Origin of the sequence: Proteus sp. fly-1008, from assembly GCF_040140305.1 — a bacterium.
Taxonomy (GTDB): Bacteria; Pseudomonadota; Gammaproteobacteria; order Enterobacterales; family Enterobacteriaceae; genus Proteus; species Proteus vulgaris_B.
In genome coordinates this window covers 115344-173014 of record NZ_JBEEWH010000008.1, presented here as the reverse complement: position 1 = coordinate 173014, position 57671 = coordinate 115344, and the positions used below count along the sequence as shown (strand labels likewise).

The following is a 57671-nucleotide window of genomic DNA, read 5'->3' as shown; positions in this document are numbered from 1 at the left end:
TTATGTGGTTCTGTTATTGGTACTTTGTGGTTTAGTGTATTAGGTAGTATTGCTCCATTAACAGGGTTACACCCACTTGCGCTTGCCGCAGGCTCTGGCGTGGGATCTGGTTCAATGTTAAGTGCTGCATCAGGTGCATTAATTAATGGTCTTGATGAAGCTTTAGCACAGCAAGTATTAAGTGTTGCTGCTGCATCTAACTTATTATCATCAGCACTTGGCGCACTGTCATTAACCTATTTAGGTTTACCTCTTTCAGAAAAAATTTATAAAATTTTCACCAGAGGCAAAACTGCATGAAAAATATAATTATTGATATGAAATTTGTATTCGTTGCTATTTTACTGGCAATGTTTACTCAGACGTTAACATCAGGGATCGCTCTTTATGCAATGTGGGATAGCTTTATTGCTATGTCATTAGTGGTATTTATTTCACTCGTTGCAAAACATTATTTACCTTCATCTTTACCAACATTTGCTTATGCAACAATTATCGGAATACTTATTTGTTTACCCGAAACACCAGTGAGAGATTTCTTTATTAGTTCGATTGGTAAAGTCTCTTTCTTATCTTGTTGTGTACCTTTATTAGCATTTGCTGGTTTATCTGTTGGTGGTCAATTAGAAGAACTTAAGAAAATGTCATGGAAAGTTATTCTTATTTTCATGATTGTTTCAACATGTTGTTTCTTTGGAGCATCAATCGTCGCGCAAATTGGATTTACTATCCAGGGAGTTATCTAATGAATAATATTTATAATGTCAGTGAAAAACTCTTTCAATTAAATGACTTTAGTAAAAAAACACGACAAGACTTGCACAAAATACCTGAGTTATCAGGTGAAGAATATAAGACATCAAAGTATTGTCGTGAATTAATGGAAAGTTTTGGTTATCAAATTAAAACTTTTGATGGATATACCGGCTTTACTGCTGACTTAATTGTTAATGCTGAATTTCCATTAATTGCCATCCGTGCTGATATGGACGGATTAGAAATGCCAGACTTAACCAATAATGAACATAGCTCAATTCACCAAGGTTGTGCGCATAACTGTGGTCACGATACTCATATGACCATGGCATTAACCAGTGCAAAATATCTTGCCGAAAATAAAGAAGAGATGAGCGCGAACGTCCGCTTTATTTTCCAAATGGCTGAAGAAGATATGCGTGTTCCTGGTGCTGAAAAAATGGTTGAAATGGGTTGCATGGAAGGCGTTGATGAAACCTACGCACTTCATAATGATGCAGCTATTGAAACGGGTTGTGTACGCTTTAATGATGGCGTGATGTCATCTTATGGCTCAGCATGGACATTAGATGTTTATGGCGTTTCTGCTCATGGTTCAACACCACACAAAGGTTTAGATGCCATTCGCGAAGCGACTCGCCTAATTGATTATATGGATTATGTTGTTGCGAAAAAAACAGATCCATTTAGCCCAGCAGTCTTTGGTTGTGGCATGATCAATGGGGGAACTATCCCTAACGCATTAGCTGACCACGTTCAAGCTCGCGGTACTATCCGTTCTATGGATGAAAATACCGACCAAGTACTGAAAGCTAGTTTTGATGAAATTGTGGCTCGTAGTACGGCTGGTGGATTTAAAACTACATTAAGCTATAGCGGATACCCTGCTGTTGTGAATCATCCAACTGCACATCAGCGTTTATTAGATGCAATGCGTAAATTCTTACCTGAAGAGAATATTGAATCAAACGGTAAGCCAATGACAGGCAGTGAAGACTTTAGCTATATGGTTAATGCGACTAAAGGCAAAGTCGGAGCCATGTTCTTCTTAGGAAGTGGTAACCAAGCGAAAGGAATTAATAATTACCTTCACGCTAATCCTTATTTTGTCGATGATGATTGTTTATTAGTTGGCGCTCAGATCTTTGTTAACATTCTGACTCGCTAATCTTTTATTATTCTGCCCAAAGCCCGTTATTGCCCCCGCACAACGGGCTTTTTCTATTCTGTTATCTATTCTGCAACTCTATTATTGATATTCACAGAGCGTAAATCAGGTAATTCTTGGTAGACCTCTTTACTATGCCATTGGCTTTCCCACTGTTCTGGCATCTGAATAATATTTTTATCAATATGTGGTGCATAAAGAGAAATAAACTCATGCATATAATCCTTCATATGAGTATGTTTACTGACACAAATATGGGTATAGCTCGGTTGTACAAGATGATCGATATTTATACATTTTAATGCTCCACTATCTTCCGTTTCATCATAAGAAGCCGTTGCAATAACACCAATACCTAAATGACGCTTAACGTAATATTTAATAATCTCTGTATCCGTTGCTGTTAATGCTACTTTGGGCTTAAGATTATTTTTATAAAATACCTTGTCTAACTTCGATCCTCGCGTAAAACCAAAAACATAAGTAATTAATGGATACTCCGCCATTTGTTCAATAGTAACTTGTTCATCATCTTGTAATTCAGCAAGAGGATGGTCATAAGGAACGAGTAAACTACGTGTCCAGCGATAACAAGGTAGGGTAATTAAATCTTCATACAAGTGCATAGACTCTGTTGCGATAGCAAAATCAACATCACCATTTTTAACCATCTCGGCCAACTGCGCTGGAGCCCCTTGATGAAAATGTAAAGAAATATTCGGGTAATAGCGACGAAAATGGTCAATAACATTGGGCAATGAATAGCGAATTTGGGTATGTGTTGTTGCAATATGCAAATCAACTTTTTTATTACGATCTTCTTCAGCCACAATACTTTTAATACGATCAACTTGTCCGAGAATATCACAGGCAATTTTATGCACTTCTTTACCCATTGGGCTTAATGCCAATAAATTATTATTTTTACGGACAAACAGAGATACACTCAGTTCATCTTCTAATATTTTGAGTTGTTTACTAATTGTGGGTTGAGAGGTGTAGAGTTTTTCAGCCGCATTAGTAATGTTGAAATTATTTTTTACGACTTCAACAAAGCTTTTCAGTTGATTAATGTTCATAGAGGTACCTGGGTTAATCTGCACAAATGCGCGGTTAATTATTAATTTTATAAATTTTTATTCTAAATATGCGTAATAGAGAAACTATCTTTAATATCTCTGTCTTGATATCTCATCATACTATCTTGATTTAATCTTATAATAAGCATAGCGAGATCTATTCTATTATCCACACATTCACTTTAACTATTCGAAAGAATAATAAAGCAAAATAAGGTGTTATTATTTTCTACTTATCTATCAACCTTTGTATTATGCACAATACTCATACAAATGCGTTAGCCTGAATCAAAAAAACAATAAATCCACCTAACTCAATGTTATTAAGATAGAATTTTAATTTTACTTTCACGATTTTATTGCAAACACTTTCATTTCACCTAAGCTAAATTTACAATCACTAACACCATAAATTTTACAGAAAAGCAGAATTACGTTATGATAACGATCACATTTTAATACTTAGAGGCTATGTTTTGTTATATCAAAACAACAAAGAAAACTTCCTATTATCTTATTCAATCTCATCTATACTTAATAAATATTCTCTTATCTATTAGCTTAATATCACTATTTAATTTTGGTAGAAGTAAGCTGTTTTTTAGTGAATTTTTATCACTCACTCTTCTCGCTAACAAATAGTCACTTCATTTCTTTTAATTAATTGAATAACAAGAAATTACGAATACCTTAATAAAGGTCACTTAATATGAAAATGAAGAAAAAAAGAAACAAACCACTACAAATCAATGATATAACCATTATTGATGATAGTAAGCTCAAAAAAGCCATCACTGCTGCCGCATTAGGTAATGCCATGGAATGGTTTGACTTTGGTGTTTACGGCTTCCTTGCTTACGTTTTAGGTCAAGTCTTCTTCCCTGGAGCATCACCTGGCGTACAGATGATCGCGGCTCTTGCCACCTTCTCTGTACCATTCTTGATAAGACCATTAGGCGGTGTTGTATTTGGAATGCTAGGGGATAAATTTGGTCGCCAGAAAGTTTTATCTGTCACCATCATTATTATGGCACTCAGTACGTTTGCCATCGGTCTTATCCCTGCGTATGAAACCATCGGTATTTGGGCACCAGTCTTATTATTACTTGCCAAGCTAGCACAAGGCTTCTCTATTGGTGGTGAATATTCAGGAGCTGCAATTTTCGTTGCTGAATACTCACCAGATCGTAAACGTGGATTTATGGGAAGCTGGTTAGATTTCGGTTCAATCGCAGGCTTTGTCATGGGTGCGGGTGTTGTTGTACTTATCTCAACTATTTTGGGTGAAGCCGCATTTCATGAATGGGGATGGCGTATTCCGTTCTTCTTAGCATTACCGTTAGGTCTTATTGGCTTATATTTACGTCATGCTTTAGAAGAAACACCTGCATTCCAACAACATGTTGATGCAATGAATAGCGACGACCGAAAATCTATTCAAGATCCACCTCGTGTTTCATTACGTGAAATCGCATCGAAATATTGGAAAAGTTTAACCGTATGTGTAGGTTTAGTGATTGCCACTAATGTCACTTATTATATGTTATTAACCTATATGCCGAGTTATTTATCTCATAACCTAAACTATTCGGCAGATCACGGTGTGCTGATCATCATCGCGATTATGATAGGTATGTTGTTCGTACAACCTGTAATTGGGTTATTGAGTGACAAAATTGGCCGTAAACCCTTTGTTATTGGCGGTAGTATTGGCTTATTTGTCCTTGCTTACCCTGCGTTTATGATGATTAACAGTGATGAAATCGGTTTAATTTTCTTAGGATTATTAATTCTTGCGGTTTTACTTAACTGTTTTACGGGAGTAATGGCATCTATTTTACCGGCCATATTCCCGACTCATATTCGTTATAGTGCATTAGCAATCGCATTTAATATCTCCGTATTAATAGCAGGTGCAACACCAACAGTAGCTGCATGGTTAGTTGAAGCGAGCGGTGATTTATATATGCCTGCTTATTATCTGATGATTGTTGCCGTTGTCGGTTTGATCACGGGGATTAAGATGATTGAAACTGCCAATAAACCGTTGCGTGGAGCAACACCGGCAGCATCTGATAAATCAGAAGCTAAAGAAATTTTGTCAGAGCACTATGATAGTATTGAACATCGTGTTGAAGATATCGAAGCGGAAATTGAAGCATTGCAGAAAAAACGCCAAGCCCTTATCGATCAACATCCTAAATTAGATTAAGAGAGGTTACATGCACCCGTCCCCTGTTCATTTAGTTTGGTTTCGTAATGATTTAAGAGTGACGGATAACAAAGCACTCTTTAATGCTTGCCAAGATAAACACGCACAGGTGCATGCCCTTTTCACTATTACGCCTGAACAATGGAGAGCCCATCATATGGCTTTGTCATGTCAGGCGTTTATTCATGATGCATTACTTAATCTTTCGATATCACTGGCACAACTTAATATTCCACTAACATTAGTGATTAGCGACACTTATTCAAATGCCGCTAATGAAGTCGCGCGCTATTGTCAACAACATCAAGTTACCGCACTTTTTTTCAATCACCAATATGCCCTTAATGAGCAATGCCGTGATAAAAAAGTGACAGAATTACTAGAGAACAAGACAACCGTTTATGCCTATCATGACAATGTGTTTATTCCACCGGGTAATGTAGTCACCCAACAAGGGGAGATGTATAAAGTTTTTACTCCCTTTAGAAATGCATTCTTGCGACTCTTTTTTTCACAAGATAACGCTTCGTTACCTATTCCAGAGATCAGAATACATCAAAAAGCGGTATCACCTTTAAAAGCTCCGCTGTTTTCACTTGAAAATACAAGTTCACCCTCTTTTATCGCCACTGAAGAAGAAGCACTTAAACGCTTAAAACAATTCTGTTATGAAAGCGCCCCACACTATGCAAAATGGCGAGACATTCCTGCAGTTGATGGCACAAGTCGATTATCCCCTTATCTCACTCATGGATTACTGTCTGTTCGCCAATGTTTTAATCGCCTATATCAAACAGAGCCTGATTTTCTAGAAAATAGTGCATCAGGTGCTTTTATCTGGTTTAACGAATTAATTTGGCGAGAGTTTTATCAACACTTAATGGTGGCAAATCCCCATTTATGCAAACACATTGCCTTTCAACTTTGGACAGAAAAAATTAATTGGCGCAATGATAAAGAGGAATTTAATGCTTGGGCACAAGGTTTAACCGGATTTCCTATTATTGATGCAGCAATGCGACAGCTTAATCATACAGGTTGGATGCATAACCGTTTACGGATGCTCACCGCCAGTTTTCTCGTCAAAGATTTATTAATTGATTGGCGCTGGGGTGAACGTTACTTTATGTCCCAACTTATTGATGGTGATTTCGCTTCAAATAATGGTGGCTGGCAATGGGCAGCATCAACAGGAACCGACGCAGTACCTTATTTTCGAATTTTCAATCCCACAACCCAAGGTCGTAAGTTTGATCCCGATGGCGAATTTATTCGTCATTGGCTTCCTGAGCTAGCCAATGTGCCTAGTCGATATATTCACACTCCTCATGAGTGGGCAGCAAAAACTAATAATCCTCTCGATTATCCATTACCGATAGTTGATCATGCCAAAGCACGAATAAGTGCGATTGAGTCTTATGAAGAGGCAAAAAAAGGGTAAGATAGTAAAACTTTACTTATTGATAATTGGCTCAACCTTGTGAAAACACCCCAAATTTCTGTCATCGTTCCTATGTTTAATGAAGCGTCTCGTATTACGAGATTATTGGATAGTGTGATCACTCAAACTTTCACCGATATTGAAGTCATTATTATTAATGATGGCTCGACAGATAATAGTGCTGAAATCGCAACGTCTTATTGTCAAAAAGATGCACGTGTGAAGCTTTATCATCAAACTAATCAAGGATTATCCAGTGCAAGAAACACGGGGTTAAAATATGCTCAAGGTGAATGGATAGTTTTTTTTGATAGTGATGATTTTATTAAACCTGAATTACTCGCACATTGGTATCAACTCGCCGTTACGCAACACGTTGATGTTTTAATTGGCAATGGCGAACGATTCAATCCAAGTGATCTTAAAAAGCACCAAAGACCAATCCATCAACGACAGCCTTATCAAAAAGTCATAAAAGGTAGTGAGTGGATCATTTATGCCGTCGCTCAACATCAATGGCCTCATTTCGTTTGGTTGCAATTAATCCGACATGACTTAATAAAAAAATACCAACTGCAATTTACTGAGGGGCTTTATCATGAAGATATTTTGTGGACAGCGCAATTAGCGCTTGTTGCAGAGCGGATAGGTTTTGATAACCAACCTCTCTATTATTACTGTGCTAATCCTGACTCGATTACACGTAAACCCGACCCACAAAAAGAAGCCAAGCGAACACAAAGTTATTTGCAGATAATCTTACAACTATTAAAAGAAGCCGATAAACAATCTGATCAGTTATTAGCAAAAGCACTCCGCCAACAGGCCGTTCGTGAATTAGGCAGTTTTTTTATTCTTTTTCGTAAATGTTGTGATGCAAAAAATCAAAAAATAATCGCAAAACAATTTTCTAGTTACTCTTTATTTTCCTCTCTCAATAAAGGGGTAACTGATTGGCATCAACGCTGGTTTATTTTTCGTGTTAACTGCATTTTATTTATCGCATCTTTAAAATAAATAAGCATAAAAAAAACAGCGCCTAATTAAGCGCTGTTTTTCATTTTTAACTCGCTCAGCACTAACCAGTATTACGCATACCCGCTGCAATACCGGCAATCGTCACCATTAGCGCTTGTTCAATACGGGGATCAGACTCGCTATGAGTACGAGAGCGCTGTAATAATTCAGCCTGAAGTACGTTTAATGGATCGGTATACACATTACGTAGTGCAATAGATTCCGCTACCCATGGTAAATCTGCCATTAAATGCTCATCTTTTGAAATTGCCAAGACACTCTTAATATCATCAGAAAGTTGTTGGCGTAATTTCGCTCCTAATGGCCACAAACGCTCTTCAACTAAACGTTGATCATAATATTCTGCTAACCATAAATCTGCTTTGGCATACACCATTTCCAACATAGCAATACGTGTATTGAAGAACGGCCAATTCTCACACATATCGTCTAATACCGCTTGTTTTCCGCTATCGATTTCATGCTGTAATGCAGCACCAGCGCCTAACCAAGCAGGTAACATTAAGCGATTTTGTGTCCATGCGAAGATCCACGGGATAGCACGTAATGTTTCAACGCCACCCGTTGGGCGACGTTTGGCAGGACGTGAGCCAAGAGGTAATTTTCCTAATTCCCCTTCTGGGGTTGCTGCCCTAAAGTAAGGCACAAAGTCTTCTTGCCCTCGAACATAATCACGATACATTGCACAAGAAACGTCAGACAATGAATCCATCACTTCAATCCAAGGGGCTTTGGGCTCTGGTGGTGGCAATAAATTCGCTTCTAAAATCGCGCCAGCATAGTGAGCAAGGCTACTGATTGTCACTTGTGGCAAACCAAACTTAAAGCGGATCATTTCACCTTGCTCAGTTACACGCAGGCCACCTTTCAGGCTTCCCGGTGGTTGAGAAAGTAATGCTGCATGAGCGGGTGCACCGCCACGACCAATAGTACCGCCACGTCCATGAAATAGTGTTAATGTTACACCTGATTTTTCACAGAGCTTGATCAACGAATCTTGAGCACGATATTGTGCCCATGACGCAGCCATCACACCCGCATCTTTTGCAGAGTCTGAATAGCCAATCATCACCATTTGCTTATCATCAATTAAATCGCGGTACCACGGAATATCAAACAAACGCGTCATCACGCTTTCAGCGTTATTTAAATCTTCAAGTGTTTCAAATAACGGAGCAACAGGTAAGCGAATATCCGCACCCGCTTCTTTTAATAAAAGTTTTACTGCTAATACATCAGAAGGCACTTTTGCCATTGAGATAACATAAGACGCGATAGAATCTTTTGGTGATTGTGCAATAACACGGCAAGTCTCAAATACTTCTTGTGTCGGAGCACTAGGCTGCCAATTTGTAGGAATAAGAGGGCGCTTAGAGTTTAATTCTTCTAGTAAGAATGTTTGCTTTTGTTCTTCCGACCAAGTTGCATAATCGCCCAACTCTAAATATTGTGTTAATTCAGAGAGCGCTTCCGTATGATTGGTACTTTCTTGGCGAATATCCAGTTTAACCAGTTGTAAGCCAAAACAACGGATACGACGTAATGTATCCAACAGTTGCCCATTGGCAATAATACGCATACCGCACTGAGTCAGCGATTGATAACACGCATACAGTGGTTCCCAAAGCTCTGCATTATCAATTAATAGCCCTTCAGGTGGTAAAGATTGTTGGCCTTTAATACGTTGTTCTAAATAATCACGAGTCACTTGTAAGCGAGTGCGTAACTGTTTAGCAATTTCACGATAAGGCTCTGCAACATCAGCACCACCCGCCAATTCACGTAATTCAGGTGTACTTTCTGTCATCGAAAGTTCTGAAACAAGGACTTGGATATCATTTAAGAATAAATCAGCGGCTTTCCAACGGCTTAATAGTAAGGCGTGGCGTGTGATCTCAGCTGTAACGTTTGGGTTACCATCACGGTCTCCTCCCATCCATGATGTAAAACGAATAGGTGAGGCTTCTACAGGTAAGTTGTAATCTATCGATTCTTTAAGCTGTTCATTAAATTCACGCAAGAAAGCGGGCACGCCTTCCCATAAACTATTTTCAACAACAGCAAAACCCCATTTTGCTTCATCAATTGGCGTTGGACGGATTTTTCTAATTTCATCTGTGTGCCATGATTGAGCAACTAACTGGCGTAAGCGACGCATAATATTCGTGCGTTCATAATCGGCTAAATCATCATGGTCGAGTTGAGATAAACAAGTATTCACTTCAACCAGCTTATGGATCAGTGTACGACGTGCAATTTCAGTTGGATGCGCCGTTAATACCAGTTCAATAGAGATTTGTTCTACGGCTTCTTTTAATTGTGCGTCCGTAAAATTCTTATCTTTCAGTCGAGAGATTAATTTTGCCAATGCCACCGGATTACTCGCAGCTTCACCATGAGGTGAAATGCTATGGTATTGTTCGGCTACATTCGTCAGGTTCAAGAATTGATTGAATGCTCTAGCAACGGGTAATAATTCATCATTAGAGAGATTCTGTAACGTGAGTAACAGCTTTTGTCGCTGTACTTCATTACCCGCTCGTGATGATTTAGATAATTTTCGAATAGATTCAACCTTATCTAAAATTTCTTCACCAAGTGCTTCTTTTATCGTATCTCCAAGTAGCTTGCCAAGCATACTGACATTGCTACGCATAGCAGAATATTGTTGATTCATGAGACTCCTGACCTTGTCTTTGTGGCGGTAACAACATGCATCTTCCTATTAGAAAAGTCATGTCCTCCCAGTTGTGTAATTAACTTTCATTTCTAATGTGACTTTATTTTGATTTTTGTGATAAGCCACACTGCTTTTTTTACTTAGCCTACTATTCATATCAGAAAATAATCGTTTTGGGGGATTTTTCTGAAATTTAATTACGACTTTAGTCTTATAAGAATGGCTAATATTCGTGTTGTTTTGGCTCAATTTTGCCAAGAATAAGGACATTTTTTCGTTTCTTATCTACTAAGAAGAGTTTTTTACTAGAAAGGAGAGAATATATGAAAATTTATCTGGCGAAAAATTTAGATGATTTTTTTTAATATTGATAATTTGTCTGGTCTGTTTTTGCTTTTTAGCTTATTTCTCTGATGTGTTATAGCCAATAGCGCTATCTCATCTCTTTATTTCCTTATCTTTTACATTTTTACTCGATTAAATTTTCCGATTAAAATTTTCATAAGATAAAAATGAATAAAGCGCTGAAAAATCAGCGCTTTAAATTAAGAATAACGAATTGTTTTTTCAGTAAATTAAATTGTCTGTTGTAAAACACGTGGTAAATCGAATTGTACTCTTAATAACGTTCAAACACGTTGTAACTGTACTTCAACTTCCACTCAAGACGCTTAAATTTCACATCATGAGCTACTGACAATAGTTCTCTTTAGCTTGATGGTTCACCTCCGTCATTTCATTTCTTAGTGGGACAATCTGTCTTACTACTTTTGACATCAATCGCTCCTTTGTGACTAGAGATACTTCAAGTATAGCCAATGAATTTAAAAAAATTGAGTGATATGACACAAAAATGACAAAAGGTTATCAGCACAAAATAACTCGCTGATAACCTTAATAAAAAATAAATAATTAAATTATAATAATTGAGAAAGACGGTTTAAATCTGATTGAATTGCGCCAGCGGTCACATCTCTTCCTGCTCCCGGCCCTCTTATGACTAATGGGTTATCACGATACCAACGACTTTCAATCGCAAACAAATTATCTCCAGGTAACAATGATGCCAGTGGATGATCTTTTCTCACTGCTTCCACACCCACCTTGGCTTTTCCATTGGCATCAAAACGCGCGATATACCTCAATACCATATCCATTTCATTTGCTGCGGCTAATCGCTGTGCCATCTGCTCATTGATCAACGCGCTGTTATCAAAGAACTCTTCTAGCGACCCTGTTTCAGCTTGTACAGGCACTAAAGATTCAACTCGTACTTGCTCTGGCTCAATGTCATAACCCGCTTCACGAGCAAGAATAACCAGCTTACGCATTACATCTTGTCCTGATAAATCAATTCGCGGATCAGGCTCTGTTAATCCTTGTTGCCATGCTTGTTCTACCAATTCACTAAACGGCACAGAGCCATCAAATTGTAAGAATAACCACGATAATGTACCTGAAAAAATACCACTAATTGATAAAATAGAATCGCCACTTTCACGTAAATCGCGCACTGTATAGTTAATCGGTAAACCTGCGCCTACAGTGGCGTTATATAGCCAATGACGGCCAGTTTTAGAGAAGGCGTCTCGTGTGGTGCGATAGCGCAAACTTGATGCAGAGCCTGCAATTTTATTAGCGCTAATAACATGAAAACCATAGCTGGCAAAATCTTCATAAGATGCAGCAAGGGACTCATTCGCTGTAATATCAACAATCACTAAATCATCATAAGGATGTGCTCTCATCCAAAGATAAAGTGATTCTTCAGTATGTTCTGTTGCTTCTTTATCAAAGAAAGCCAAGGCACGACTAGGATCAATGCCTTGATAATCAAGTAAACTACGGCGACTATCAACGACACCAGCAAGAATAAATTCAAAATCACTGCGTGCGGATAACGGCTCTTGTTCTCGAGCAAAAAGCTCTAACCAACGAGAGCCAATATTGCCTTTACCAAACAGCACTAAACCAATTTGTTTTTCAGCTCTAAATAATGTTTGGTGTAAACCTTGTAATAGATGCTCAGTATAATTGCGCAATACAGCAACTAAGCTGATGTTATCTTCAGCATGCCAAATAAATTCAACCGGTTGATCTTTAAGTTGCTGATAAAAACGGTGGCAATGCAGTGGATTTTTACACACACCGGCCCCAACTAACGCCACTAAAGAAAACCCTTCACGTAAATGTAATTTACCCGGCAAAACTGCATCTTGTAATACATCTAACGCACTGTTAGCCACTTCACTGGTATAACAAAGTTGTAAAAGTTGGCTATCTTTATCCACACCCGTTGCTAAAGGACGAATTTGCGCACGCTTAAGCAATTCATCAACTTCTTTTGCTACTTGCTCAAAGTTTTGATGAGATGAGAGTTGTAGCTCAATTAAACAAACATCGTCATGGCTTGTGACTATCTTAGCGCCAGTTCCTGATGCTAAGACACGCTCTATGCGAGTTGAACCCTGCTCTGGTTGATAACTACAACGAAGTTGCAAATCAATGTTACTACCTGATACGGGTTGCAATGTCCGTGTATGTAAAACTGGAGCGGCTAAACGCGCTAATTCACTGGCTTCATCTAAGCGTAATAAAGGTAATAAGCAGGCATCTTTAACTTTACGTGGATCAGCGCTATATACCCCTGCAACATCACTCCAAATGGTTACTTTTCCGACATCAGCTAACGCACCGACTTGTGTCGCTGAGTAGTCACTACCGTTACGACCCAGTAAAACGGTTTCACCTTGTTGGTTACGACTAATAAAACCCGTTACTACAAAACGGCTTTCAGGATGCTTGGCTAATAGTGATTGCAATAATGGTCGAGATAACGTTTCGTTTACTTGAGGTTGTGCGGCTCTTTCTGCACACAGAAATTTACGAGCGTCTAACCAAACACTCGGTAAACCTTGTTCAGTCAGTAATTTTGCCATTAATTTCGCAGACCAAATTTCACCATGACCGACAACTTCGGCATAAGTCGCATCTGTAATAGGCTTATCAAGCAAATAACTCAAACGTTCGAGATCAGCAATAAAGGATTGAGAAAGAAGTTCGGCATTCTCTTTTGAAAGAAGTCCTTCGATTAAGGATAATTGGTAACGTCGTAATGTTTGCTGAACTTGATGCGCTGAAATGCGATCACTTTGACTTAGTTTGAGCCAGCTAATTAGCTGATTAGTTGTTGAACCTGCTGCTGAAACAACCATAAGATCATTAGGTTGGCTATAGTTTGTCATGATATTCACGACACGTTGATAACATTTTATGTCTGCAAGACTGCTACCACCGAATTTATGTAACTGGCGGCAAATCGGTTCCGCCTGTTGTTTAATTGCCACTACGCTCATGATCCATGGTTACCTTTTAGTTGCTGCATCAAACGCACTTTGCAAATCGTTAATTAAATCCTGACTATCTTCAATGCCTACTGAGATACGAAGTAATGAGGAACTTATTCCTGCTGTTATTTTCGCCTCTTCTGACATACCTGCATGTGTCATCGTGGCAGGGTGACAAATTAAGGTTTCTACCCCACCTAAAGATTCTGCCAGTGTAAAGAGTGTTAATTGAGATAAAAAGAGTTTAATCACTGCCAATCCGCCTTTTAACTCAAAACTTAACATCGCACCGAAACCTTGCTGCTGTTTTTTTGCTATTTGATGGCCTGCATGATTTTCCAGTGCGGGGTAATATATTTTCTCGACTAAAGGTTGTGTCTGTAAAAATGCCACTAATGCCTGTGCATTTTCTTGTTGAAGTCGAATTCGTGGCACGAGTGTTCTTATACCTCGTAATAATAAATAGCTATCAAACGCGCCAGATGTAACACCGATATTATTTGCCCACCAGCTTAACTCCTCAAGCAATTTCTGACTCTGACAGATAACAACACCTGCCACAATATCAGAATGTCCGTTAAGATATTTTGTGCAGGAATGCACAACAATATCTGCGCCTAATGTTAGCGGCTTTTGCAAAACAGGACTCATAAAAGTGTTATCCGCCACCACTAAAGCTCCTTGATGATGAGCCAATTCACTGATCTTTCGAATATCCGTTATTCTCAGTAATGGGTTGCTAGGAGTCTCAATAAAAACAATTTTAGGCTTGTGAGTTAAAGCTTGTTGTAATGCGACATCATCATTTTGATCAACAAAAATGACACGATAAGCGCCACGTTCTTGTTGACTATTAAACAGACGATAGCTCCCCCCATAACAGTCATGAGGTGCAACAATGACATCACCTGGTTTAAGAAAAACCGTGCAAATTAAATGAATTGCTGACATTCCACTACTTGTGACAACTGCGCCTACACCACCTTCTAGCTCAGCTAATGCTTTTTGCACCATATCGCGAGTGGGATTGCCACGGCGAGAATAATCATGTTCGCGAGGCTGATTAAACTCTAAAAAATTATAGGTACTAGAAAGATAGATAGGCGGTACTACACAACCAAATTGTGAGTCTTCATTTAGCCCATTATGGATAGCAATTGTTGCTGTTTTCTTCGTCATACAGGCACCTTGTCACAGAGATAAGTGGGGAAGTCGACAACAGCATATCCAATTAGACACCAAGACGTCAACACATCTAGACATCTAAACTCCTTTACGGATAGATTAAGTAATGGAATAATACATGAATTAAGGATATCGCCAGTGATAATTGCTTTTTCTCTCATCTTCAGTCAGAAGAGTCGGTGGTTTTAGAAAAGTCATGATAAACTGGCATCGCCCATCAGAATGTGGGTTTTCCCCTATTCTGACTTCAACTAAATGATATTAATTAAGGTAATCCATGGCTGAATGGAACGGTGAATATATCAGCCCTTACGCTGAGCATGGCAAAAAGAGTGAGCAAGTAAAAAAAATTACAGTTTCAATTCCTTTGAAAGTGTTAAAAATTTTGACTGATGAACGCACTCGCCGTCAGGTTAATAACCTAAAACATGCAACCAATAGTGAATTATTGTGTGAAGCATTTTTGCACGCATTTACCGGACAGCCTCTCCCAAATGATGAAGACTTACGTAAAGAACGTAACGATGAAATCCCTGAAGAGGCAAAAGAAATAATGCGCCAGCGCGGGGTTGATCCCGATACTTGGGAGTATTAATCAGCGTCAATTTATTGACTCATTGCTTGATTAACACGAACAAAAAAGCCCAAAGCAAAAACTTTGGGCTTCAGATTATGACAACCCCCTTGGTTTTACTCGAAGGGGGTTATTTAGATATACATCGAAGATTTTTCCCATCAGTTATCTGCGTCAAACACAGCAATGCATTATCTTAACTTAATTTTTTAAGTCTATTTATCATTATCCTAGGCGAGATATACGCGAACTTGCTTCATCAAGATGACTACGTAATGCTTTAAGGCATGGCGAAAAATTGTCGGAAAAACAATTACAGCTATTAGCTAAAGTATAAAACTGCTCGGCTAACTCTAAACATTCCTGCCAGATTTCACCGCTGATCCCATCAAGTAATGTTACTGGGCGAAGCGTATTAACTATTTCACCACCAGACTTAGGCGCAAATCCCATTGGTAAAATATCGTAGGCAGGTGAAAGCGCATATGGGCGACCATGGCTACTGATAAATGATAAATTGCCATGGTGCATATCAGTATTTCCAATCAACATACCAAATGCCCAGCGGCGTGCTGTGCTAATCGCAGCATCAGGATGAACACGTTTTTGCTTAATTAGCTCATTAACTAACACAGGCCAAGGCTCTCTTGCCCGTCCTATAAACTCAGCATCTAGTGCCTGTAAAGAAAAAAGTCCTATGCGACCTAGTGAACCTACACGATCAAATCGTGGAATTTCAAGGAAGCGTTGTCCTTCAAAATCAAAAACTTCCGTTTCAACTCCAAGCACTTTTAATGCAAGATGCTCAGCTTGAAGCAGATCACGCCAACGCTCACTAACTGCGTTATCATCGGAAGCCGTAAATTTTACGATAACATGGCCTTTCTCTGTATAGGTGCAAAATTTGGGCTGTTCCCCACCTGCGGATGAACCAGGATCCTCTCCCGAACTAACAGCTCGTGCTAATGTGGGGTAAGTTTTAGCGCGCTCAACAATTTTTGGTGTCTGCATACCCAGAAATTGATCTCTAGCTTGCTCTCCTATTAGCAAATTTCCCACAGCATCATGCCCATGAGCCAGTAAAGCTCTGATTATATCTGTATCAGACCAACGATCTGGATTTTGGGGCAAACCAAGCTCAGACGAATAAGCAGAAGCATAAGCTCTCCCAAGATATCCTTGGGGACGCATATCCAATAACCACCACGGCAAACCTTCACTATATCGGTTCACATTATCTATCCGCTCCATAACAAAACCTTCTGGGAAAACTGGCGTCAGTTTACCTAGAGGCTTAACTTTACCTTCTTCATTTATGCGATAAATAGGTACTGAATTGAACCCACGGAAAATATCACGTAAAGCATATTGAATAGAAGATCCAGAACCAATCCGAACAATATCATCACTCAGAGTATTTAATGCCCGTGACAATGTTGGCTGACTAATATTCATAATATCAGTAAGTTGCCTTGATGCACTAGGCCCATTACGTAGTATTTTTCGTATCATTTCAGAGCGTATTGTCATGGCATTAATTACTTTATGAATAGATAAATGAATAGATTTGTGAATAGATAACTTATCAGTTGTAATCTGGCTTGTCACTACCAAAACCGTTATCTAAAAAGAAAAGGCTTTACCCATAAAAAAAGCCCAAAGCAAAAACTTTGGGCTTTTTTTCAATTCCAAACTGTCCGCAAGATATTAGACTTTGCTGATATCTTGTGACAACAAATATCTTATTTGCTGCCTGGGATTTTGAAACGTTTGTTGAACAGATCAACACGACCACCGGTTGCAACATCACGTTGTTTACCAGTATAGAATGGGTGGCATTTATCACAAACGTCCAGATTCAGGTTGTGACCTGCTGTGGAGTTGATTTTCATAACGTTACCGCAAGAACAAGATGCAGTAATTTCTTCGTATTTAGGATGGATATCTTTTTGCATGGAAAACCTCTACTAAGGCCGTGTCGCCATTCAGCCCACAGCCGAACACCACACGTCGTGTTGATTGAAATTAAGTGTCTGGTAATTTATCTACCAAAGGGGGCGGATCATACAGAATATCCACTAAACGCGCAATGAAATCTGCACACTTTTTGTGATATTCTTAACGCTACCTTTTCGCTAAAACACTCGGAAACCCTGATATGACTATAGTTCAGGTAATTTTACCTGTACCACTGTTCTCCTCCTTTGATTATCTGTTACCAGAAGAGATCAATGCGCCTGTTATTGGCAGTCGGGTGATTGTTCCTTTTGGGAATAAACGCCGTTCTCTTGGCATTGTCAAAGGGCTCAGCACACATAGTGAGTTTCCTATCGAAAAGCTAAAACCTATTGAGGAAATTCTCGACACTGAAACACTCTTCCCGGGTGTACTGTGGGATATGTTAAATTGGGCTTCCGCATATTATCACTACCCTTTAGGAGAAGTATTATTTCATGCCATGCCTATTTTATTACGACAAGGCAAACCAGCTGAATTTACTCCGTTATGGCAATGGTATGCCACAGAAGAGGGAGCTAATCTCGACCTTAACAGTTTAAAAGGGGCGAAAAAACAACAACAAGCCTTAGCAGCACTTCGTCGTACACCTTTATATCGTCACCAGCTTGATGAATTCGATATCACCACGGCAACACTCAATAACCTAAAGAAGAAAGAGTTTGCAGACTTACGCCCAATACAACCGGCCCCCATACATTGGCACAATGATTTTGCAGTGCAAGGCGAACGATTTAAATTAAATACTGAACAAGCTATCGCGGTTGGTGCCATTACGGCTCAAGCTGATCAATTCTCACCTTGGTTATTATTAGGGATCACTGGTTCAGGCAAAACAGAAGTTTATTTAAGTGTATTAGAAAAAATTCTCGCACAAGGTAAGCAAGCCTTAGTTCTAGTACCTGAAATTGGCTTAACACCTCAAACTATTCGTCGTTTTAAAGCACGTTTTAATGCCCCTGTAGATGTTTTACATTCTGGATTAAATGATACAGAACGTTTAGCCGTTTGGTTACGAGCCAAGCGTGGTGATAATGCGATTATTATTGGCACGCGTTCAGCGCTTCTGACTCCTTTTCAACATCTTGGTATTATTATTATCGATGAAGAGCACGACGGCTCTTATAAACAACAAGATGGTTGGCGTTACCATGCTCGTGATTTAGCGGTATTCCGTGCAAAACAAGAAAATATTCCTATTGTGATGGGAACAGCAACGCCATCAATTGAGACCAGTTTTAATGTTGAACAAAAGAAATATCAGCAATTAACACTCACCCAACGAGCAGGCAATGCGAAGCCAGCAACCGAACACTTGATTGACTTAAAAGGACAACCACTTACAACAGGGCTGTCTCCTATTCTTATTAAAGCGATAAAAGAGCATCTGAATGCAGGAAACCAAGCCATGCTCTTTTTAAATCGTCGCGGATTTTCACCCGCATTGTTATGCCATGAATGCGGGTGGATAGCAGAATGTCCTCGCTGTGATCACTATTACACACTACATCAAAAACATGGCATGTTGCGTTGCCATCAATGTGATAGTCAACGACGAATTCCAGCGCAATGCCCACAATGTGGTTCAACTAATTTAATGCCTGTAGGGTTAGGAACAGAGCAACTTGAGCAAGGGATTGGTGAGTTATTTCCTGATACGCCTGTAACACGAATTGATAAGGATACCACCAGCCGTAAAGGGGCCTTAGAGCAACAACTTGAAGATATTTACCAAGGTGGCTCCCGCATTCTTATTGGTACACAAATGCTAGCCAAAGGGCATCATTTTCCGGATGTGACTTTAGTGGCTTTATTGGATGTTGATGGCGCTCTGTTCTCCAGTGATTTTCGCGCGGCCGAACGCTTTGCCCAGCTTTATACACAAGTATCAGGTCGTGCTGGCCGAGCAGGTAAGCAAGGCGCCGTATATTTACAAACTCACCAACCTGATCACCCACTTTTATTAACGCTATTAGAGAAAGGCTATGATGCTTTTACCAAAGAAGCCTTACAAGAGCGACAAGCCACCTTCTTACCACCTTATTCCAGCCATATAATGATCCGTTCAGAAGATCATAATAACCAACGTGCGCCTCAATTTTTACGGCAACTCAAACAGTTTTTTGAACAGCACCCAATGCGAGATCCCCATTTATGGGTTATGGGGCCTGTTCCTGCTATTCAAGCTAAACGTGGAGGGAACTATCGTTGGCAATTATTACTACAACATCCTTCGCGGGGTTATTTACAAAAATTAATGTCTGTCACTTATCCTCAAATTGTGGCTTTACCTGAAAGTAAGAAAGTAAAATGGAATATTGATGTTGACCCAACAGATTGTTGATCGTCTATTTATATCTATTTGAATATATTTTAGCCACATTTATGTTGATAATAAAATTCTGATTAAATACTAGTTACAGTTCAAGACTATTTATCAATTTTGCGAACTAACTCATAAAAACGATTGGTATCACACTTTTTATGCAAACTAGGTAACAGTATCTATTTAAAAAGCGGGTAGAATAACAATTTAGAATATTTCTCGAATTAAAACCGTCGATAAAATCTTTTTTTGAACACCGGCGGTTTTTTTGCAAATAAAAAAGCAATCGTTTAACTAAACCATCCAAAAGGGAGGTATGGGGTTTGCAACAGAATAATAAAGATAATACGCAAGCAACAATGAAAGATGTTGCCCTTGCAGCCGGCGTGTCCACAGCAACTGTGTCACGTACTTTAATGAATCCGGAAAAAGTATCCTCACAAACCCGTCAGAAAGTTGAACAGGCTGTTCTTGACGTGGGCTATTACCCACATAACCTGTCAAAAAATCTTAAGCGCAATGAGTCAAAAACGATCCTTGTGATCGTCCCTAACATCAGTGATCCTTTTTTTACTGATGTTGTGTGTGGCATTGAAGAAACTGCGGCACAACATGGTTATCTCGTTCTTATTGGTGATTGCAAACATCAGCAAAAACACGAAAATGCATTTATTAATCTCATTATCACCAAACAAATTGATGGTATGTTGCTTCTTGGTTCACATATTCCTTTTGATGTTTCCAAAGAAGAGCAAAAAAATTTGCCTCCAATGATTATGGCGAATGAATTTGCGCCTGAGCTCGAATTACCTACTGTTCATATCGATAATCTCACTGCATCTTTTAGAGCAACGCACTATTTACAACAAATGGGGCATAAGCGTATTGCTTGTATTACAGGTCCTGAAGATATGCCTTTATGCCGTTATCGTTTGCAAGGCTATATTCAAGCAATGCGTAGAACAGGTGTACCTTTACGTGAAGATTATATTATTCGTGGTGATTTTACCCATGAAAGCGGTGCAGAAAGTCTGAAAAAGCTAATTTCTTTACCTGAACCACCGACAGCCGTATTTTGCCATAGCGATATTATGGCAATTGGTGTGATGTGGCAGGCTAAAAAATTAGGATTGGAGCTACCAAGAGATCTCTCTGTAATTGGTTTTGATAATCTTGATATCACACGTTATAGCGAACCCGCACTAACTACGATGGAACAACCTCGTTATGAAATTGGACGTCAATCTATGTTGTTATTGCTCGATCAATTACAAGGTAGACCTGTTGCACCTGGTTCTCGTTTATTAGATTGCGAGCTAATTATAAGAGATAGTGTCTGTCAGCTTAAAAGCTAGGCAAAACACACTATGTTAAGTAACATATCGTTCGTGATACCAATTCCTTTAATTATCAGCGAATCGAACTGTGGCACAACGAGACTATGTGGGACGAGGGCAGACATCTGCTCGTCGCAAAAAAACAACGAAAAGTAAAAGTAAAAAGGCTGCTAAAGGGTTGCCTTTAACAACACTTATCACGGCAATCGCAATTGTGGCGCTGTTTATCGGCGGCCTCTATTTTATTACGCATAATAAAAAAGAAGCCGTAGAAACAGAACCAGCAATCACTGGGCAGCATCCAGCGAATAGTTTACCGCCTAAACCGCAAGAGCGTTGGCAGTACATTAAAGAACTGGAAAATCGTCAGGTGGGCACACCTTTATTGCCCGAATCGCCCTCTTCAGGTAGCCAGATTAATCCGAAAGCAACACTTTCACCTGAGCAGCTGCGATTTTTACAACAAATTGAAGCAGATAAACGTCAACCTGCTGTTCAGTTACCCGAAGTCCCTTACAATGGGGAAGTTCCGCGCTCGCAAGTGATAGTAACACCACCAGTAACACCCCAGCCTTCTGTTGTTCAACAACCAACACAGGCTCAACCAGAGCAAGCGCCTGCACCTACTGTTGTTACACCGCCTAAACCTGCTGTTATTGAAGCAAAATTTTTAGTGCAATGTGGCTCATTTAAAAAGACAGAGCAAGCTGAATCAGTAAGAGCAACACTGGCTTTTTCTGGCGTTGAAAGTCGAGTAACAAAAGGCAATGATGGCTGGATACGCGTATTATCAGGCCCTTACAGTAAAGAACAAGCCAATTCAGTAAGTAGACAAGCCGCCGGTGCTGGCGTATCAGGTTGTATTCTTCGCTCTTCTGGGGGTTGAAAAATAAATTTTCTCCCCCACCTATAATTCTAATTCACATTACGGGCAGTGCTGTATTTCAAATATAGCTACTTCCCGTCTCATTTTTATTGATTAAACCAGGGGCTGACTCATGACTACAATCGTAAGTGTTCGCCGTAAGGGCCAAGTTGTAATCGGTGGTGATGGACAGGCGACGATGGGTAATACCGTCATGAAAGGCAATGTTCGCAAAGTACGCCGTCTTTATAACGACAAGGTCATTGCGGGATTTGCTGGCGGCACTGCTGATGCTTTTACTCTTTTTGAACTGTTTGAACGCAAATTAGAACTTCACCAAGGGCATTTAACCAAAGCTGCGGTAGAGCTAGCAAAAGATTGGCGTACAGACAGAATGCTACGCAAATTAGAAGCGCTACTTGCTGTTGCGGATGAAAACACATCCCTTATCATCACGGGTAATGGTGATGTTGTTCAACCAGAAAACGATTTAATTGCTATCGGTTCTGGTGGCCCTTATGCACAAGCAGCGGCAAGAGCTATGCTAGAAAATACTGAACTTTCTGCACGCGAAATCGCTGAAAAAGCGCTGAGTATCGCTGGAGATATCTGTATTTACACTAACCATAATGTCAACTTTGAAGAACTCTCTTCAAAAGAGTAAGGATTTGAGAGCATGTCTGAAATGACTCCTCGCGAAATAGCCAGCGAACTTGATAGATTTATTATTGGTCAAGACAAAGCGAAACGTGCTGTGGCAATTGCCCTACGTAACCGCTGGCGTCGTATGCAGCTCGACGAAGCGCTGCGCCATGAAGTAACACCTAAAAATATTCTGATGATTGGCCCTACTGGTGTGGGTAAAACTGAAATTGCACGTCGTTTAGCAAAATTAGCCAATGCACCTTTCATCAAAGTAGAAGCAACTAAATTTACAGAAGTGGGTTATGTGGGTAAAGAAGTTGATTCTATTATCCGTGACTTAACCGACTCTGCGGTCAAAATGGTGCGTAGCCAAGCGATTGATAAAAATCGTTTCCGTGCTGAGGAAATGGCTGAGGAACGCATTCTTGATGCACTTATTCCACCTGCAAAAAATAACTGGGGTGTCACAGAGCAAGCCTCTGAACCTTCAGCCGCTCGTCAATCTTTCCGTAAAAAATTACGCGAAGGTCAATTAGACGATAAAGAGATTGAAATTGAATTATCTGCAACACCAATGGGTGTTGAAATCATGGCTCCTCCAGGAATGGAAGAGATGACAAATCAATTACAATCTATGTTCCAAAATTTAGCTGGGCAAAAACAAAAAGCGCGTAAGATGAAAATCAAAGATGCGTTTAAGCTGATTGTTGAAGAAGAAGCCGCTAAATTAGTTAATCCTGAAGAGCTTAAACAACAAGCTATTGATGCAGTAGAACAACACGGTATTGTCTTTATTGATGAAGTAGACAAAATCTGTAAGCGTGGCGGTCAAAGTTCTGGCCCTGACGTTTCTCGTGAGGGTGTACAACGTGACCTCTTACCACTGGTTGAAGGTTGTACAGTTTCAACAAAACACGGTATGGTAAAAACAGACCATATCCTGTTTATTGCGTCAGGTGCTTTCCAAGTTTCCAGTCCTTCTGATTTAATTCCTGAGTTGCAAGGACGTCTGCCAATTCGCGTTGAACTTCAAGCGCTGACAGCAGAAGATTTTGAGCGTATTCTTACAGAGCCTAATGCATCGTTAACAAAACAGTATGAAGCTTTAATGGCAACCGAAGGGGTTTCTATTAGCTTTACTGAAGACGGTATTCGCAAAATTGCTGAATCAGCATGGCGTGTAAATGAAACAACCGAAAATATCGGTGCTCGTCGTTTACATACTGTTTTAGAACGCTTAATGGAAGAAATTTCCTACGATGCAAGCGAACGACAAGGCCAATCTATATTGATTGATGCAGAATATGTGAAACAGCATCTGGATGAGCTTGTAGCAGATGAAGATCTGAGTCGATTTATTTTATAATCAACTTGTGCGATCCTTATCAGCAATATTTACGTGGGAGGCTTGCCTCCCATTCTTATTTTTATAATAACAACGAACATGAGTATCGAATTTCAGCATGAGCTCTCTAAATTCCACTAGCCGGACTCAAGCCTGGCTTGAAAGTTTACGACCCAAAACACTGCCTTTAGGGTTAATTGCCATTGTGACCGGTTCCGCATTAGCGTATTGGATGGGGCATTTTGAGCTACCTATTGCACTGCTTGCTATTTTGACAGCGGGTACATTACAAATTCTATCAAACCTTGCTAATGACTACGGTGATGCAGTAAAAGGCACTGATACAGAAGAGCGTTTAGGGCCACTTCGTGGAATGCAAAAAGGCGTAATAACAGCAGCTCAAATGAAAAAAGCGCTGATCCTTAATGTTATTATTTCCTGTATCTGTGGTATTGCACTGATTATTGTCGCCTGTAAAAAGCCAGAAGACGCTATTGGCTTCTTAGTGATGGGATTACTCGCCATTGTCGCAGCCATTACCTATACCGTAGGCCGACGCCCTTATGGCTATATGGGATTAGGTGATATTTCTGTCTTAATATTCTTTGGTTGGTTAAGTGTCATCGGAACTTATTACTTACAATCTAACACCTTCGATATTGTCACCCTACTTCCAGCTACAGCCTGTGGTTTACTGTCTGTCGCCGTTCTAAACATTAATAATATGCGCGATTTAGAAAGTGATATCCAAGCGGGTAAGAATACATTGGCCGTTCGCTTAGGCCCTGCTGGCTCACGAACTTACCATACCTGCGTCATTTTTCTCTCTATTGCTTGCTTAATTATCTTCTCGCTTCTATATATGCACCGCTGGACAGCATGGCTATTCTTACTCGCAACACCAATGCTTTTATTGCATATTAAACGTGTTAATGCCGATCATTCTGGTGAAGCGATGCGCCCTTTACTTGAACATATGGTAAAAGCAGCACTACTCACTAACGTGCTCTTCTCTTTAGGTTTAGTTTTAGAATAATTTAGCCCGATTGTTGATTTGACTCACTGAATTTTCAGTGAGTCTTTTGCCAACCGCCCCTGTTAAGGGATATACTGGCTTTTCCTGTGGCAACCTGACGTAATCTCCTATGAAATATGATACTTCTGAACTCTGTGATATCTATCAAGAAGATATCAATGTCGTAGAACCGCTTTTCTCAAACTTTGGTGGTCAAAGTGCCTTTAGTGGGCAAATCATCACCGTAAAATGTTTTGAGGATAATGGCCTGCTTTATGACTTACTTGAAGAAAATGGCAAAGGCCGTATTCTCTTAGTCGATGGCGGTGGCTCTGTACGTAAAGCCTTAATTGATGCTGAACTCGCACAACTTGCCGTTTCTAATGAATGGGAAGGTATTGTGGTTTACGGTGCAGTGCGTCAAGTTGACGCATTATCAGAGCTTGATTTAGGTATTCAAGCCATGGCGGCAATACCCGCAGGTTGCCCGAGTGAAGGTATTGGTGAAAGTGATATCCGCGTCAATTTTGGCGGTGTTACGTTCTTCTCTGGTGATTATCTTTATGCCGATAACACAGGGATCATCTTATCAGAAGAGCCTTTAGGCTTAGATGAAGATTTAATTGAAGAATAATTTTACTTTTATCTGCTTTCTTATGATTTAAGATACAAAAGCCACCGTCTGGTGGCTTTTGTTTTTAGGCTTCAGAGACAAAACAAAGACAATTATTGTACATCTTCCATTTTGCCTAACAGGGCGCGTAAACGCTCTTGCCAGCTTGATTGCTCTTGTTTCAGTTCTTCGTTTTCACGAACAAGCGCTTCTTGCGATCCTTTAGTTGCTTGAACTTCTTGGCTCAGCGCATCATTTTTTTCTTTTAGCTCTTCAATTTCCATCTGTAATAACGTGATGGTATCAATAGCTTGTTGTACTTTTGATTCTAACTTTTCGAAAACTTCAAATGACATACTGTAATCCCCCATATAATCGATACTTCCGATTGTAAGTAGCCTATCAACAACTGTCTAGCATCTTCCGTGGAATTACATTCTTTTTTCAATTTATCAAAAACACTGGTCAGATCACATTACAAATGTCGAACAAGTCACTAATTAAGAGCGTTTTCACTCATTTTCTTGATGAGACACACAAATTTCAATTTCGCTTATTCTCGTTTACGCTCATTAACGATAAATTCACAGTTATCTTTTCAATTCGAAAAGAATACTAACAATAAATAACCCTCTTTCAGGATAGAATATATGAGCCAGACGAAAACCTCTCTTACAGGTCAATGTCTTTCTGAGTTTATCGGAACCGCATTGCTAGTCTTCTTCGGCCTTGGTTGTGTTGCAGCAGCACGTATCGCTGGTGCTCAGCTAGGTCTTTGGGAGATAAGTATTATCTGGGGGCTGGGTGTTGCCTTAGCCGTTTATCTTACCGCGGGCACATCTGGTGCTCACCTGAACCCTGCTGTTACCGTTGCATTTTGGTTGTTTGCCTGCTTTGAGCGCAGAAAAGTTGTTCCTTATATCATTGCACAAATGCTAGGTGGCTTCTTTGCTGCTGCTGTTGTTTACTTTATGTACTACAGCGTTTTTCTCGACTACGAACAAGTTAATGGCATTGTCAGAGGCTCACAAGAAAGTCTCTTCACTGCCGGTGTATTCTCTACTTATCCCGCAGCTCAAATTTCTGTTGCACAAGCCTTTGTTGTCGAAATCATTATCGCCGTTATCTTAGTTGGCTTAATTTTAGCACTTACTGATGACGGTAACGGGGTTCCTAAAGGTCCTCTAGCTCCTCTATTAATCGGTATTTTAATCGCTGTTATTGGTGGTGCATTTGGTCCATTAACCGGATTCGCCCTAAACCCTGCCCGTGACTTTGGTCCGAAACTGGTTGCGTACTTTGCTGGCTGGGGTGATATTGCACTGACTGGTGGACGTGATATTCCTTATTTCTTAGTTCCAATGATTGCTCCATTTATCGGTGGTATCTTGGGTGCATTGGCTTACCGTAAATTAATTGGCCGTCACTTACCTTGCGATACCTGCAAAATTGAAGACGATAAATAATACTTAGAGCAAGATTGTTGATTATCAGAACAGGTTACTAACATGACAACAGAAACAAATACATCAAGCGAAAAAAAATATATTGTTGCACTTGATCAGGGTACAACCAGCTCACGTGCCGTAGTTATCGATCACGATGCAAATATCGTCAGTATCTCACAACGCGAATTCACTCAAATTTATCCTAAGCCAGGCTGGGTTGAACATGATCCAATGGAAATTTGGGCAACACAAAGTGCAACCTTAGTTGAAGTATTAGCAAAAGCAGATATTCCATCTGATCATGTAGCGGGTATTGGTATCACAAACCAACGTGAAACTACCATTGTATGGGATAAAGAAACGGGTAAACCTGTTTATAACGCAATTGTATGGCAATGTCGTCGTACTGCCGATTTCTGTACCCGCTTAAAAGATAAAGAAGGTGTTGAAGAATATATTCGTCAAAATACTGGTTTAATGGTTGACCCCTATTTCTCTGGTACAAAATTAAAATGGATCCTCGACAACGTCGAAGGTGCGCGTGAAAAAGCAGAAAATGGCGAGTTGTTATTCGGTACTGTCGATACTTGGTTAGTTTGGAAAATGACACAAGGTCGTGTTCACGTTACCGATTTCACTAACGCTTCACGTACCATGTTATTTAACATCCACTCTTTAGATTGGGATCAGAAAATCCTCGATTTGCTGGATATTCCTCGCAATATGTTACCAAAAGTGGTGCCATCTTCAGAAGTTTATGGCCAAACCAACATTGGTGGTAAAGGGGGTACTCGTATTCCTATCGCGGGTATGGCAGGTGACCAACAAGCTGCACTTTATGGTCAACTTTGCGTACAAAGTGGTATGGCGAAAAATACCTATGGTACAGGCTGCTTCTTACTGATGAATACAGGTACAGAAGCTGTTCGCTCTAATCATGGTTTGTTAACAACTATCTGCTGTGGCCCTCGTGGCGAAGTGAACTATGCCTTAGAAGGTGCCGTATTCGTTGGTGGTGCATCCATTCAATGGTTACGTGATGAGTTAAAACTCATTGATGAAGCAACCGACTCTGAATACTTTGCAACTAAAGTTAACGACACTAATGGTGTCTATGTTGTTCCTGCCTTTACTGGCTTAGGCGCACCATATTGGGATCCGTATGCCCGCGGTGCTATCTTTGGTTTAACCCGTGGTGCTAACCGTAATCATATTATTCGTGCAACCTTAGAATCTATCGCTTACCAAACACGTGATGTTTTAGATGCAATGCAAGCCGATTCCGGTGCACGTTTACAATCATTGCGTGTTGATGGTGGTGCGGTTGCCAATAACTTCTTGATGCAATTCCAGTCCGATATTTTAGGCACTCGTGTTGAACGTCCTGTTGTCCGTGAAAGTACAGCATTAGGTGCGGCATTCCTTGCGGGTCTTGCTATTGGTTTCTGGAATGATTTAGAAGAAGTTAAAAATAAAGCGGCGATTGATAAAGAATTCCGCCCTGGTATTGAAACCACTGAACGTAACTATCGTTACAATGGTTGGAAAAAAGCCGTTGCCCGAGCACAAGAATGGGAAGATCGCGGTTAATAATTTAAAAGTTGAGAGAGAAGTAGCCTAGGCTACAAAACCAAAATGCCGAGAAATTCTATTCTCGGCATTTTTTATTTAATTTACTACGCTAATGATCTAAATAGTATGTTCTTCATGGCTAAAACGGTGAGCCAAAGGAAGCCAACAAAGCATAATAGCCACTGACATAGCAAACATAATCATACCTAAGCTAAATTGATTGTGTTGTGGTAATAAGGCTGAAAACCATGTTGCAACACCTGATCCCACATTTTGTAATCCACCCACCAGAGCACCCGCAGAGCCTGCTAAATACGGAAATGGCTCCATTGCACCCGTTGTTGCTAATGGAAATAACATACCAGCACCAAAGAAAAATAGTGCGGCAGGTACCAGAAGAGTCCAAATATTAATGATATTTAGCCAACCGGGGAGCCACATTAAAATACCGGCTGATAAACAACAAAAAACAGAGTGCCACATCAATTGCACAAAGGTTTTACCTTCACGACCAGCATACCAAGCCCCAAAGAATGCGGCAGGGATCGGTAAAATAAATAATATACTGATAGTAATACTATTTAAGCCTAATACTCCGCCCATTAAGACACCGCTTGATGCCTCAAAAACCGCAATACCTGATAATGCACAAATTAGCATAATCAAAAATGCACTGAAGGTACTATTGGAAAGTAGCAAGTAAAATGAGGACAGCATTTTACGTTTCTCAACTTGTACTGGGCGAGTTTCGGGCATCCAACGATACATACAAAAAAGAACACTACTTCCCAATAATAATAAGAAGATATAACACGCATGCCAGCCAAAGAAGTGAGCGACAACACCACCAATCATCGGCGCTAATAATGGGCTAACTAAAACCCCCATGTTTAACAAACTATTGGCGTAACGTAATGCCGTACCTGTATATAAATCACGAGGTTGAGTACGTGTCATGACACCGGCCACACCTGTTCCCATCCCTTGTAAGGTACTTGCAATAACCAGCGTGGTTAAATTTTGTGAGAAAATCGCTACCAGTGTTGATAAACAAAAAATCGTCATTCCGACTAAAATAACAGGGCGACGCCCTACTTTATCGGAGATAGGCCCATAAATGAGCTGTGAAAAACCATAAGAAAAAAGATAAGCACCCATTACTTGCTGTACAGCACCTGTCGGTTCACCAAAATAAACCGCCATATCCGCAATCACTGGAACATAGATGGTTTGCGTCATTTGACCCACAGCAACCAGTGCAATTATCAATAATAATAGATTTGCATGCTCTAACTTTCTCATTTCTTTTCTTTGCTCAGGAATTTCAAATAAATAAATTAACGGACAGGCGTACACTACAGAGAATTTATAAAAATAAACTCTGCAAAATATACACCTTTTAAGAATGAGACTAAGTTAACAAATTTGTAGAAATTTGCGAGATAGTCAGCAATTTTTGTACACCGCCTAATGTCAGAGAAAAACACCATAATTGTCAATATAAATGTACATATTGTGTCATTCATTGACAAAATTTCAGATAAATAACATCACCACATCATCTTGATAAATAAAAAATCGCTTCCTATTTAGAATGAATAAGCGACATAAACGCGTTTATCGTAAGGAGATAACCTCTATGGCAAATTGGGTGAATGGAAAAGTTATCCAAGTTAATCGCTGGACTGACACGTTAATAAGTCTTGTTGTAAATGCCCCAGTTGATAAATTTACAGCGGGGCAATTTGCAAAATTAGCATTAGATATTGATGGCGAACGAGTGCAACGTGCCTATTCTTATGTGAATGCGCCGAATGATCCTAACTTAGAATTTTATCTGGTAACTGTACCCGAAGGAAAATTAAGCCCTAAATTAAGTGCTCTAGAAATAGGGGATGAATTACTTGTCACAGAACAAGCTAGTGGCTTTTTTGTATTAGAAGAAGTTCCTAGCACCAATACACTTTGGATGCTTTCTACAGGAACAGCCATAGGGCCTTTTTTATCAATTTTACAATTAGGCCAAGATCTGGATAGATTTGAAAATATCGTTCTTGTTCATGCAGTTCGATATGCTAATGACTTAAGTTATCTCCCTTTAATGGAAAAACTCGTTGAGCGTTACCAAGGGAAATTACGTATTCAAACTATTGTTAGCCGTGAGAATCATATTGGCTCATTAACAGGTCGTATCCCTGCATTAATTGAAAGTGGTGCCTTAGAAAAAACGGTAGGCTTAACCATTTCTCCAGAAGAGAGCCATATTATGTTATGTGGCAACCCACAAATGGTAAGAGATACCCAACAACTATTAAAAGAACAACGAGAAATGCGTAAACACTTACGACGTAAACCGGGGCATATCACCAGTGAACAATATTGGTAATATGAACAGAAGAATAAATAAGGGCAATTTTCTCTTTTGCCCTTATCTGATTTATTTTAATAAAAAGGATTAACGCCAGCGACGGTAATTCACTTGCTCTGTGTGTTTACCAAAGTAGTTTTCACTTTGATTGCCAATAAATACACCACAATCAAGCAACATAATCATCCCAATAAAGGAAGGAAGAAAACGCCCCATCGCCCATTGCCAAAAAGGTTCTAAACTGCTTGTATCAGCCAGTCCCAGCATCACGGCAAGTAAAAGCAATAAAAGCCATATTCCTCTTTTATTTCTATCATGGAGTCTTTTAGTAAAAATCGCACACAAAGGATACAGAATAAAGAAGATCAATATCCACGTTACAATGGCAGGTAATGGATAAATCATATCATTGATAATAAAAAGGCCTAAAAAAAGAGCAAAACAAGCACCTAAACCTGCCCAGAAATCACGGCGTCCAATTCGCCCTTTGAATGAAAATGCCCAATGTTGTAAGGTCATAAATTCTCAATAATTTACTTAATGTGTGAATTACACTGTCCATTTAGTATCAAATAATACAGACTAGTCAATAACAGCACTGACAAACGGAGGACAGATGATAAAAGAAAGTACACTTTCTACGTTATACCTGATAATCATAAGCATTGCTCTTTGTTTGCCAACTACTGTTTTTGCAACAGGGATATCTGTCGCACAAAAGCAGCCCACTAAAGACGATATCGCCTATCTTAAACAGGATGCACCCGTTTTTGAGATAACGATCCCGGAGCTACGAGCAAAATTCAACCAACAAAATCCATTGCTCTCGCTTAATGAATATAAAATTATCACTAATCACGATATTGCCATTCCGCTTGTCAGAGCCGCAACTCGTATTACACCTTATCTTTACTCTTCAGCAATATTAGAACGTGGTAGTGAAAAAATTAAAAGCCTACAACTGACGCTTATCCACACACCAGACTCACCTGAATTAGAAAAAATGAACCGTGAGTTCACCACACAATATATTATGACTTTGATCGCTCAATTTGACCCTTCAATAACGCCTACACAAATTCAAGAAGTTCTCGATTTATTTGCATTTAAAAACAAAACTCCGGCTTATGTAAGCCATAATGTTGGCGCAATCCGCTATATTATTGCGCATGAAGGTGAACAATTAACAACCTTTGCCATTGAACCGATTAAGCTTTCTTTAAACAGCAAGATCGTTTCAGCTATTCCGTGATAAAAAACAAAGCTATTCTATTCATTGTTCTCTATACTGTTGTGTATCAACAGAATTCATGTTTATTAGCAAACTAAATTTAAACCACTCGGTTGGAGGAAAAGTTATGCGCCATCCATTAGTCATGGGTAACTGGAAACTCAACGGCAGCATTCATATGGTTCATGAATTAATTGCTGCACTACGTAAAGAAGTTAGCGGTGTTGCAGGTTGTGATGTTGCTATCGCACCACCCGCAGTTTACCTATGCCAAGCACGCCATGAGATTGGTGGAAGCCGTATTGCATTAGGTGCTCAAGATACAGGTGTTAACTTATCGGGCGCTTTTACTGGTGAAACTTCAGCAGAAATGCTGAAAAACGTTGATGTTAAATACGTTATCATTGGTCACTCTGAGCGTCGTACTTATCATAAAGAATCTGACGAGTTTATCGCTCAAAAATTCGGCGTGTTAAAAGAGCTAGGTTTAACACCAGTATTATGTATTGGTGAAACCGAAGCAGAAAACGAAGCGGGTAAAACACAAGAAGTCTGTGCTCGCCAAATCGATGCTGTTTTAAATGCTCATGGTGCAGCTGCATTTAAAGATGCGGTTATTGCTTATGAACCAATCTGGGCTATCGGTACCGGTAAATCTGCAACTCCAGCACAAGCGCAAGCTGTTCATAAATTTATTCGTGATCATATCGCGAAGAAAGATGCCGCTATCGCTGAACAAGTTATCATCCAATATGGTGGCTCTGTTAACGATAAAAATGCAGCTGAACTGTTTGGTCAACCAGACATTGATGGCGCATTAGTCGGTGGCGCTTCACTGAAAGCTGATGCATTTGCCGTTATCGTTAAAGCAGCAGCACAAGCGAAAGCGAAAAAATAATTTTTATCTTTCAGGCTTACGCCTTTAATGGATAAAAAATAAAGAAAATCACCTTGCTGAATATAAAACCAGAAGGTGATTTTTTTGTTTTTGCTTTATGACACATCAACGACGACTTATTTCATCAAACACACCACCTGTCGCAAAATGTATTTTCTGTGCTGATTGCCAATCACCAAAAACCTCATCAATCGTAAATAGTTCGAGTTTTGGGAAACTGTTCTGGTATTTCTCAGCAATCACTTTATCTCTAGGGCGATAATAGTTTTTTGCTGCAATCTCTTGTCCCTGTGGTGAGTAAAGATAGTCTAAATACGCTGTGGCAATTTCTCGTGTTCCTCGTTTATCGACAATTTTATCCACTACAGATACCGTAGGCTCTGCAAGAATAGAAACCGAAGGTGTAATAATCTCAAACTTATCGGCACCTAATTCATTAATTGCCAATAATGCCTCGTTTTCCCATGCAATCAATACATCACCAATACCCCGTTCAACAAATGTATTGGTTGCGCCTCGCGCTCCTGAATCTAACACTTCAACTTGCTGATAAAGTGCTTTCACGAATGCTTTTGCTTTTTCGCTATCTTGATGATTAGCTTTTAACCCATATCCCCAAGCGGCAAGATAGTTCCATCTTGCACCACCAGAAGTTTTAGGGTTAGGTGTAATAATGGAAACACCGGGGTTTATCAGTGAATTCCAATCCGTTATCTGCTTAGGATTTCCTTTTCTCACCAGAAAAACAATCGTTGAAGTGTAAGGAGCGGAGTTATCAGGTAGTCGTGTTATCCATTGCTTATCAATACTTCCTCTTTGTGCAATTGCATCAATATCATAGGCAAGAGCTAATGTCACAACATCAGCCTCAATACCATTAATAACCGACGTGGCTTGTTTTCCTGATCCACCATGCGATTGACGAATAGTGACTCTATCTCCCGTTTTCTGTTCCCAATATTGACTAAACGCTTGGTTATACTGTTGATAAAGCTCCCTTGTCGGATCATAAGAAACATTTAATAACTGAATATCTTTAGCCCATAAATTATTAGAAAAAAGTAATGCGACTAAAGTCGTTGATAATAAACCCCATTGTTTAAACATATCTCTCCATCCCCTATCGTTAAATATTTAGCTAGGCTGACAGAAAGTTTTATAACGATGAAATAACAAAAAGCCGATTGATATACACAACAGGAATATAACTATCTATACAAGGGGTGTTAGGCAATGTTGATGGAGAATAAGATTATTAAATGAAATGTTTTCACTCGAGAAACTACTCTGACACGGAGACAACATGTATCAGAGTAGTTCACGAATAAGGATAGTACTCAGAAAGGCTAGGGTATTACGATAACACTATTGATTAATAGAGTTTTTTCGCTGTTTCATACCAATCAGCTTTAAAGACACGTTTCATATTCATAACCGCATCAATAATATCATGGTGAACCAGTTTTTCATTTTGAATACCAACACAACGACCGCCGTAACCTTCTAATAGCAGTTGTACAGAATAAGCACCCATACGTGAGGCTAAAATACGATCGTAAGCAACAGGGGAACCACCACGTTGAATATGACCTAATACTGTTGCACGTGTTTCATGTTTAGTTTCAGCTTCAATAAAACGAGCTAATTCATGCACATCACAAACGTGTTCTGTGATTGCGACGATTGCGTGGCGTTTACCACGCTCAATACCCGCTTTGATTTCCGCCAGCAGCTCATCGCGATTAAACGGTAATTCTGCCTCAGGTAGAACAACAAATTCACATCCACCTGCGATTGCCGCAGATAAAGTTAAGTCGCCACAATAACGGCCCATCACTTCTACGATAGAGATACGTTTGTGAGACGTTGAAGTATCACGTAAACGGTCGATTGCTTCAACTGCCGTTTCTAACGCCGTGAAATAACCAATGGTGTAGTCAGTACCTGCTACATCATTATCGATTGTGCCGGGTAAACCGATACAAGGAAAACCAGCTTCCGTTAATTTTTTCGCACCTAAATAAGAACCATCACCGCCAATAACAACTAAAGCATCAAGCTCATTTTGTTTCATGTTATCGATGGCAACAGCACGCACATTGTCTTCACGGAATTCAGGGAAACGAGCAGAACCAAGGAATGTACCACCACGGTTGATCATATCTGACACGCTAAAACGGTCGAGTTTTTTCATGCGATTTTCATATAGCCCCATATAGCCATCAAAAATCCCATAGACCTCTAAACCTTCACTTAGTGCGGCACGAACAACACCACGGATCGCGGCATTCATTCCGGGTGCATCACCACCACTTGTTAAAACCCCAATTCTTTTGATCCCATTGACCATGATTACCTCTGATTCTTATTCGATGTAATTATTGCAAAATTGTTGGAATAACTTTTTATTTCAATATCGGCTTATCTGGTGTTATTTTCCGATATCGCAAATGCTGAATTGATTCAACAATACCATTGTACGCATATTTTTTACCAGTTCATCATTATCGTACATTTTTTTTCATAAACTTGATGCGCATTAAACTAATCAGACAGTCTGTATAAAGTTTAGACTATCTTATCTCAAATGTGTTTCTCTAATAAGTTAACACTTTTTATACAGACACTTTACTGCCTTTTTGCATTCACCTCAAAAAAACGCTATTTATGCTAAAAAATAGCATCGGCATATTTTGATAAATATTCAGTTTTTCTCTAGTACAGCATTCTATCTGACGTTTATCTCTCTATTTCGTGATGACATTCATTCAACGAAAATAATTATCTAAGGTACATTTGTGACCCACAATAAAGTTCTCTGGGTGATTTACCGCTTTTCAACCTAGACTGATACAGTAGAACTCACACTTACATAGGAGGTTTTATGTTTGATTTAACGGGTAAAATCGCTTTGGTTTCAGGTGGTGCAAAAGGCATTGGTAAAGGTATTGTCATCGCTCTAAAAAATAGTGGAGCTAAGGTGATTATTGCGGATATTGATGATGTTGCTGGCAATAAAACAAAACAAGAATTAAATGTCGGTTTTATGCACCTTGATGTCACTCAGCAATCCGCCTGTGAAAAAGTGGTTGATAATGTCGTAAAAGAGTATGGCAAACTTGATATTCTTTGCTCCAATACTGGCATTTTCCCTCAAGCAACGATTAAAGAGATGACCGAAGCTGATTGGGATAAAATGCATACAGTTAATTTGAAAGGTATGTTTTTTTTAGTGAAAGCAGCACTTCGTGTAATGGAGAAACAAAAACAAGGTCGCGTGATTATCACCTCATCCATTACAGGAGCAATCACAGGCTATCCAGGTTGGAGCCACTACGGCGCAAGTAAAGCAGGACAACTTGGCTTTATGCGTAGCGCAGCATTAGAATATGCTCGTCATGGTATTACCATTAATGCCGTGATGCCTGGAAATATCCTCACTGAAGGCTTACAAGCCCAAGGTGAAGCATATTTAAATCAGATGAAGGCTTCTATCCCAACACATACTTTAGGTGAGCCAGAAGATATCGGCTACGCCGCCGCCTTCTTTGCCTCAAATGAAGCAAAATATATTACAGGCCAGACAATTATCGTCGATGGTGGACAGATTTTACCTGAATCTCCAGAGGCGTTGTTGTAGATTTCGGGCAAAAAAAAGCCCCTCTCCAGAGGGGCTGCAAAAGACAGGGATGGTGTCTATGGCAAGGAAAAAACTTCGTTGTTGCTACTTACTCTCTAACTAGGTACTGCTGCACTACACTCTTACTTACTTCATTACTAATTCTGTTGACCTTGTTGGTCAAAATCTGACATTTGCTGTTGGTAATTCTTTTCCAACTGCGCTTTCTGTTCTGGGGTTAATAACTGATACATCTGATTATGGACTTTCGCCATTTCAACATGGCGCTCAATCGCTTGTTTATCCATATCCTGCATTTGTGCTCTTACTGCAGCTTCATCAAATTGAGGTGCAGTAACTAATTTATGCATATTCTCATGACGTTGACGGTAGTTTCCGTTATATCTGTCTTGATGATGCTGGCGCATTAAATCGCGCATTTGAGTACGTTGTTGCTCAGTTAATGTGATGCCGTTAAACATATGAGATCCGCCATAATTGCGATCCATCATATGTCCACCGTTATTCATCATATGGCCACGTTGTCCGCGGTGACCTCTATAATCACGGTCGCCATGCATACCATAGCCATAACCGCAGTGATAATTACCATTATATTGTTGCTCAGTAGGCGGATTGGTATTTGCGGTTTCTGCTAATACCACCGTCGGAGCTGCTAAAAACATTGATGCTAATGCAACTACTGCTACTTTACGCATTGCTCTTACTCCTAAACTCGGTGATTAATACCGACCTAATTAATGCTACCTAAATATGTGTAATTCTTTGCTATGTGGATTACTATACAGTTGCGGCTGCAAACTAGCGTCAGAGCGTGTAAAAGAACGTAAAGTCATAGATTCGCGCTATTTATTATCGTATTTTTCTCTTGGAGGAATTGACGAATGCATAAAATCTTATTAGTGGATGACGATCGCGAATTAACATCGCTATTGAAAGAACTGCTTGAAATGGAAGGCTTTAATGTTGTAATCGCCTCTGATGGCGAACAAGCACTTAAACTTTTGGATGCTTCTATCGACTTGTTATTACTGGATATTATGATGCCACGTAAAAACGGGATTGAGACACTCAAAGAGTTACGCCAAAATTTCCAGACCCCTGTCATCATGTTAACGGCAAGAGGCAGTGATCTTGACCGAGTACTTGGTTTAGAACTTGGTGCTGATGACTATTTACCAAAACCTTTTAATGATAGAGAACTGGTTGCTCGTATCAGAGCTATTTTACGTCGTTCTAACTGGAGTGAACAAAAACAGACTGATAGCAATACATCTCCAACATTACAGGTTGATAAACTACAACTTAACCCAGGCCGACAAGAAGCGAGTTTTGATGACGAACCGCTAGAGTTAACAGGAACTGAGTTTACTTTGCTTTATCTACTTGCCCAGCATTTGGGACAAGTCGTATCACGCGAACATCTAAGTCAAGAAGTGCTTGGTAAGCGCTTAACGCCTTTTGATAGAGCGATTGATATGCATATTTCCAATTTACGCCGTAAATTACCAGAAAGAACAGATGGACAACCGTGGTTCAAGACTTTACGTGGACGTGGTTATCTGATGGTTTCAATAACTTGATAAATATTCTTTATGATAAATAGTCTGTCAGCGCGTATTTTTGCAATATTCTGGCTGACGCTAGCATTAGTTCTTATGCTAGTTATGATGGTTCCAAAGCTGGACTCGCGCCAGCTTACACCTCTTTTAGAGAGTGAATACCGTCAAGGTGTTATGCTAGAACAACATATCGAAGCGGAATTAGCACAAGATCCCGCGAACGATCTCCTTTGGTGGCGTCGATTAATTCGCGCTATTGATAAATGGGCACCACCTGGTCAGCGTTTAATTATCGTAACCAGTGAAGGACGCATTATCGGCGCTCAACGTAATGAGATGCAGGTTGTCAGAAATTTTATTGGTCAATCTGATAACGCCGATCACCCTAAAAAGAAAAAATATGGCCGTTCTGAGATGTTAGGGCCATTTTCAGTAAGAGATGGTGAAGATCATTACCAGCTTTATCTTGTTCGTCCATCAAGTAGCCCCCAATCTGATTTTATCAACTTATTATTTGATAAACCGTTATTGCTACTCATATTTACCATGCTTATCAGCACACCGTTATTAGTGTGGCTTTCTTGGAGCCTAGCAAAACCAGCAAGACAACTTAAGAATGCGGCTGATGATGTTGCGAAAGGTAATTTACGTCCTCATCCTGAACTAGAAACGGGCCCTCAAGAGTTTTTAGCGGCAGGTACCAGCTTTAATCAGATGATAAGTGCCCTCGAACGCATGGTTGAGGCACAACAACGGTTGATTTCTGATATTTCTCACGAGCTTCGCACACCATTAACACGCTTACAATTAGCGAGTGCATTGTTGCGTCGTCGTAGTGGTGAAAGCAAAGAGCTAGAACGTATCGAAACAGAAACTCAGCGCCTTGATGGTATGATTAATGACTTGCTGGTACTTTCTCGTAATCAACATAAAAATGAGTTATTACGTGAAACGGTAAAAGCCAACGAGCTATGGGATGACATTTTAGATAACGCTAAATTTGAAGCTGAACAAAGTAATAAGACACTGCAAGTCACAACGCCTCCGGGAGCATGGCCTATTTACTGCAATCCATATTCTCTGGCGAGTGCATTTGAAAATATTGTTCGTAATGCCCTGCGTTATTCAAATTCTCGCATTGAAGTTGCCTTTACTGAACAAAATCAAGGTATCACCATTATTGTTGATGATGATGGCCCAGGTGTTAGCCCTGAAGATAGAGAACATATCTTCCGACCGTTTTATCGCACTGACGAAGCAAGAGATCGTGAATCAGGTGGCACAGGCTTAGGATTAGCCATTGTTGAAACAGCAGTAAGCCAACATAGAGGCCATGTTAAAGCTGATGACAGCCCATTAGGCGGGCTGAGGGTTGAGATTTGGTTGCCGAGAGCGGGAAAATAAACCTAATTTAATTAAATTACATAAAGAACCACTAGTCATTCAAATCTTATGATTAGTGGTTTTATTTTCATGTTATCTGTAAATATAGTTTTTCATTTCAATAATATCTTACTGAATAACATAATCAGATAACAATCATCTCTAAATATATCACTTATTACACTTTTATAACTTAACCAACAGACTATCTAATAATATTACCCCAGCAATGCATTACCGCATTTCATAAAGCTCTCTTTAAGACTAATATATTTACATTGTGTATAATAACAAAATTATACACATCATGAACTCTGGGTACTTTCCCAGTGCGGTAGCTATATTTTTAGCTTTCAGAGAATCAGTTAATGAATACAATAACAGTCACAAGCCCATTGTTCCCACCATTAGAAACTTTAGAACCTTACTTAAAAGATATATGGGATAAAAAATGGCTAACGAACAATGGGTATTATCACCAATGCCTTGAAAACGCGCTTTGTGAATACTTAGATGTCCCTTATATCAGTTTATACTCGAATGGAACATTAGCCTTAATAGCAGCAATCAATGCATTAGAACTTGAAGGTGAGGTGATAACGACACCATATAGTTTTGTTGCAACAAGTCACGCTCTATTACACAGCAATATCTCTCCTGTCTTTGTTGATATCGAACCAGATACCTATAATATCGATCCCAGTAAAATAGAAGCTGCAATCACAGATAAAACAAGTGCTATTTTACCTGTTCATGTTTATGGTCGCCCATGTAATTATGAAGCAATACAAAAAATTGCAGATAAGTATAATATTCCTGTCATTTATGATGCAGCTCATGCCTTTGGCGTTAAAGAAAATAACCGCTCAATATTAAACAATGGTGATCTATCTATTTTAAGTTTTCACGCAACTAAAACTTACTCCACCATCGAAGGGGGAGCAATTATTTGTCACACCAAAGAAATGAAAGAAAAACTCGATAGATATAAAAACTTTGGTTACACAAATGAAACAGTAATTGATGAGTTAGGCTTCAATGCGAAACTCAATGAAGTACAAGCTGCATTTGGCCTAGCTACATTAAACTATATCGATGAAGCAATAGATAAAAGAAGAAAAGTCTCTGAGTTTTATCATGCTCATTTGAGTAATATACCTGGCATTACTCTACCTAATATACCAGAAAACTTAATGTGGAATTATTCTTACTATCCTATAATAATCGATGAAAATAAATATAGTAAAAAAAGAGATGAGCTTTATCTAAAATTAAAAGATAATAATATAATCAGCCGTCGGTATTTTTATCCATTAATCACTGACTTTAATATTTATAACCAATACAAAGTAGAAACACCAATTGCAAAAAAAATATCTGAAAGTGTTATTTGTCTACCAATTCATCATTTATTAAGTAATGATGATTTAAACAGAATTATAAATGTTATTAAAAGCTAAAAAAATGACAATAAATAAGTTAAAAACACCTCTTCCTGAAAAAGAAATAATTGATAGATGGAGCTCTGAAGAGGTTATCGTTAGTGTAATATGTTGTACGTATAATCAAGAAAAATATATAGAAGACACTATACTTGGTGTGCTTTGCCAAAATACATCTTATAGATATGAATTTATTATACATGATGATTGCTCTACAGATTCAACATCAAATATAATAAAAAAATATGCAAACAACTACCCCACTATAATTAAACACATCATTCCATCTAAAAATATTTATTCACAAGGTTTAAAACCTTCGGTTAATGCTCTATCATTTTCTAATGGGAGTTATATAGCATTATGCGAAGGAGATGATTTTTGGATAGATAATAAAAAACTTGAAAAACAAATAAATATTTTAGAAAAAAACAAAGATATTAACATTTGCTTTAGTTCTGCATATACATTAGAACAAGATGGAAAAATAAATGTAATAGCTAATTATAGTAAAACTTCATTTATTACACCTTTATCAGAAGTTATTAGACAAGGTGGTGCATATATGCCTACTGCATCACTTGTATTTAGACGTAATGTAGCATTAGAATTTAAAAAACATTTTGAGAAAGCACCCGTTGGTGATTATTATTATCAAATATTAGGTAGTATCGACAATGGAGCTCTTTACTTACCAGATATTACATGTGTATATCGAATTAATGCTTTAGGATCATGGTCTCTATCAAAATTAACAATCAACGAAGAAAAATTAAAAAAAGAACTAATTGAACACGAGAAACACCTTACAAAATTAATAACATTAGGTGCAAATAGAGAAGATATAAATTTTGCAATCTCTAGTATATATAGAGTAAGCGCTAATGAATCTTTTGTAGCAAAAAAATGGGAACTTGCTAAGCTTCTTATAGAAAAATCTTGGATGCTTCATAAAAACATTAATCGAAATCAACAAAAATTATTTAAATATAGGAATCATTTAAGAATTTTATATATCAGAGAAAAAATAAAATTAATAACAAAGATAATTATAAATAAACAGTAAAAGGGAATTATACACAATGACTTTAGCTGTAATGCAACCATACTTATTTCCATATATTGGATATTACCAATTAGCTTATCATAGTGATATATTTATATTCTACGATGATGTTAACTATATTAAAAATGGCTATATAAATAGAAATAGTATTTTAACAAAAAATGGCCCTCAATTATTCACTATTCCTGTAATAAAAGCATCCAGTTTCAAAAAAATTAACGAACTATATTTTCAAGAAGATGTTAGAAAAATATTAGCATCTATATCACAAGCATATTCTAAAGCTCCCTACTTTCCTTTTATATATCCTATAATTGAAAAAGTATTAACAGACAAAAATAGAAACATTGCTCATATAGCATCAAACTCAATAATTGAAACATTTAAATATTTAGAAATTGATTTTAAATACAACTATTCATCATTAATAAATAACAATAAAAATATAAGTGCTAAAGAAAGGTTGATAGAACTTTGTAATATTTACAATTGTAGAAACTATGTAAATAGTGTAGGAGGAAAGAAACTCTATAATAAAGAGGAGTTTTTATCCAATAATATAAACCTTAACTTTATTACGCCCCAAAATGTTCACTACATACAATATAATTGCAAATCATATCAACCAAATTTGTCTATGATTGATGTATTAATGAATAATTCAAAATCTGAAGTTAAAACTTTATTAAATAAATATTTATTAGATTAAGGCTCTCATTTTATGCAAAAAGAAATAGGTGGCTATTTTGAATTAGAATCTTTAGTTAACAAACCTTGGTATGAAAATAATATAAGATTAAACAGCGGAAGATCCGCTTTATTATTATTAATTAAAATATATAATATAAAAAAACTACTTTTACCCTATTTTTTATGCAATAGTGTAAAAGAATATTTACATAAAAACATATCAAATATAAAAATAAACTACTATCATATCGACAGTAATTTCTTACCCATTATTGAAGAAGTAGAAAATTCATTTTTATATATTGTGAACTACTATGGTTTTATTTCCAACGAGACTATATTAAAATATAAAAATAAATATAAAAATATTATAATCGATAATACACAGGCTTTTTTTCAACCACCTATATCTAATGTACCCACATTATATTCTTGTAGAAAATATTTTGGTATTCCTGATGGTGCTTATTTATTTTGTAACAAAGTAATTAGTAATTCCTTTAATGATACCAAAATAAAAGATGATCTAATTCCACTGATAGGAAGAAGCGAGGAATGTGCAAGTAATTATTATGAACAGCATATAAATTGTGAAGAAAAAATTTCAAATATCCCTATACAGTCCATGTCTAAATTTTCAGAAAATATACTGGGCGCAATCGATTATGAAAAAACAATAATAAAAAGAAATACTAATTTTTCTTATTTATATAAAAACCTATCACATATTAACAGCCTTGATATATTAAAAAACACAATCCCTGATGCACCTTTTTGCTATCCTTTATTAATAAAAAACTCAGATAATTTAAAAAAACACTTAATTAAAAATAAAATATACATACCCACACTATGGCCTAATGTATTAGAGGAATGTGATAAAAGTAGTATTGAATATAACTATGCTAAAAACATACTTCCGATCCCCTGTGACCAACGATACGATATTAACGATATGAATATTATCATAAATATGATCGCTAAATATAAGGTATAACCTAATGAAAAAAATAATAATATTTGGAGCTACTGGTAATGTTGGCTCCTACCTAACCCGTTATTGTTCAGATTTCTTTAATGAGAGTAATTTTGAAATTATTGCGGTTGGTAGTCGTGAAACTAATACTTTTGATGCATATAATATAAAATATGTTAGTGTTGATATTACCAACTCAGCTGATTTTGAAAAATTACCTACTGATAATATTCATGCTGTTATGCTTTTAGCAGCAAAAATTCCATCTTATATGGATGAGTATGACCCTTATGAATATTTAAATGTAAATATCATGGGTGCTTTTAACGTATTAGAATATTGCAGAAAGGTTAAAGCTGATAGAATTCTTTATACTCAGACTGTTTTCGATATTTCATTACATGCAGGAGAAAATATTACTTTATCACCTGACTTAGAAAAGAGTTTTGATTATAAAGGTGACCATGCCGTCTATGTTATTTCAAAAAACACTGCTTTAGAATTAATTGAGCATTATCATCAAGAATATAACCTTAAAAAATTTATTTTTAGGTTACCCACTATATATAATTACAGCCCATATCATTATTATTTTCCAAATGGAAAAAAAGCTAAAAGACCTTTATACCAAATGATAGAAAAAGCAGAAAAAGGTGAAGATATCGAATTATGGGGAAACCCAAATTACGCTAAAGATATGGTTTATGTTGATGACTTTAGCCAAATGCTGTGTAAAGCGACATTAGTGAATAGAAACGAAGGTTTTTATAATATAGGTACAGGTATTCCTATTACACTCCAGGAACAGATAGAAACTATCATTGATGTTTTTTCTCCTCCAGAAAAAAAATCAAAAATCGTTTATATGCCAAATAAACCATATGGTGGCGGTTTTCTAATGGATGTATCAAATGCTAAAGAAGAGCTAGGCTATGAGCCACAATATGATTGTAAAAAACTATTTGAAGCTTACAAAGCTGAAATGAACCTAAAAAGATTCGACGAACTTCGTAAGAAATAAATATCACTTATCCAATCTCAACATTACCATCTAAATATTATGGCATTAATAATATTTAGATGGTTGCCTATCTTTTTACCCCATTCCTTTTCAGCTTATTTTTACAAACAACGGTTCTAAGTACCCAACCATCAACAAATAGAGCAGTAAAATTACTGTATCGATATATAGCGCTACTTATTAGAGAAGAGGTAGCATGTTCTTTTTGCTAGCATCTAATGATGCAATTCAGAATGATCTGGCTGAATCGAGCGTTATTCCAGTATTTATATATCCTCAATCAATGCTAAAATACCCAGCTATTACTTGACCGTCTGGTTTGAAGAGTCTACTCTCAGTGCGGTTTTCAGCATATTGATAAAGTATGCTTATATAAGAAAACCCTTATATTACAAAAGGATAAGGGTTTTTCAAGATAACTTTGGCGCTCTGGGGGCCGTAAACCCAGTGCGGTAGCTATGACTAATAAAGAGACTTTAAAAATGAAGCGTGTTATTACGTTTGGTACATTTGATGTATTTCATGTAGGTCATGTAAATATTTTAGAAAGAGCAGCCGCATTAGGTGACCATCTAATTGTTGGAATATCTTCAGATCAATTAAATTTCAGTAAAAAGCAAAGATATCCAATTTATAGTCAACAGGATAGAACAAAAATAATTTCATCATTAAAATATGTAAATGAAGTATTTTTAGAAGAATCTTTAGAACTAAAGCTTGAATATATAAGAAAATATGAAGCTGATATATTGGTCATGGGAGATGACTGGGAAGGAAGATTTGATTGGGTAAAATCTGATTGTGAAGTTATTTATCTCCCAAGAACCCCATCAATATCCACAACTGAAATTATTGAAGTTGTTAAACAACAGTAATAAAGAACAATTATTAATGAATAAGAAATTCCTAATATCACTATTGATTTTTCCTATATGCTTATTAATAAAGGTCTTCAGCAAAAAAAATAAATATTATTTTTTCTCACCGCTAGGACTAAAAGGAAATATTAGATATCTATATGATTTTTACTTATTAAAAAAAGAAGATTGTCAATCAATTACAACGAATTATATCAATAAATTAAATAATCTAGAATATATTAATTTATGTTTTTCATTGAGTTCATCTAAAGCAATTTTTTTAAGCCATGGAATTGGTGGTTTACCAATTTCCTGTATCCTAACTACTAGGGTTCAACTTTGGCACGGGTATCCTCTAAAAAAAATTCTTCTTAAAAGTCAATTTGATACCCAAAAATATCAATCAAACCTACTGAATACCACGTATTTATTTCTATATAAATTAAGAATCAAGCTTAGCTATTCATACTTAATTACATCGAATTCAATATTAGGGAATGAATTAGTAGAGAGCTTTAATTATAAAACTAATAAAATTCTTTTTTATGGAAGTCCTTCTCAGGAAAAAGCTGAACAAACAAAAATAAAAAATAATCATGGTAGTTATAAAATATTGTATCTTCCTACATGGAGAGATGGTAGCGATGATATTATAAAAATTGTAAGTTCACTTATCTATTCATTAGATTATCACTTCATGCATGAAAATGAATTTAAACTTGATATTAAACTACATCCATATGATATGATTAAAATAAAAAAAATAGATAAAAATGAATATATAAATTTTATTTCTCATGACGTAGAAGATATGATCGAATTTTATAGTGACTATGATTGTTTGATAACAGATTATTCTAGCGCTTGCTTTGAATACGCCCCTACAGGTGGAAAAGTGATATTTTTTACTCCTGATTTAGAAAAGTATACTAATCAGAGAGGATTCACTATAAATTACAGTGAATTAACTCAAGGTAAAAACACTAATAACATAAATGAATTAAAAGTTGCTATAATGCGAGCAAAGAATAATAACGAATATTCATTAGATTATAAAAAATATGTTGGTGTGAGTGATAACTGTATGGAATTAATTTATGTTAAATTCAATAGATGATATTGCTGTTAGTGTTATAATGCCTGTTTTTAATGGCGAAAATTTCATGCCAGAATCTATTAACTCAGTTTTAGATCAAACCTTTAAAAATTGGGAATTACTTATTATTGATGATCATTCAACTGATAATAGCTATGCGATAGCAACGGAGTATTCAAATAAATTTAACAATATTAAAGTATTTAAAACGCAAGAAAAGCAAAGTGGTGCATCAAAAGCTCGAAATATTGGTATCTTAAATTCAACTAAAAGATTTATAGCATTTTTAGATTGTGATGATTATTGGACTAAAGATAAACTAGAAAAACAGTTATATCTTCTTATAAAAGAAAATGCTCATTTTTGTTATGGGTCATATAATATATTTGATAGTAGAGATAATAAAAAATTAGGTACATTTATCCCTAGTAATAGGATAAATTATTATACCTTACTAAAAGGGTGTGATATTGGTTGTCTAACTGTAATATATGATACCAAATTTTTAGGTAAATGCTATTTTCCAAATACTGTTAAAGAAGATTATGCTTTATGGCTACAGATAGCAAAGAAAAACAATATTCATTTCATTCTATGCAAAGATATTATCGCTTATTATAGACTATCACAAAATTCACTATCTTCAAATAAATGGAAAGAAATCACTAGACAATATAAAATTTATAAAGATGTAGAGAAGCTCAATATATTTCAATCCTCCTTTTATATGATATCATATGTTTTTTATGGAGTGAAAAAACACTATTTAAATTATAGAGGAAAAAAAATTGAGTTGTAGCCACTCTTTATTAGGAAAAGATTTATTTAAAATAATTTTATTTTTTTCTATATTTTGCTCATTTAATTTCATTCCATTTATTTCAGCTGAAATACAGCCAATAATTGGTATATTTATAATCTTATTTAGTATATTTAGTTTTATTTTTTTCCAAAAAATAAGTAAAAGTGGATTAGTAGTTCTTTTTTTCTTTATTATTTTACTACCATCTCTTACTTATGGAATAAAAGATGGATTATCTAATGCCGCCACATATTTTATGTATATGATTGGACCTGCTATATTTTGCTATTTCTATAAAAATTTTGACTTATTAAGCACAAAACAAATAAAGTTTTATACTTATATTTTTATATGCTTTTCAATTATTCAAACATTATCCCCAGAGTTCATAAATAATTTAATTAATCCTTATTTTGAATTATTAATAAAACGAGCTAGATTTGGAACTTATGGAGATATGCGTGGGGTTGGAATATTATACTCAGAACCAGCACATGCTGCAAAGTATATCTTTTTGATTTTTATCTTTATAATATCCTATAGACTTACACCTCATATATATACTAGAAATAGTAATTTCAAAACCGCTTTTCTCATTATACTTACCTTTATTTGTGTCATTTTAAATAAAAGTGCATCTTTATACTTTATGTTTTTATTGCTATTAGTTATATTTTTGTTCTTTTATTTCTTTAGAATAAGCTCACCTAAAATAATAATTTCCTCTTTAATTTTAATTATATTACCCTTCTACATATGGTTAAGCTATACTTTTAATATTGGAGTTATTCTTCCTACAAGGATTTCTAGTTTAATTGACTCATTTTGGATGGTTAAAGACAGATTCACTTTAAATGATATCCAATACTTTGGGAGTATAAGGCTTATATCTGTCATTTCAGGATATGTAGGTGGTATTATTGAGCCGATGGGTGTTGGTATTGGCAATGGTGGAAAAGAGATATTTCTAATTATGAATCAGGTTGGTTTTGATACTAATTCAATTACATTTTTAACAACTCAAAATGTAGAATTTTTAAAACCAAACTCATATGGGGCTCAAATTGCATTAGAAAGCGGGTTATTAGGATTAATTTCAATTATTATTTTATCTACATACTGTCTTTGTCAAATTAGAGTAAATTCAAATACTAACTGCTTTTATAGTTCAGTTTTAGTCATTTCTATATTTCAAATTCTATTTTTCAGTACAACAACAGTTACTGCACCTTGGTTAATGCTTGCTCTTTCACTATATGCTTTAAAACGGTTGAATTTTAGATGAATATTTTTTACGATTATTGGTGCTTATTTGTGATTCCATTTCTTTATGGAATGATGTTATTTATAGAGTTTATATCACAGTATAGTCGTGTTGCTGGATATTTTATTGATAAAAATGCAATTGCATATTCACTACAAAACACAACATTCACTTTAACCCGTTTTTTCTCTGTATTATTAATGCCTCTCATTGGTTTCATGGTTGATAAAAATTATCAACCTAGTATTTTTTTATTATGTGTCATAATATCTTTCTATTTTGTATTCATTCTTGGCTCCTTAGTATTTTTCTTAAGAAGAAGAATATGCTACTTCTATATCGGTTTTATTGAAAAATACGTTTCTGGTTATGGTTTAATAAAATCTTTTTTTAAATCTTTTCACTTAAATAAAAATTATGATATCTCAGAATTAAATCATTATAAAATAGATATAAAATATTTTTTTATTTCTGTTTTTATCTATGCCATTCATGCATTAGGTGTTTTTGTAACATTTTATTTTGCTTTAATATCTCCAGAGAATAAAATAATGATTACTCAGACATCGGGTATAATTAATGCTTTTGCAACTTTACTTTTAACATTTAAGATTGATCCTGCTTTATCCGTTGCAATAGAGAAAAGAACTAATTTTATATCTTCTTTTATGTCTATATTTTATGCTCGTTTATTTGTTTTCTTTTTTGTAGCACCATTCATATTCTTTATTATTTATAAGGTATTCCAATAAAATGAAATTTTCAATAATTGTTCCTCTGTATAATAAAGAGTTATATATTAATAAAACCATAAATTCAGTATTGAATCAAACCTATCAAAACTTTGAAATTATTATTGTAGATGATGGCTCAACTGATAATAGCCTTTTTATAGCTAAAAATATTTTAGATCCTCGTATAATCATTATCGAACAAGAAAATGCCGGTGTTTCTGTTGCCAGAAACACTGGAATAAAACATTCCTCTGGCGATTTTTTAGTTTTTTTAGATGCTGATGATATTTATTTACCAAATGCACTTGAGCATTTTAATAATCTAATAAATACTTATCCTAAAAATAACTTTTTCTGTACAAATTATTATCGAGTAGATGAAAAAAATCGAAAAAAAGCCATTGATGTTGATAAAATATTAGGACATGATTATACACATTCTGTTATAAATAATTTTTTCTATATTGCAGCATTTCACCCAGGATCATTCCCATGCTGTGTATCTACTTTTTGTATAAAAAGAAAAGCATTATTAGAAAAAAATATTTTTTTCCCTAGTGGCATTACACATACTGAAGATATTTACTTCTGCTCACTACTTGCTATAAACTTTCAAACAGTTTTCTCAAGAGAATGTATTTATGAATATTATATTAATAATATAGGAAACTCTAGAAACACACGACCAACCAATGAACGCTATATTATCACAGAGTTAAAAAAAATAGTTAACAAAGACAAATGGATAAAGTTTTTTATTACAAAAAATATTATTCATTTAATATATAATTGCCTAGAACTTGGTAGTTATCATGACTATAAAAAACATAAAGCAGATCCATATTTCAAATATAAGAATACTATTGGAAGTTATAAATTACACTTTTTCATATTGAAAATTTTACCTTACCCATTAGCTAAGATTTTATATTCCTATAAAAAAAAATAAAGTAAGATGTTAATATCTTAAATAAGAGAAACTATGAAAATCACCATCTCCGGTACCGGCTATGTCGGTCTATCTAACGGAATACTTCTTTCCCAAAAAAACAAAGTTGTTGCGTTAGATATCAATAAAGAAAAAGTTGAATTACTGAACAAAAAAATCTCTCCAATTACAGACAAAGAAATTGAAGAGTTTTTAGCAACCAAAGAGCTCGACTTTACAGCAACATTAGATAAAGAATTCGCTTATAAAGATGCTGAGTTCGTTATCATTGCAACCCCAACCGATTACGATCCTAAAACAAACTACTTCAATACCTCTTCTGTAGAGTCTGTGATCCGTGATGTTTTAGAATATAATCCAAACACGACAATGATTATTAAATCAACCATTCCTGTTGGTTTTACAAAAGAAATGAGAGAAAAATATAATACGAATAATATTATCTTTTCTCCTGAATTCTTACGTGAAGGTCGTGCGCTTTACGATAACTTATACCCTTCTCGTATTGTGATTGGTGAACAATCAGAAAGAGCACAAAAATTTGCGGACCTTTTACAACAAGGCGCATTAAAGAAAGATATTGATGTTCTTTTTACAGACTCAACAGAAGCAGAAGCAATTAAATTATTCGCAAACACTTATTTAGCGCTACGTGTTGCTTACTTTAATGAATTAGATAGCTATGCCGAATCTTATGGTCTGAACTCAAAACAAATTATTGAGGGTGTCTGCTTAGATCCTCGTATCGGTAATCATTACAATAACCCATCATTCGGTTATGGCGGTTACTGCTTACCAAAAGACACTAAACAACTATTAGCAAACTACGATTCTGTTCCTAATAATATTATTAGTGCAATCGTAGAAGCTAACCGCACACGTAAAGACTTTATTGCAGACTCTATTATTGCAAAATCACCAAAAGTCGTCGGTGTGTATCGTTTAATTATGAAGTCGGGTTCTGATAATTTCCGTTCTTCTTCTATCCAAGGCATTATGAAACGTATTAAGGCCAAAGGGATTGAAGTGGTAATTTATGAGCCAGAGATGAAAGAAGAAACTTTCTTTAACTCAAGATTAGTTCGTGATTTAAATGAGTTTAAATCAATCTCTGATGTGATTATTACAAACAGAATGGCATCTGCACTAAACGATGTTGAAGAAAAAGTTTATACTCGTGATCTCTTTGGTAACGATTAAACCTATTTTTTATGCTCAATATCGTCTTATTTGAACCCGAAATTCCACCGAATACGGGTAATATTATCCGCCTGTGTGCTAACACAGGCTTTCATCTTCATTTGATCCAACCTTTGGGTTTTACTTGGGATGATAAACGCCTACGTCGCGCAGGGCTTGATTATCGTGAATTTGCTGATATTAAACAGCACCACGATTACTATGCTTTTTTAGAAAGTGAAGGTTTAAACCCAGATAATGCACAATCACCGACAGGTGCGCGTGTATTTGCGTTAACGACAAAAGGTACACCAGCACATAGCAATGTGAGCTATCAAGATGGAGATTATCTCCTTTTTGGACCTGAAACCCGTGGGTTACCGCCTTATGTATTGGATAATATGCCAACACAGCAGAAAATCAGAGTTCCAATGCTTGCTGATAGTCGCAGTATGAACCTATCAAACACCGTTGCTGTTGTGGTTTTTGAGGCATGGCGTCAACTCGGTTATCCTGGTGCATTGCTAAGAGACTGAAATTAAAAAGCGCTGATCATAAATAATGACTAGCGCTTTTTTTATTTCAAACAGCTAAAAATTTAATTTATGACTCTGATAATTGTCTGATTTCGGCAACAACTTTTGTAATATACCGACACTCTTCTCCCACATCCTTTAATACTAATGCGTGAGCACCAATTACTGCATTATCACCAATCTCTATCTCACCACCGATAATCGAAGAATTACAACCAATATAAACATGGTTGCCAACTCGAATATCTGCTTTGCCATCCTTTTCTTTTACTCCAATGGTCACACCTTGCATTAAGGTTACGTTCTCACCTAATTGGCAGTAATTAGTCAGTACAATCCCGATTGGATGTGGTAACGAAAGGCCTTTACCTATGCGAGTTCTTAATGAGATATCGTTACAATATTTACGATTGTTTTTAGCACCAATACGAATGCCTAATTTTTTAAGAAAACGATTTTTAGAAAAATAAAAGAATTGGGCGACACGCCACCAAAATAGGTAACGTGAACGTTGGCAAAAAAAGACACGGTGAAAAAGACGTATCCAACTAAAAGGCTTGTTATCGCCAATATACTCGGCGTGTAAGCAAGCCTTAAGTTCAGAAAGTGTAACTTCTGCTAATGCCATTAAATGCCATCACCACATTCAAAACCCGGCACCACACCATTAAAGTGTTGATCCATATCGAATGAAGGCTTGTCACTGGTAGGTTTACCGACAATGCGAGCAGGAACGCCAGCAACGGTAGTGTGTGCAGGAACTTCATGTAAAACGACTGATCCCGCACCAATTTTGGCACCGCGACCAATCTCAATATTACCAAGGATTTTAGCACCCGCACCAATCATCACACCTTCACGGACTTTAGGGTGACGATCTCCCCCTGTTTTACCTGTCCCGCCTAAAGTGACAGACTGTAGGATTGAGACATCGTTCTCAACAACTGCTGTTTCACCAATCACAATACCTGTTGCGTGATCAAGCATAATACCGTGGCCAATGCGCGCAGCAGGGTGAATATCGACACCAAAGGTCACAGAAATTTGATTTTGCAGATAAACAGCAAGGGCTTTGCGATCTTGGTTCCACAACCAGTGAGCTATACGATAAGCTTGTAAGGCATGAAAGCCTTTTAAATAAAGCAGTGGTGTTGAGTATTTATCAACAGCCGGATCACGCAAGCGAACCGCTGAAATATCATAAGCAGCACATTCAATCATCGAGGCATCGCTACGATATGCTTCTTCAACAATTTCACGAACAGCAATCGCAGGCATAGTCTGAGTCGCTAATTTATTCGCCAGCATATAACTTAAGGCACTACCTAAGTTTTCATGCTTGAGTAATGTCGCATGGAAGAAGCTCGCCAAAATAGGCTCACAATCCGCCAAACATTTAGCTTCACCTTTAATATGATCCCAGACTTTTTTTAGTTCTTCTAGCGACATGCTCACTCTCATTCTTTTACATTGAAGCCTAAGTAAAAACTTAGGCTTCTTATGTTTAAAACCAAAACTGATGCCTTAAGCAACTATCTAAAATAGACTTAGAATAGATTACTGTCTATCTCATCTTTAGTGGCTCTACCTAATAAAGATAATGCCGCTTCTTTCGCGTCTTTATGCTGATATAAAATTTGGTAGATCTGCTCAGTAATAGGCATTTCAACACCAACTTGTTCTGCTAATGCGCGGACTTCCTTGGTATTGCGATAGCCCTCAACTACTTGACCTATTTTTTCTTGTGCCGTATCAACATCAAGCCCTTGACCTAACATCATGCCAAACCGACGATTACGAGATTGGTTATCGGTACAGGTTAAAACTAAATCCCCCAACCCCGCCATTCCCATAAACGTTGCGGCATCTGCACCTAATGCTTTACCTAAACGACTCATTTCAGCAAGGCCACGAGTAATTAGTGCTGTACGTGCGTTCGCACCAAACCCCATACCATCAGACATACCTGCGCCAATAGCAATCACGTTTTTTACCGCGCCACCTAATTGCACACCGATAAAGTCAGGATTTTTATACACACGAAAACTTTTACCACAATGGAACAACTGTTGTAACTCTTCAGAAAAGGTGTTGTCCGTTGATGCAACAGAAATCGCAGTAGGCAGACCTGCAGCAAGTTCTTTGGCAAAAGTAGGGCCAGATAAAACTGCAAGCGGGATTTCATTACCTAATACTTCACGCGCTACATCTTGCAATAAGCGACCAGTATGAGCCTCAAGTCCTTTTGTCGCCCAAACAACACGTGCATCCTGACGTAAAAAGGGTTTGATCTGCTGTAATACGTCACCAAAAACATGGCTTGGGATCACAACCAGAATATTACGGCTGGCTTCAATGGCTTTTTGCAAAGAAGCTTCCATGTATAAACTATCAGGAAAGGAAACATCGGGCAGAAATGCCTGATTACAGCGTGCTTGTTCTAACGCCGCAACATGCTCAGGATCATGACCCCAAAGCACAACATCATGGCCATTGCGCGCTAAGGTAATCGCTAAAGCGGTGCCGTATGAACCGGCACCGATAACTGTCATAGAAGCGTTCATTAAGCTTCTTCAGCCCCTTCATTAGCTGCATCAGTTTGTTGCTGTTGTAAATAGTTCATAAACAACGCATCAAAGTTAACTGGTGCTAAGTTCAGTTGTGGGAAAGTACCACGGCTGACTAAGTTAGTGATACATTCACGAGCATAAGGGAACAGAACGTTAGGGCAATATGCACCTAAGCAATGTGCTAATTGAGTGCCTTCAATGCCTTCAACAGTGAAGATACCCGCTTGTTGCACTTCACACAGGAATGCAGTCTCGTTATCCATAGTTGCAGTTACAGTGACACGCAAAATAACTTCATACACGTTTTCAGCTAAAGTATTAGAAGATGTATCTAGATCTAATTTAACTTCTGGTTGCCACTCTTTTTGGAAAACTTGTGGAGCATTAGGCGCTTCAAAAGAGATATCTTTTGTATAGATACGCTGAATTTGAAAAGTCATCTCTTGGTTTTGCTGTTCTGACATAATAATCTTACCTTTTTATATCCTTATTAATTGAATAGCAGTAAGTATAGAACTCAATCTGCTCGCTCGTTATTTTTTACCCTTAGCCAGTGGTAAATTTTCACCACTCCAGCCTGAAAGACCATCTTTTAAGATAAAGACTTTTTCAAAACCGAGTTTAATTAGGCTTTCAGCAGGTTTTGCACCTTCAATGCCTGACGGTGATACAACAATAACTGGCTGTGATTTATATTTCTCCAGCTCAGCAATATTATTATTTTTGATTTCAGAAGGCGTTAAATTGATAGAATCAATGATGTGTCCTTTACGGAATTCATCACGGCTACGGATATCAACACATACCGCATTCTCTTTATTTATCAAAGAAATCGCTTCTGTACGGGAAATATTTTTCGTCTTAGAAAAAAGCCCTTTAAAGGTCAATACAATGACCGCCACCAGCAGCGCAACCCAAACAAAACTTAACAGGGTGTGCCGGTTGAAAAATTGCATTACTTCTTGCAGCATAGGATGCAATCACTCTCGTTAGTTAAAAATAGTATCAAAGAGCCAAAGTATACCTTTGTCATGGCGCAATTACAGCCTATTCCTGCGTTTCTCTTTCAGTTTTTGCGGAAAGTTTCTCAACAATCATTTTTTTTATTGACGGATTTATGTACCATTAGCACCGGATTTATGAAAAATGATGAATTAAAAAGGTCACCCCTTTTTACTCTACAAGATCCCTCTTCAGGCAAGCTATTAATAAATCAGCATCCCTTATAATGGCTATTTACGTAGAAATTACCCTTTGCGTAAAATTCATACCTGTCTGAGAAACAACAATCTGTTATTTATTTAAAAGTATTGAGAACACGAGCATGTCGCAAACAAATCAAGTGCCTAAAATTGGATTCGTTTCATTAGGTTGTCCTAAAAATTTAGTGGACTCTGAACGTATCCTAACCGAACTGCGCACAGAAGGTTATCAAGTTGTTCCTACCTATAATGATGCTGATTTAGTCATCGTCAACACCTGTGGGTTTATTGACAGCGCAGTACAAGAATCACTAGAAGCAATAGGTGAAGCACTCGATGAAAACGGTAAAGTCATTGTTACCGGTTGTTTAGGTGCAAAAGAGAATCAAATTCGTGAAGTGCACCCAAAGGTACTCGAAATCACAGGGCCTCATAGTTATGAACAAGTTTTATCACATATTCATCACTATGTGCCAAAACCTGATCACAACCCTTTTATCAGCCTTGTACCCGAACAAGGTGTCAAGTTAACACCTCGCCATTACGCCTATTTGAAAATTTCTGAAGGTTGTAATCATCGTTGTACGTTCTGCATCATCCCATCCATGCGTGGTGATTTAGATAGTCGCCCAATTGGTGAAGTATTAAATGAAGCCAAAAGATTAGTCAACGCAGGGGTAAAAGAATTACTGGTTATCTCACAAGATACGTCTGCTTATGGTGTTGATACTAAGCACCAAACAGGGTTTTGGGATGGAATGCCAGTTAAAACCAGTATGGTGAGTTTATGCGAACAGCTCGCAAAATTAGGGATTTGGGTTCGCTTGCATTATGTTTACCCATACCCACATGTTGATGATGTTATTCCTTTAATGGCTGAAGGCAAAATTTTGCCTTATTTAGATATTCCATTACAGCACGCAAGCCCGAAAGTTTTAAAACTAATGAAGCGCCCTGGCTCCGTTGAGCGCACCTTAGAGCGTGTAAAACGCTGGCGTGAAATTTGTCCTGAATTAACCTTACGTTCTACTTTTATTGTTGGTTTTCCGGGTGAAACAGAAGAAGATTTCCAAATGTTATTGGATTTTCTCACCGAAGCACGTTTAGATCGTGTAGGTTGCTTTAAATACAGCCCTGTTGATGGCGCGAAAGCGAATGAATTAGCCGATCAAGTACCTGAAGAAGTAAAAGAAGAACGCTATCACCGTTTTATGAAACTACAACAACAAATTTCGACTGAACGCTTACAAGAGAAAATTGGCAAAGTGCTACTTGTGATGATTGATGAAGTCGATGAAGAAGGCGCTATTGGTCGAAGTATGGCTGATGCACCTGAAATTGATGGTGCAGTTTACCTTAACGAGCAGTTTGATGTAGAGCCAGGACAAATCGTTCGTGTTCTTATTGAACACGCAGATGAATATGACCTTTGGGGTACTATCGTCGAATAATTTCTCTCGTGGACAGCGTGATATTTTATTGCGCTGTCACACGGATTGCCTCTTTTTTCCTCTCTCCTTCTATTATTGCTTTATAATCT

The 57671-nt window shown here is 37.3% G+C and carries 53 protein-coding genes (1 of these 53 only partly in view); 36 read left to right on the top strand and 17 right to left on the bottom strand.

Features of this window, described 5'->3' with window-relative positions:
• The 3 genes in view from ABN256_RS14180 to ABN256_RS14170 are tightly spaced (each overlapping or abutting the next) and all read left to right on the top strand, a layout consistent with a single transcriptional unit that may run on beyond the window.
• Positions 1-300 carry the end of a DUF3100 domain-containing protein gene (locus ABN256_RS14180; RefSeq protein ID WP_023583450.1) on the top strand. It extends 522 nt beyond the left edge of the window, so only the last 300 of its 822 coding nucleotides appear in the window; the start codon falls outside the window, past its left edge; it ends in the stop codon at positions 298-300.
• Positions 297-746: a hypothetical protein gene (locus tag ABN256_RS14175; RefSeq protein ID WP_006534124.1), complete on the top strand. Its 450-nt coding sequence runs from the start codon at positions 297-299 to the stop codon at positions 744-746. The genes ABN256_RS14180 and ABN256_RS14175 overlap by 4 nt, the downstream gene beginning before the upstream one ends.
• The gene (locus tag ABN256_RS14170) at positions 746-1924 is read left to right on the top strand and encodes a M20 metallopeptidase family protein (protein ID WP_164525835.1); all 1179 of its coding nucleotides are present in this window, start codon (positions 746-748) and stop codon (positions 1922-1924) included. Before ABN256_RS14175 ends, ABN256_RS14170 begins: the two co-directional genes overlap by 1 nt.
• 65 nt (positions 1925-1989) lie before the next feature.
• On the opposite strand, the gene ABN256_RS14165 is transcribed toward ABN256_RS14170, so the two are convergent.
• The gene (locus ABN256_RS14165) at positions 1990-3003 is read right to left on the bottom strand and encodes a LysR substrate-binding domain-containing protein (RefSeq protein ID WP_349439619.1); all 1014 of its coding nucleotides are present in this window, start codon (positions 3001-3003) and stop codon (positions 1990-1992) included.
• Positions 3004-3712: 709 nt separating this feature from the next.
• Between ABN256_RS14165 and proP the strand changes: the two genes are divergently transcribed.
• The 3 genes from proP to ABN256_RS14150 are packed head-to-tail and all read left to right on the top strand — an operon-like array spanning position 3713 to position 7673.
• Complete coding sequence (gene proP / locus ABN256_RS14160; RefSeq protein WP_196554598.1) at positions 3713-5215, top strand: glycine betaine/L-proline transporter ProP; 1503 nt, start codon at positions 3713-3715, stop codon at positions 5213-5215.
• Positions 5216-5225: 10 nt separating this feature from the next.
• Entirely contained in the window at positions 5226-6656 is a 1431-nt protein-coding gene (gene phrB, locus ABN256_RS14155) for a deoxyribodipyrimidine photo-lyase (RefSeq protein WP_349439618.1), read from the top strand.
• Positions 6657-6695: 39 nt separating this feature from the next.
• A complete protein-coding gene (locus ABN256_RS14150; protein ID WP_349439617.1) occupies positions 6696-7673 on the top strand; it encodes a glycosyltransferase in 978 nt (325 codons plus the stop codon).
• A gap of 61 nt (positions 7674-7734) precedes the next feature.
• Here ABN256_RS14150 and ppc read toward each other — a convergent pair whose 3' ends face one another.
• The 3 genes from ppc to metB all read right to left on the bottom strand — a co-directional run bounded on the left by ppc (position 7735) and on the right by metB (position 14900).
• Positions 7735-10371 carry a phosphoenolpyruvate carboxylase gene (gene ppc, locus ABN256_RS14145; protein WP_115351270.1) on the bottom strand — a complete coding sequence of 879 codons (2637 nt, stop codon included), beginning with the start codon at positions 10369-10371 and terminating at the stop codon, positions 7735-7737.
• 920 nt (positions 10372-11291) lie between these two features.
• Positions 11292-13730 carry a bifunctional aspartate kinase/homoserine dehydrogenase II gene (locus ABN256_RS14140; RefSeq protein ID WP_349439616.1) on the bottom strand — a complete coding sequence of 813 codons (2439 nt, stop codon included), beginning with the start codon at positions 13728-13730 and terminating at the stop codon, positions 11292-11294.
• A gap of 9 nt (positions 13731-13739) precedes the next feature.
• The gene (gene metB / locus ABN256_RS14135) at positions 13740-14900 is read right to left on the bottom strand and encodes a cystathionine gamma-synthase (protein ID WP_349439615.1); all 1161 of its coding nucleotides are present in this window, start codon (positions 14898-14900) and stop codon (positions 13740-13742) included.
• A 283-nt stretch (positions 14901-15183) separates the two neighbouring features.
• Between metB and metJ the strand changes: the two genes are divergently transcribed.
• A complete protein-coding gene (metJ, locus tag ABN256_RS14130; protein ID WP_006534139.1) occupies positions 15184-15501 on the top strand; it encodes a met regulon transcriptional regulator MetJ in 318 nt (105 codons plus the stop codon).
• Positions 15502-15705: 204 nt separating this feature from the next.
• Here the strand turns inward: metJ and yjjJ are convergent, their stop codons facing one another.
• Both yjjJ and rpmE read right to left on the bottom strand, forming a co-directional pair.
• Entirely contained in the window at positions 15706-17010 is a 1305-nt protein-coding gene (gene yjjJ, locus ABN256_RS14125; RefSeq protein WP_072070683.1) for a type II toxin-antitoxin system HipA family toxin YjjJ, read from the bottom strand.
• A 212-nt stretch (positions 17011-17222) separates the two neighbouring features.
• Complete coding sequence (gene rpmE / locus ABN256_RS14120) at positions 17223-17435, bottom strand: 50S ribosomal protein L31 (protein WP_006534140.1); 213 nt, start codon at positions 17433-17435, stop codon at positions 17223-17225.
• Positions 17436-17638: 203 nt separating this feature from the next.
• On the opposite strand from rpmE, the gene priA reads away from it, so the two are divergent.
• The 7 genes from priA to rraA all read left to right on the top strand — a co-directional run bounded on the left by priA (position 17639) and on the right by rraA (position 25663).
• On the top strand, positions 17639-19840 hold the full coding sequence (gene priA, locus ABN256_RS14115) for a primosomal protein N' (RefSeq protein WP_196554602.1): 2202 nt from the start codon (positions 17639-17641) through the stop codon (positions 19838-19840).
• 305 nt (positions 19841-20145) lie between these two features.
• Complete coding sequence (gene cytR / locus ABN256_RS14110; RefSeq protein WP_072070625.1) at positions 20146-21177, top strand: DNA-binding transcriptional regulator CytR; 1032 nt, start codon at positions 20146-20148, stop codon at positions 21175-21177.
• A gap of 70 nt (positions 21178-21247) precedes the next feature.
• Positions 21248-22045: an SPOR domain-containing protein gene (locus tag ABN256_RS14105; protein WP_349439613.1), complete on the top strand. Its 798-nt coding sequence runs from the start codon at positions 21248-21250 to the stop codon at positions 22043-22045.
• 112 nt (positions 22046-22157) lie between these two features.
• Positions 22158-22688: an ATP-dependent protease subunit HslV gene (gene hslV, locus ABN256_RS14100; protein ID WP_006534149.1), complete on the top strand. Its 531-nt coding sequence runs from the start codon at positions 22158-22160 to the stop codon at positions 22686-22688.
• Positions 22689-22700: 12 nt separating this feature from the next.
• Entirely contained in the window at positions 22701-24035 is a 1335-nt protein-coding gene (gene hslU / locus ABN256_RS14095) for an ATP-dependent protease ATPase subunit HslU (protein WP_072070627.1), read from the top strand.
• A 97-nt stretch (positions 24036-24132) separates the two neighbouring features.
• Positions 24133-25050 carry a 1,4-dihydroxy-2-naphthoate polyprenyltransferase gene (locus ABN256_RS14090; RefSeq protein WP_072070628.1) on the top strand — a complete coding sequence of 306 codons (918 nt, stop codon included), beginning with the start codon at positions 24133-24135 and terminating at the stop codon, positions 25048-25050.
• A gap of 109 nt (positions 25051-25159) precedes the next feature.
• Positions 25160-25663: a ribonuclease E activity regulator RraA gene (gene rraA / locus ABN256_RS14085; protein WP_072070629.1), complete on the top strand. Its 504-nt coding sequence runs from the start codon at positions 25160-25162 to the stop codon at positions 25661-25663.
• A gap of 92 nt (positions 25664-25755) precedes the next feature.
• Here rraA and zapB read toward each other — a convergent pair whose 3' ends face one another.
• Entirely contained in the window at positions 25756-25998 is a 243-nt protein-coding gene (zapB, locus tag ABN256_RS14080; protein ID WP_196554604.1) for a cell division protein ZapB, read from the bottom strand.
• Positions 25999-26292: 294 nt separating this feature from the next.
• Between zapB and ABN256_RS14075 the strand changes: the two genes are divergently transcribed.
• Both ABN256_RS14075 and glpK read left to right on the top strand, forming a co-directional pair.
• Positions 26293-27108, top strand: coding sequence for an MIP/aquaporin family protein (locus tag ABN256_RS14075; RefSeq protein ID WP_072070631.1), 816 nt, complete (start codon positions 26293-26295; stop codon positions 27106-27108).
• Between the two features lie 42 nt (positions 27109-27150).
• Positions 27151-28680, top strand: coding sequence for a glycerol kinase GlpK (glpK, locus tag ABN256_RS14070; protein ID WP_115351274.1), 1530 nt, complete (start codon positions 27151-27153; stop codon positions 28678-28680).
• A gap of 99 nt (positions 28681-28779) precedes the next feature.
• On the opposite strand, the gene emrD is transcribed toward glpK, so the two are convergent.
• Complete coding sequence (gene emrD / locus ABN256_RS14065; protein ID WP_072070633.1) at positions 28780-29964, bottom strand: multidrug efflux MFS transporter EmrD; 1185 nt, start codon at positions 29962-29964, stop codon at positions 28780-28782.
• A 337-nt stretch (positions 29965-30301) separates the two neighbouring features.
• Between emrD and fpr the strand changes: the two genes are divergently transcribed.
• Positions 30302-31048 carry a ferredoxin--NADP(+) reductase gene (fpr, locus tag ABN256_RS14060; protein WP_349439611.1) on the top strand — a complete coding sequence of 249 codons (747 nt, stop codon included), beginning with the start codon at positions 30302-30304 and terminating at the stop codon, positions 31046-31048.
• A gap of 69 nt (positions 31049-31117) precedes the next feature.
• On the opposite strand, the gene ABN256_RS14055 is transcribed toward fpr, so the two are convergent.
• On the bottom strand, positions 31118-31549 hold the full coding sequence (locus ABN256_RS14055) for a DUF805 domain-containing protein (RefSeq protein ID WP_196554606.1): 432 nt from the start codon (positions 31547-31549) through the stop codon (positions 31118-31120).
• A 97-nt stretch (positions 31550-31646) separates the two neighbouring features.
• Here ABN256_RS14055 and ABN256_RS14050 point away from each other — a divergent pair, with 97 nt between their 5' ends.
• Positions 31647-32282 carry a DUF1454 family protein gene (locus ABN256_RS14050; RefSeq protein WP_196554607.1) on the top strand — a complete coding sequence of 212 codons (636 nt, stop codon included), beginning with the start codon at positions 31647-31649 and terminating at the stop codon, positions 32280-32282.
• A 106-nt stretch (positions 32283-32388) separates the two neighbouring features.
• Positions 32389-33159, top strand: a complete 771-nt coding sequence (tpiA, locus tag ABN256_RS14045) for a triose-phosphate isomerase (RefSeq protein WP_069366847.1) — start codon at positions 32389-32391, stop codon at positions 33157-33159.
• 105 nt (positions 33160-33264) lie between these two features.
• Here the strand turns inward: tpiA and ABN256_RS14040 are convergent, their stop codons facing one another.
• Positions 33265-34266, bottom strand: a complete 1002-nt coding sequence (locus ABN256_RS14040; protein WP_196554608.1) for a sulfate ABC transporter substrate-binding protein — start codon at positions 34264-34266, stop codon at positions 33265-33267.
• 265 nt (positions 34267-34531) lie between these two features.
• Positions 34532-35509: a 6-phosphofructokinase gene (pfkA, locus tag ABN256_RS14035; RefSeq protein ID WP_072070638.1), complete on the bottom strand. Its 978-nt coding sequence runs from the start codon at positions 35507-35509 to the stop codon at positions 34532-34534.
• A 534-nt stretch (positions 35510-36043) separates the two neighbouring features.
• On the opposite strand from pfkA, the gene fabG reads away from it, so the two are divergent.
• Positions 36044-36799, top strand: coding sequence for a 3-oxoacyl-ACP reductase FabG (fabG, locus tag ABN256_RS14030; protein ID WP_349439610.1), 756 nt, complete (start codon positions 36044-36046; stop codon positions 36797-36799).
• Between the two features lie 137 nt (positions 36800-36936).
• Here the strand turns inward: fabG and cpxP are convergent, their stop codons facing one another.
• Positions 36937-37497 carry a cell-envelope stress modulator CpxP gene (cpxP, locus tag ABN256_RS14025; protein ID WP_072070672.1) on the bottom strand — a complete coding sequence of 187 codons (561 nt, stop codon included), beginning with the start codon at positions 37495-37497 and terminating at the stop codon, positions 36937-36939.
• A 186-nt stretch (positions 37498-37683) separates the two neighbouring features.
• Here cpxP and cpxR point away from each other — a divergent pair, with 186 nt between their 5' ends.
• The 15 genes from cpxR (at position 37684) to trmL (ending at position 52359) form a co-directional block, all read left to right on the top strand.
• The gene (gene cpxR, locus ABN256_RS14020; RefSeq protein WP_109409897.1) at positions 37684-38382 is read left to right on the top strand and encodes an envelope stress response regulator transcription factor CpxR; all 699 of its coding nucleotides are present in this window, start codon (positions 37684-37686) and stop codon (positions 38380-38382) included.
• 12 nt (positions 38383-38394) lie between these two features.
• Positions 38395-39765, top strand: a complete 1371-nt coding sequence (gene cpxA, locus ABN256_RS14015; protein ID WP_196554610.1) for an envelope stress sensor histidine kinase CpxA — start codon at positions 38395-38397, stop codon at positions 39763-39765.
• A gap of 347 nt (positions 39766-40112) precedes the next feature.
• Positions 40113-41204: a DegT/DnrJ/EryC1/StrS family aminotransferase gene (locus ABN256_RS14010; RefSeq protein ID WP_349439609.1), complete on the top strand. Its 1092-nt coding sequence runs from the start codon at positions 40113-40115 to the stop codon at positions 41202-41204.
• Positions 41188-42252 carry a glycosyltransferase gene (locus tag ABN256_RS14005; RefSeq protein ID WP_349439608.1) on the top strand — a complete coding sequence of 355 codons (1065 nt, stop codon included), beginning with the start codon at positions 41188-41190 and terminating at the stop codon, positions 42250-42252. Before ABN256_RS14010 ends, ABN256_RS14005 begins: the two co-directional genes overlap by 17 nt.
• Positions 42253-42268: 16 nt before the next feature.
• Positions 42269-42961 carry a WbqC family protein gene (locus ABN256_RS14000; RefSeq protein WP_349439607.1) on the top strand — a complete coding sequence of 231 codons (693 nt, stop codon included), beginning with the start codon at positions 42269-42271 and terminating at the stop codon, positions 42959-42961.
• A 12-nt stretch (positions 42962-42973) separates the two neighbouring features.
• Positions 42974-43939 carry a hypothetical protein gene (locus tag ABN256_RS13995; RefSeq protein ID WP_197269690.1) on the top strand — a complete coding sequence of 322 codons (966 nt, stop codon included), beginning with the start codon at positions 42974-42976 and terminating at the stop codon, positions 43937-43939.
• A gap of 4 nt (positions 43940-43943) precedes the next feature.
• A complete protein-coding gene (locus tag ABN256_RS13990; RefSeq protein WP_072070680.1) occupies positions 43944-44939 on the top strand; it encodes an NAD-dependent epimerase/dehydratase family protein in 996 nt (331 codons plus the stop codon).
• 482 nt (positions 44940-45421) lie between these two features.
• A complete protein-coding gene (locus tag ABN256_RS13985) occupies positions 45422-45814 on the top strand; it encodes an FAD synthase family protein (protein WP_197269989.1) in 393 nt (130 codons plus the stop codon).
• Between the two features lie 16 nt (positions 45815-45830).
• Positions 45831-46916 (top strand): CDP-glycerol glycerophosphotransferase family protein, encoded by a 1086-nt coding sequence (locus tag ABN256_RS13980; protein WP_197269692.1) that lies wholly within the window; start codon positions 45831-45833, stop codon positions 46914-46916.
• Positions 46897-47694, top strand: a complete 798-nt coding sequence (locus tag ABN256_RS13975; protein WP_197269693.1) for a glycosyltransferase family 2 protein — start codon at positions 46897-46899, stop codon at positions 47692-47694. Before ABN256_RS13980 ends, ABN256_RS13975 begins: the two co-directional genes overlap by 20 nt.
• Entirely contained in the window at positions 47684-48982 is a 1299-nt protein-coding gene (locus ABN256_RS13970; RefSeq protein WP_349439606.1) for a hypothetical protein, read from the top strand. The genes ABN256_RS13975 and ABN256_RS13970 overlap by 11 nt, the downstream gene beginning before the upstream one ends.
• Positions 48983-49011: 29 nt before the next feature.
• A complete protein-coding gene (locus ABN256_RS13965) occupies positions 49012-49713 on the top strand; it encodes a lipid II flippase family protein (protein ID WP_349439605.1) in 702 nt (233 codons plus the stop codon).
• A gap of 1 nt (position 49714) precedes the next feature.
• On the top strand, positions 49715-50644 hold the full coding sequence (locus tag ABN256_RS13960; RefSeq protein WP_349439604.1) for a glycosyltransferase family 2 protein: 930 nt from the start codon (positions 49715-49717) through the stop codon (positions 50642-50644).
• Between the two features lie 33 nt (positions 50645-50677).
• Positions 50678-51844 carry a nucleotide sugar dehydrogenase gene (locus ABN256_RS13955; RefSeq protein WP_349439602.1) on the top strand — a complete coding sequence of 389 codons (1167 nt, stop codon included), beginning with the start codon at positions 50678-50680 and terminating at the stop codon, positions 51842-51844.
• 11 nt (positions 51845-51855) lie between these two features.
• Positions 51856-52359, top strand: coding sequence for a tRNA (uridine(34)/cytosine(34)/5-carboxymethylaminomethyluridine(34)-2'-O)-methyltransferase TrmL (gene trmL, locus ABN256_RS13950; protein WP_036933349.1), 504 nt, complete (start codon positions 51856-51858; stop codon positions 52357-52359).
• Positions 52360-52426: 67 nt separating this feature from the next.
• Here the strand turns inward: trmL and ABN256_RS13945 are convergent, their stop codons facing one another.
• From ABN256_RS13945 to ABN256_RS13925, 5 genes are all read right to left on the bottom strand, one after another.
• Positions 52427-52987: a serine acetyltransferase gene (locus ABN256_RS13945; protein ID WP_349439601.1), complete on the bottom strand. Its 561-nt coding sequence runs from the start codon at positions 52985-52987 to the stop codon at positions 52427-52429.
• Positions 52987-53808 carry a serine O-acetyltransferase gene (gene cysE, locus ABN256_RS13940; protein WP_196554624.1) on the bottom strand — a complete coding sequence of 274 codons (822 nt, stop codon included), beginning with the start codon at positions 53806-53808 and terminating at the stop codon, positions 52987-52989. Before cysE ends, ABN256_RS13945 begins: the two co-directional genes overlap by 1 nt.
• A 98-nt stretch (positions 53809-53906) precedes the next feature.
• On the bottom strand, positions 53907-54923 hold the full coding sequence (gene gpsA / locus ABN256_RS13935) for an NAD(P)H-dependent glycerol-3-phosphate dehydrogenase (protein ID WP_023583407.1): 1017 nt from the start codon (positions 54921-54923) through the stop codon (positions 53907-53909).
• Positions 54923-55393 carry a protein-export chaperone SecB gene (gene secB, locus ABN256_RS13930; RefSeq protein WP_006534205.1) on the bottom strand — a complete coding sequence of 157 codons (471 nt, stop codon included), beginning with the start codon at positions 55391-55393 and terminating at the stop codon, positions 54923-54925. Before secB ends, gpsA begins: the two co-directional genes overlap by 1 nt.
• 69 nt (positions 55394-55462) lie before the next feature.
• Positions 55463-55900 carry a rhodanese-like domain-containing protein gene (locus ABN256_RS13925; protein ID WP_023583406.1) on the bottom strand — a complete coding sequence of 146 codons (438 nt, stop codon included), beginning with the start codon at positions 55898-55900 and terminating at the stop codon, positions 55463-55465.
• Between the two features lie 353 nt (positions 55901-56253).
• On the opposite strand from ABN256_RS13925, the gene rimO reads away from it, so the two are divergent.
• Positions 56254-57582: a 30S ribosomal protein S12 methylthiotransferase RimO gene (rimO, locus tag ABN256_RS13920; protein WP_072070442.1), complete on the top strand. Its 1329-nt coding sequence runs from the start codon at positions 56254-56256 to the stop codon at positions 57580-57582.
• Positions 57583-57671 lie beyond the last annotated feature (89 nt).

Excerpts from the sequence above, each read along its gene's own strand:
- ABN256_RS14175 (WP_006534124.1), top strand. The coding sequence starts at position 297 with ATGAAAAATATAATTATTGATATGAAATTTGTATTCGTTGCTATTTTA.
- ABN256_RS14170 (WP_164525835.1), top strand. The coding sequence starts at position 746 with ATGAATAATATTTATAATGTCAGTGAAAAACTCTTTCAATTAAATGAC.
- ABN256_RS14165 (WP_349439619.1), bottom strand. The coding sequence starts at position 3,003 with ATGAACATTAATCAACTGAAAAGCTTTGTTGAAGTCGTAAAAAATAAT.
- proP (WP_196554598.1), top strand. The coding sequence starts at position 3,713 with ATGAAAATGAAGAAAAAAAGAAACAAACCACTACAAATCAATGATATA.
- phrB (WP_349439618.1), top strand. The coding sequence starts at position 5,226 with ATGCACCCGTCCCCTGTTCATTTAGTTTGGTTTCGTAATGATTTAAGA.
- ppc (WP_115351270.1), bottom strand. The coding sequence starts at position 10,371 with ATGAATCAACAATATTCTGCTATGCGTAGCAATGTCAGTATGCTTGGC.
- ABN256_RS14140 (WP_349439616.1), bottom strand. The coding sequence starts at position 13,730 with ATGAGCGTAGTGGCAATTAAACAACAGGCGGAACCGATTTGCCGCCAG.
- metB (WP_349439615.1), bottom strand. The coding sequence starts at position 14,900 with ATGACGAAGAAAACAGCAACAATTGCTATCCATAATGGGCTAAATGAA.
- metJ (WP_006534139.1), top strand. The coding sequence starts at position 15,184 with ATGGCTGAATGGAACGGTGAATATATCAGCCCTTACGCTGAGCATGGC.
- yjjJ (WP_072070683.1), bottom strand. The coding sequence starts at position 17,010 with ATGACAATACGCTCTGAAATGATACGAAAAATACTACGTAATGGGCCT.
- rpmE (WP_006534140.1), bottom strand. The coding sequence starts at position 17,435 with ATGCAAAAAGATATCCATCCTAAATACGAAGAAATTACTGCATCTTGT.
- priA (WP_196554602.1), top strand. The coding sequence starts at position 17,639 with ATGACTATAGTTCAGGTAATTTTACCTGTACCACTGTTCTCCTCCTTT.
- hslV (WP_006534149.1), top strand. The coding sequence starts at position 22,158 with ATGACTACAATCGTAAGTGTTCGCCGTAAGGGCCAAGTTGTAATCGGT.
- hslU (WP_072070627.1), top strand. The coding sequence starts at position 22,701 with ATGTCTGAAATGACTCCTCGCGAAATAGCCAGCGAACTTGATAGATTT.
- ABN256_RS14090 (WP_072070628.1), top strand. The coding sequence starts at position 24,133 with ATGAGCTCTCTAAATTCCACTAGCCGGACTCAAGCCTGGCTTGAAAGT.
- rraA (WP_072070629.1), top strand. The coding sequence starts at position 25,160 with ATGAAATATGATACTTCTGAACTCTGTGATATCTATCAAGAAGATATC.
- zapB (WP_196554604.1), bottom strand. The coding sequence starts at position 25,998 with ATGTCATTTGAAGTTTTCGAAAAGTTAGAATCAAAAGTACAACAAGCT.
- ABN256_RS14075 (WP_072070631.1), top strand. The coding sequence starts at position 26,293 with ATGAGCCAGACGAAAACCTCTCTTACAGGTCAATGTCTTTCTGAGTTT.
- glpK (WP_115351274.1), top strand. The coding sequence starts at position 27,151 with ATGACAACAGAAACAAATACATCAAGCGAAAAAAAATATATTGTTGCA.
- emrD (WP_072070633.1), bottom strand. The coding sequence starts at position 29,964 with ATGAGAAAGTTAGAGCATGCAAATCTATTATTATTGATAATTGCACTG.
- fpr (WP_349439611.1), top strand. The coding sequence starts at position 30,302 with ATGGCAAATTGGGTGAATGGAAAAGTTATCCAAGTTAATCGCTGGACT.
- ABN256_RS14055 (WP_196554606.1), bottom strand. The coding sequence starts at position 31,549 with ATGACCTTACAACATTGGGCATTTTCATTCAAAGGGCGAATTGGACGC.
- ABN256_RS14050 (WP_196554607.1), top strand. The coding sequence starts at position 31,647 with ATGATAAAAGAAAGTACACTTTCTACGTTATACCTGATAATCATAAGC.
- tpiA (WP_069366847.1), top strand. The coding sequence starts at position 32,389 with ATGCGCCATCCATTAGTCATGGGTAACTGGAAACTCAACGGCAGCATT.
- ABN256_RS14040 (WP_196554608.1), bottom strand. The coding sequence starts at position 34,266 with ATGTTTAAACAATGGGGTTTATTATCAACGACTTTAGTCGCATTACTT.
- pfkA (WP_072070638.1), bottom strand. The coding sequence starts at position 35,509 with ATGGTCAATGGGATCAAAAGAATTGGGGTTTTAACAAGTGGTGGTGAT.
- fabG (WP_349439610.1), top strand. The coding sequence starts at position 36,044 with ATGTTTGATTTAACGGGTAAAATCGCTTTGGTTTCAGGTGGTGCAAAA.
- cpxP (WP_072070672.1), bottom strand. The coding sequence starts at position 37,497 with ATGCGTAAAGTAGCAGTAGTTGCATTAGCATCAATGTTTTTAGCAGCT.
- cpxR (WP_109409897.1), top strand. The coding sequence starts at position 37,684 with ATGCATAAAATCTTATTAGTGGATGACGATCGCGAATTAACATCGCTA.
- cpxA (WP_196554610.1), top strand. The coding sequence starts at position 38,395 with ATGATAAATAGTCTGTCAGCGCGTATTTTTGCAATATTCTGGCTGACG.
- ABN256_RS14010 (WP_349439609.1), top strand. The coding sequence starts at position 40,113 with ATGAATACAATAACAGTCACAAGCCCATTGTTCCCACCATTAGAAACT.
- ABN256_RS14005 (WP_349439608.1), top strand. The coding sequence starts at position 41,188 with ATGTTATTAAAAGCTAAAAAAATGACAATAAATAAGTTAAAAACACCT.
- ABN256_RS14000 (WP_349439607.1), top strand. The coding sequence starts at position 42,269 with ATGACTTTAGCTGTAATGCAACCATACTTATTTCCATATATTGGATAT.
- ABN256_RS13995 (WP_197269690.1), top strand. The coding sequence starts at position 42,974 with ATGCAAAAAGAAATAGGTGGCTATTTTGAATTAGAATCTTTAGTTAAC.
- ABN256_RS13990 (WP_072070680.1), top strand. The coding sequence starts at position 43,944 with ATGAAAAAAATAATAATATTTGGAGCTACTGGTAATGTTGGCTCCTAC.
- ABN256_RS13985 (WP_197269989.1), top strand. The coding sequence starts at position 45,422 with ATGAAGCGTGTTATTACGTTTGGTACATTTGATGTATTTCATGTAGGT.
- ABN256_RS13980 (WP_197269692.1), top strand. The coding sequence starts at position 45,831 with ATGAATAAGAAATTCCTAATATCACTATTGATTTTTCCTATATGCTTA.
- ABN256_RS13975 (WP_197269693.1), top strand. The coding sequence starts at position 46,897 with ATGTTAAATTCAATAGATGATATTGCTGTTAGTGTTATAATGCCTGTT.
- ABN256_RS13960 (WP_349439604.1), top strand. The coding sequence starts at position 49,715 with ATGAAATTTTCAATAATTGTTCCTCTGTATAATAAAGAGTTATATATT.
- ABN256_RS13955 (WP_349439602.1), top strand. The coding sequence starts at position 50,678 with ATGAAAATCACCATCTCCGGTACCGGCTATGTCGGTCTATCTAACGGA.
- trmL (WP_036933349.1), top strand. The coding sequence starts at position 51,856 with ATGCTCAATATCGTCTTATTTGAACCCGAAATTCCACCGAATACGGGT.
- ABN256_RS13945 (WP_349439601.1), bottom strand. The coding sequence starts at position 52,987 with ATGGCATTAGCAGAAGTTACACTTTCTGAACTTAAGGCTTGCTTACAC.
- cysE (WP_196554624.1), bottom strand. The coding sequence starts at position 53,808 with ATGTCGCTAGAAGAACTAAAAAAAGTCTGGGATCATATTAAAGGTGAA.
- gpsA (WP_023583407.1), bottom strand. The coding sequence starts at position 54,923 with ATGAACGCTTCTATGACAGTTATCGGTGCCGGTTCATACGGCACCGCT.
- secB (WP_006534205.1), bottom strand. The coding sequence starts at position 55,393 with ATGTCAGAACAGCAAAACCAAGAGATGACTTTTCAAATTCAGCGTATC.
- ABN256_RS13925 (WP_023583406.1), bottom strand. The coding sequence starts at position 55,900 with ATGCTGCAAGAAGTAATGCAATTTTTCAACCGGCACACCCTGTTAAGT.
- rimO (WP_072070442.1), top strand. The coding sequence starts at position 56,254 with ATGTCGCAAACAAATCAAGTGCCTAAAATTGGATTCGTTTCATTAGGT.